Raw genomic sequence first — 57,671 nt, 5'->3', positions numbered from 1 at the left:
GTCCTGCTGGCGTTTGTGGCGCTGCAAGTATGGAGACTGCCGGTCTGGCTGCTGGTGCCTCTTTTTGCACTGGGCGGCCTGACGATTTGAAGCCCTTAAGGAGCCCCTTCACGAGCCTTTTGCACCATCGGCGCCATTGCAGCGAGCGCAATACCCGCCCTCGCCGATGGTAATGAGTGAAATCGATGCTGCCGTCGTTTAATCGTCGAATTTTTCGTCTTTCAGAATCAAGACTGGCAATCATGACTCAGGCCCTCCCTTATGATGCTGCTGACAGCTTAGGATGGCTTTTGTATTATGAATAACGATTAATTCGGATCATTTTGATCGCCATTTACGATGGGAAAGCACATGCGGCAACCCAACCTGAGCACAGACCTGCTGCGCACCTTCATCACCGTTGTAGATGAAGATGGTTTTATTCGTGCTGCCGAACGCCTGCACAAGACTCAATCAACCATCAGTCAGCAGATTAGGCGTCTGGAGCTGGAGTTGGGTGTTGAGCTCTTCCGCAGCCAAGGGCGCAAGCGTGTCCTGACACCGAACGGGGAAACCATGCTGGGCTATGCGCGACAGATGCTGTCCCTGCAGGAGGATGCCCTGGCTGCGATTACCGAGCAGGACGCTGAAGGAGAGCTGAGGATTGGAGTCTCGCTCTCTTTGACCGAAAGTATGCTGCCCTCTATCCTGGCACGCTTCAAGCGCCACAACCCGGGCATCCGGCTGAATGTCCAAACGGATTACAGCAACAGCGTGAGCCAGGACTATGACAATGAGCAGTATGATCTGGCGCTGATCCTGCGCCGGGACCGCAGTCAGGTCAAGGGGGAGCTGCTCGGTTATGAGCCGCTGATCTGGATTGGACCCGCCAGCTACCAATGGTCAAAAAATCATCCGCTTCCCCTGGTCCTGCTCAACGTCCCCTGCCTGTTCAGGGAAGCCACTCTGAACGCACTGGACAGCACCAGCATCAGTTGGCGTACCGTTTACTCAACCACAAGCTTCACCAGCCTGATGGCGGCGGTGCGTGCCGGACTGGGCGTTACCGTCAGAACCCAGGGAGCACTGGCCGAAGGCACCGAAAACATCGGCTCACGATTGGGGCTGCCGGAACTGTCCCCGGTGTACATCGAGCTGCGCTACCACCCCAAAACGCCGGGCTGCGAACAGCTTGCCCAGCTGATTCGTCATGAGCCGCTGCAGGCCTGTTAGGCTCAGCGGACGTCAGTTGGCACACCGCGCTCAAGCACTCGCCTGAGCACAAAGCTGGAATGGACGCCGGTCACCCCTTCAATCCGGGTGATCCTGTGCAGCAGCAGATCATGGTAGTCATCCATGTCCTTGACCAGCACGCGTAACTGATAGTCCGCATCCTGACCCGTGATGATCAGGCATTCCAGTACCTGTGGCAGTTTTTCGATTTCACGCTCGAAGTTCTCGAACCGCTCGGGGGTATGCCTGTCCATTGAGATGTGCAGCAGCGCCATCAGGTTCAACCCCATCCGCTTGGCATCCACCAAAGCACGATAGCCGGTAATCAGCCCATTCTCTTCCAGCGCCTTAACCCGGCGCAAACAGGGAGATGGCGATAAGCCGATACGGTCGGCCAGCTCCTGGTTGCTGATTCTTCCATCCTGTTGCAGCTGTTGCAGAATCGCTCGATCATAGCGATCCAGTGCCGGCGCCTTTTGATCTGAAGGCATAATATTGCTCTATTTGTCTTTTTTATGAATTTAATTGCCAAAACTACCCCATTTGATAGCAACTTAGCAATCTTCAGCCGGGGTACTTGGCCTAACATATCTCCATCGTAAAGGTTAAGGCCCGCTGGAAACGCCAGATCGCCTTACCCAGGCAATCGAAGGCGGTGGCAACCCTTACCCAGGGCTCGACTCAGCGGTCCACCCCACAACACTGGAGAGCAAGACCATGGCAAGTGCCAACTTCAACCATCGCAAGTATCAGCCGGTCGAACCCGTGACCGGTTTTACCCGTACCTGGCCCGATCGTCAGGTCACCGAGGCTCCCATCTGGGCCAGCGTCGACCTGCGTGATGGTAACCAGGCCCTGCTGGAGCCAATGAACGTGGCCCAGAAACAGCGCCTGTGGCACCTGCTGGTCAAACTCGGCATCAAGGAGATCGAAGTCGGTTTCCCCGCCGCCAGCCAACCGGATTATGACTTCACCCGCTGGTTGATCGAGGAAAACCAGATTCCGGATGATGTTCGTATCCAGGTGCTGGTACAGGCCCGTGAAGAGTTGATCGCCAAGACTTTCGAAGCCTTGAAAGGCGCCAAGCAGGCGGTGGTCCATGTCTATAACTCCACCTCACGTATTCAGCGTGAGCGGGTCTTTGGCATGAGCCGTGACGAGATCAAGCATATTGCCATTCAAGGCGCCACCTGGCTCAAGGAGTATGCAGCCAAATACCCGGAAACCGACTGGACCTTCGAATATTCACCGGAAAGCTTCACCAGCACAGAAGTCGAATATGCCGTCGAGGTGTGTGAAGCCGTAATGGATGTTTGGCAGCCGACACCGAACAAGCGCTGTATCCTCAACCTGCCGACCACGGTTGAAGTCGGTCCGGCCAGTCATTTTGCCGATCAGGTCGAGTACTTCTGCCAGCATTTGAGCCGCCGTGACAGCGCGATCATTTCGGTGCATACCCATAACGACCGTGGCGGTGCGGTAGCGTCAGCTGAACTGGCCTTGATGGCGGGTGCCGACCGCGTTGAAGGCACTTTGCTCGGTAACGGCGAACGAACCGGAAATATGGATATCGTCACTCTGGCGATCAACCTGTACAGTCAGGGCGTGGATCCGAAACTGGACCTCTCCAACCCGGACGAAATCATCCAGACCTGTACCGAGTGTACAGGCCTGCCGATCCACCCGCGCCACCCCTGGATCGGTGAACTGGTCTATACCGCATTTTCCGGCAGCCACCAGGATGCGATTCGCAAGTCATTGAAACAACAGCAGGAAGATGAGCCTTGGCAGGTCGCCTATCTGCCGATCGACCCGGCCGATCTGGGCCGTGATTATCAGGCGGTGATCCGTGTCAACAGCCAGTCAGGTAAGGGCGGTATGACCTTCCTGCTGGAGCGCGACTTCGGCATCAGTATTCCGCGCTGGATGCAGCTGGAGCTGGCACCCATCGTGCAGAAGAAAACCGAGGAACAGGGAGGCGAAGTGGACAGTCAGGTGATTCATGACCTGCTGGTCAGTACCTTCGTTCAGGACCGCGCCCCAGTCAGCCTCGAAGGCTATCGTATCGAGCGCAGCGGTGATGCCGAAACGCTTGCGGCTAACATCACCATCGAAGGCGAGCCGATGAGTATTGAAGGTGACGGCAAGGGTGCCATGGCCGCCTTCATTAACGCCTGGCAGGCACGCACCGGCCTCAGCATTCATGTGGTTGACTATGCTGAACATGCCATGGGCGAAGGGTCTGATGTCGCTGCGGCTGCCTATGTGCAGCTCAATGTAGATGGCCAGCGCGTCAGCGGCATGGCGGTAGATGCCGATACTGTCAGCGCCTCACTCAAGGCGGTGGTATCGGGTCTTAACCGCTCCGGCAAAGCGACCCTCCGGGCTCAACCTAAGGCGGCGGCCCAGGTCTGAGCCCCCAGCGGGCACTGAAGCCTTCAGTGCCCGCTATAGAGTGTTTTTCCGTCCTAAATCCCGTCTCGTTCGCGTCAGTTCAACCCATTTCTGATGAGGCGCACTTCCCACTGTCCGTTATTTGACCACACGACTTCACCAAAGCGACTGATCTGGGTTAGTCTTAAGCTTCGATGGAACACGAGTTCTGGTCTGTTGCGAATGGTCTGCATGTGGATTACTGACCACTCTCTCATTCACCGCACATGGACGTACACGTGACTTTAATTACTCGCGCCCTCAGCGTTACCCTTTTCCTGCTGTTGAGTCTGGTCCAAACAGCATGGGCCAGCCTTGCCCTCAGCCCAGAGGAGCAGTCTCTTGTTGACGCCAAACAGCCTATTCACGTGGCGGTCATGTATGACTTTGTACCCTTTTCCTACGTCGAGGATGGCACCCACAAAGGGTTTGTTGCAGACCTGCTGCAGTTAATTGAAGCCAAAACCGGGGCCAAGTTGAAAGCTCGGGTTGGTGAGTGGAGCAACAATCTGGAAAACCTGCGGCACAAGCAGGTCGATGCCATTGCTGACGTATCGTTCAAGCCCGAGCGCACCTCCTTCATTCTGTACACCACCCCCTACTTCGAAATACCTACCGTTGTTTTTACGGACAAGCAATTTGGCGATTACCAGGGGCTGGCGGACCTGTCGGGAAAGCATGTGGGGGTGCTGCGCAATATTTTCTACATCCGTGAATTGCGCAAACGCCGTGATATTCGTATCAGCGAGTATGACGATTATGAAAGCCTGACCCGTGCACTCGCGTTCGGTGAAATCGATGCCGCCATTCAAAACCTGACTTCCGGTTACCACTACGCCACCCAGAATGCCTACACCAATATCAAGATGGCAGCTGAATTTCGCCTGGATAACGTTGGCCGTGAAGACCTGCGCTTCGGTGTCAGAACCGACAAGCCGGTCATTCAGTCCCTGTTACAAAAGGGACTGGACAGCATTACCGAAGCCGAGTGGAGTCAATTGACCAATCGCTGGGTAGGCACACGTTCTAGCGAGCTCGTTGATCGGCGTCAGACCGTCGCCCTGAGCATTAAAGAGCGGGAATTTGTGCGCCAAAACCCTGTTATACGGGTTCATAACGAAGCTAATTTCGAGCCATTCAGCTTCTACGAGGATGACCAGCCGGTCGGGCACTCCGTCGACTTCATACGTATGCTGGCTCAACGTGTTGGCCTCAAAGTGGAGTTCGTCAGCGGCCATAGCTGGAACGATTATCTGGAGATGATGCGCAACGGACAGCTCGATGTCATGACCAACATCGTGCATAGCCCCGAACGAGCACAGTACATGCATTTCACCACCCCGTACCTGCGTCTCGCCCAGGGCATCTTCCGCCGCCAGGACAGTGCCCCCATAACATCGGCGCAACAGCTTCAATCACGACGGCTGGTTCTGCCCGAAGGCTTCTACACCTACGAACAGCTCTCCCGAAAAGAGGGCTTCCGTGTTGAACCTGCAAAAGACTCTCTGGAAGCGCTGATGCGCGTCAGTACAGGCACAGAAGAAGTCACCATCGAAATTATGCGTGTCGCCGAACACCTGCTGCAGAAATATGGCATTCCTGGCGTTGCCGGTTCTGCACCTCACCAGGTGATTGCCGCCGACCCTCTCTCGCTCCGTCTCGCCATTACACGCAACAAGCCCTTGTTGAAGCAAATCCTGCAAAAGGCAATGGACAGCCTGACCGAGCAGGAGAAACGACAAGTGTTGCATAAGTGGACCGGCAAGGGCGCTCAGGCCAGCAACTTCATCCATTTGACCGGTCAGGAGCTGGGCTGGATGGAGTCCCGTGCCGCCATCCGCGTCTGTTCCACACGCCAGCGGCTGCCCTATGAAGATATGATCAGCAGCAATGGCAACCACATCGGAGTATTTGCCGAACTGCTGGATATCATGCGTCATAATGCCGGGCTGAGCGTACGACTGGTCAGTGTTGCCAACTTTCGTGAGGCACTTGGCCGACTCAAGCGCGGCGAATGCGACCTGATATCCCGCACGCCTCCGGGTTTTGCGGACCCGGGCATCAGCCTGAGCCAGCCTCTTCTTGAAGGTACTCTGGTCATCGCCACAGGCCTCGATGAGGTTTATGTGCGAAATTTTTCACAGCTAGAGCCTTACATGCTTGCCGTTGTGGAAGGCAGCCATGTCCAGCTATATCTGGAGCGCCATCACGCCGAGCTGAAGCTTAAACCCTATCCAGACCTGGCAGACGCCATGAAAGCAGTCGCCGCGGGTAAGGTGTTTGGTCTGGTGGACACACTGCCAGTGATCAGCCGTGCCATCGTGACCGACCACCACAGTGATATCAAGATATCTGGCGAACTGGAAGCTGACTACCCGGCCTTACTCGCAACCCGCAGTGATGACGCACTACTCTTGCAGATCGTGAACAAAGCAATTCAGTCGATCGGAACAGAACAGTTTGAAACCGTGACCAATCGCTGGATGCAAGCCCCCATACTGGCGGAGCCGCCCGATTATCGCCTCATCACGCAAGTGGCATTGGCTACTCTGTTTGTGGTGGCCCTCATACTGATCTGGAACCGCAAGCTGGCACATCTCAATGCCCGCATTCACGAGAGTCGCAACGAACTGATGACGGCCCATGAAGAGCTCAAGATCAAGAATCGCATGCTGGAGCAGCTCTCGACCACTGACCGACTGACACGCCTTAAAAATCGCCTGTACCTTGAACGTGCCTTTGAACAACAGCTGTTGCAGGCTGAGCAGGACTCAACATACACCTTCAGCCTGCTGCTGGTGGATATCGACCATTTCAAGCGTATCAATGACGGCTTCGGCCATGATCAGGGTGATGCCGTGTTGACCGACTTTGCCGCCGTTCTCAAAGGGACCAGTCGAGAACAGGATGTGATTGCACGCTGGGGGGGCGAGGAGTTCATGTTGATTTGCCCGAACACGGACCTGCGAGCAGCGACCGAACTTGCTGAGCGGCTGCTGAAAGCGCTTCGGGGACATCATTTTGCCGAGGTCGGCCACTGCACCGCCAGTATCGGCGTTGCCACCTGGACCTCCGGTGATTCCTACAAGAGCCTGTGCCGCCGTGCCGATCAAGCTCTGTACCATGCCAAACACAGTGGCCGTGATCAGGTGAGCCAACAGGGAGCTTCAACTGTGAGCGAGGCGCAGAGATCGTCCAGCACAGCGCTGGTTTGAGTAATATTTCCGGGCAGCCTCCATCGCACCCTGTATTTACTCTGGCACGGCCTTATCTGTTACCGGGAGACGCTCGGTAACAACCTGGTTACGGCCGTTGTGCTTGGCGCGATACAGGGCATCATCCGCACGTTTCAGCAACTCACGTTCCTGATCGCCCGGCCGTATCGCAGCGACACCAAAACTGCAGGTGCGCTGCCCGATCACAGGAAACTTCACCTGCTCGATCCGATGTCGCAGATTCTCGGCCAGTCGGTGTGCACCCTCAAGATCGGTATCAGGGCAGATAATCATGAACTCTTCCCCACCCCAACGCCCCGGGCAATCGGTCAGGCGGGTATTCTCTCGCATCAGTTCTGCAAGCTGACGCAACACCTGATCTCCTACGGCATGCCCACAGGTATCGTTAACCTGTTTAAAATGATCAATATCGAGCATGATGACCGCAAAACCGGCCCCGTGGCGTTCGTATCGATGTACGCCCTGTGCCAGCAGATCCTCGATGCGTGCTCGATTTGCCAGCTGGGTCAAGTTGTCCGTTGTAGACAGAAGCTCCAGCTCCGCATTCTTGCGCTCCAGAGCATCACGGTGCTTCACCTGCTCGGTGATATCGAGCACCATGCCGATATATCGCAACTCACCTTCACTCGCGCCTTCATATCGGCGAACTGCGCACCTGAACCACCGCGGTTCATCTTCATGTGCGAGCATCCTGGCTTCACACTGCCAACTGGAGATTTGCTGCTTGATCAGTTTTCGCCAGCCATTCATCACATACTCGAGGTCATCGGGGTGTAAAAAGCCTGCCCAGCCCTCTTCCTGAAGCTGGTTAAGAGTACGACCAACCATTTCTCCGAGATATCGGTTAGCGTAAATATTCCTGCCGCCGGAATCCGCTTCAAAAATACCAATAGGTGAAAATTCAGATAGCGCACGAAAGCGCTCTTCGCTGCTTTGCAGCGCCTCTTCAGACAGTTTGCGCTCGGTCATGTCAGCAAGATTAAATACCAGACTTTCAACGCACTCGCTTTCACCCTTGATCGGGTTGGCTGTGATTCGGCAGAAACGTCGGCCCAGACCGGCAAATTCCAACCAAGCCTCCAATACAAATGAAGACCCTTGCAACGCTTCATCCAATCTCGGCAAGATCAGTTCTGAAAACAGTTTTTCATCGTAGAATGCCGACAGCGGTTGACCTTCAATTTCACTGCGTGAACGGCCATGGTAACGCTGATAGCAACTATTGACCTGAATGTGGTTCAGGTCAGGGTCGAGTAACGCCATCAGCTCTTCTGATGCATTGACGATTTCTCGATATCGAAATAATCGCCTCTCATATTCACGTTTCTCGGTCACATCTGTATTAATGGCAAAGTAGCTGGCAACACGGCCATCCGTATCACGGACAGGCGTAATGAGAGCCTCTTCAACTCGCTCCCGGCCGTCCCCCATGCGGTTAATAAACTCCCCTTCCCATGCAACCCCCCGATTCAGGCTGGACCAGAGTTTACGATATGTGGCTGAGGGAGTTTGTCCGGATGAAATGATACTGGGCTTTTGCCCCACAACCTGAGTTGCCATTAAACCGGAACGAGCCAGATAGGCCGGATTCGCATAGATGATACGACTGGACAGATCAGTGATCACAATTGGCGATGGAATTTGCTCGATTGCCTGGTGCAGGTGTGCCAGGTCATTGGCCGTTTTGCGTTCACGTCGCAGACTATCCTGCCAGCGCATGAGCAGGAGTAACGCGACAAGAATCAGCGCTCCAAAGCTCGAACAGGCAACAAACGTCCTGAACTTCCAGCCTTCCAACACATTTTCCCAGCTGATTGCGGCAATCGCCCTGATCGGCTGCTGTCCCAATTGGCGTATCGCAAAAAGGTAATTCTGACCGGGGACAAGACGTGTACCGAAAGCAGTGAAGTCATCCAATTCACGCGACAGCTGCAAGTCCTGCCAAAGTGCCAGTTCAGCCTCAACCTCGTCCGTATTGGCCACGACCATGACGCGATTTTGATTGTCCAGCAACATCAGATGCTGGTTGCCGTAATCGTCACCGCGCTCAAGTTCAGATTTGATCTCGTCACTTTCAAGTGTTGCCAGCAGAGCCCCGGCAACCTCTCCATCTGCGCCATACACGAGCTTTAGAGAACCCAATTCTCCATTGTAGATCCCCATCGCCGAGTGAACCCCACGTGCAATGGCGTCATTGACCCAAGGCGGCACTTGCTGATCCTGATCCGACAACCGGCCAACACTGGCGACCAATTGTCCCTTTGGGCTGTACAACACAAGACTGCCCAGCGTCGGGGACTTCATCATGGATCGCAACAGGAGCGGACGAAAATGGTCCTGTTCTGAGAAGAATTCGGGTTGCGACTCCAATGCCAAACTGGTTCCATGCAGTACGTTCTCGGCCGATATGAAAGCAATGTCAACCGCACTGCCGTATGCTCGCAGCTGAGTCTGAAGCCGTTCTCCCGCACTTTGCAGGGTATACTGATAATCCCGATAAAGCCCCCAGCCAAGCATCACGGTGATGATAACCAGCAACACCAGCGCTCCAATTATGACAGGGTGACCGTACCAGCGAAGGTCCAGTGAGCTTTTGTCCGATACATGCAAAGGGGAAGATGTCATCAGCGCCCCATGGCCTCCTCAGCCATTTTGACCAGTGCCGGATCAACCCCCATCTGTCTGATGGTGGATGCTTCCTGCTGACGTGCAATTTGACGCCATTTTTGCAGTTCCGAAGGCTTTGGAGCAATGACGCTTACTCCCCCTGCCTGAAGTTCAGCGCGAGCTTCTCGCTGCGCAATGTCTGCCGCAATGCGCTGATCATCAACCACTGCCTCCCAGGTATCGATCACCAGCTGCTGCAAATCAGTGGGTAATTTATGCCAGAAACGGGAATTAATAATGGGAACGTACTGCGCGAAGTATTCCATGTCTTCAAAGCAAAACCTGATCCCGTTGTTCCAGAGCGCTGCACTTCTCACAGTTTCGTGGGTGGTCAACATGCCCTTTAGATGGTCACGCTGCAGCGCATTTGGCACGTCTGGCCAAGGAACGACATCAGGAGAGGCGCCAAACGCTTCAAGCCGCGCCTGATTGGCTACGCCGCCCGGAATTCGGATCTTCAGCCCATTCAGATCCTCATGTCGACTGACCTGCCTGTCGGTAAAATACAGGTGGGCATGCCCCAAATCCAGCCAGCGGCCGGGCACTTTAACGCCCAGATAGGTTTCGACTCGCTGACTCACGATTGCACCTACCTTGCCATCACGCAGTCGATAGTTCTCCTCGGCTGTACGACCATAGAAAAGCGGCAGCATGTACAACCCCACATCTGGGACGTAACGATCAAGCTGCCACATCCCGGGCACAGCCATTTCAACCTTACCGCTACTCAGTGCAGCGATAACATCACGATCACGAAACATCTGGGCACTGTGATGAAAGCGTACTTCGATACGTCCGAGGCTGCTCTCTTCCAGCTGACGAGCAAAACGCTCGATAGCCTGTGTTTGAACATGCCCGACCGTGTTCTCCGTCGAGATTCTGAACAGGTATCTCGGGCCTTCCTGGGATGCTGCAATGGCACTGGTGGCAAGAAAAAAGAAGAGAGCAAAGGTAACCGCCATATGAAGTCTGGCACTACTGAGACCTTGCATAGCTTATGTCCATCTTTCGGAATTAAGGAGTCAGGCGATGGCAATCAGGCGCTGTTACACGCCTTCGCCATATTTCCAGTGTCATGAATTGCATGCCTGAATGCATTGATACAGTTTCACTCCGTAGCTCTAATGGCCGAGCGAGTAGCCGAATAAATCAGAACAGCATTCTAGGCTTTTATCAGCATCAGACCAACAGCACCTTTGTGGTATGCATCTATGAACATTTGACCCTGACACGCAAAGCGGATAGGTTATGCTTTGTATATACAAAATACATACTGCGTCATGCATTTGTAATTGGTTGCTTTTGCTTTACTCTATAGCCACCTTGTCCTGTCGGAGGACCGATATGAGCGGCAGAAAGAAAAGCAAAACAAAGAACAGCCAACTCGTGATTCGCATCAATGACGAAGAACGGGACCAGTTTATTGCTTTGTGCGACGAGCTGGATACAAGTGCCGCACGCGAAATCCGACACTTTATTCGCCGTTTTATGGCCGAACACCAGGCCGAGACGGCAGACAAAACATGACAAGGAGCGCCAACATGGCCAAGCTGAAAGCGAAAGAAGTCAAAAAACTGATCAAAGCTCGCAAAGCCAAAATTGCCAAGCACGAAGGCAAGCTTAAGAAACTGAATAAGCTGCTTAAAAAAGCCAAGTAAGCGATTCGTGCCATAAAAAAAGACGCCTCAAGGCGTCTTTTTTTATGGCCGGCTGCTTCTGACGCAGTCAGCGCAGGGTTACACACGGATATCGATATTGTGCCCAAGGGGGCTGGATGGATCAGGGGCAACAACAGGTGCCGCACTCGCAATCAACTGCAATGCCTGCTGACCAACAGCCTCCGTCTGGTCTTTCACCATCTGATTTATTTTCACCGCATGCTGTGTCTGAGTTTGCTGATTGCTCACGGTGGTGCTCATGGCCGCAATATCCATCACCGCCTCCTGTCAATATGTCTGCATATGGATACAGCATACACTCCCAGGTGGACAGACTCCAGCGTCACTGCGGCCATGCAGATGAACTTATTCTCGCACCAGAATAACCCTGATGGCGTCCAGTTTCAGCTCCATGGACTGCAGCGCCGCTACCATGTGCTCGGTATCATCCTTCATGGCGTCCAGTTCTTCCTGGCGGATCATCGGGTTGACCTTCGCCAAAGCCACCAAACGTTCGTACTCTGAAGCACGCTGCTGCTCAAGCTTATCCAATGCCTGCTGTCGCAGCTTGCCAAGACGCGCAGCAATAGTGTGATCAGCGACCTTCAGCTGCTGCACAATCTGCTCACGCGCAAGGCGGACCATTTTCTGGCCCGTCGCGCGACTGACAGTTTGCAGCAGCTGATTCAACGGTTCATGTCCAAGCGCAGCAGCCAAGTCACGACCCTCTGGATCGACCAGCATTCGTACGCTGCCCGCCGGCAGATAGCGTTCGAGCTGCAGGTAGCGAGGTGCAGTACAACGCAACTCGTACACCAATTCCAGCAGCAGAGTACCCGCCTGCAGCGGTGGAAGCTTCAGGGTACAAACAGTACAGTTTCCGAGTTCACCGTTACTGATCAGCTCCATGGTACCGGTCAGCAGAGGATGCTCCCAGCTCATGAACTGGATATCCTCGCGGGATAGCGCACGCTCACGGTTGAAGGTCAGTGTCACCCCCTCTTCCGGCAACCCCGGAAGATGACACAGCATATGATCCCCCGGGTGCAACACCAGACCATCCGGTCCGTGAGGCTGGATATCGACACCAAAACGGTCGAACAGTTTTTCGGCAAACACCTGAAGGTCCGCGCTGCTTTCAGCACTAGCAACCTCGTCCAACAACTCTCCCGCACGCTGCGGATGACAACTGCTGATCTCCAGCAGACGATCACGGCCACGGGACAGATCAAGCTCCAGGTTTTCTCTGGCCTGGCGTGTCTCGGTGATCAATGCCTCAAGCTGCTCGTCATTCTCCGGTTCACGCAGGCACTCAAGCAGTTTGGGGGCGAAACGGCGGTAAAGCGCATCGCCGACGGCGCAGACGCGGCCGAACGCATCCAGTCCTTCGTCATACCAGCGCAACAGCACTTCGGCAGTGCCGCCTTCGTAGACCGGTACATGGATCTGGATATCGTTGCGCTGACCGATACGATCCAGACGACCGATCCGCTGTTCCAGCAGATCCGGGGTCAGAGGCAGATCGAACAGCACCAGATGGTGGGCAAACTGGAAATTACGCCCTTCACTGCCGATTTCGGAACACACCAGCACCTGAGCACCCAGTTCTTCCTCGGCAAAATAGGCCGCAGCCCGGTCACGGTTCACCAGGCTCATGCCCTCGTGGAACACAGCCGAGCGGATACCTTCACGCAGATTGAGCTGGTCTTCCAGTGCCACTGCAGTCTCGGCGTGAGCACAGATCACCAGAACCTTCTCGTTACGGTTTTGCTTCAGCCAGTTCACCAGCCACTCGACACGGGTATCCACCTCGATCCAGTCGGCACCGATGATCTTTTCAGGGTGCAGCCAGGCTTCAGGTGCCACTTCCTCGTCAAACAGCGCCAGTTCCGGCGGCATGTCCAGCGTCTGCTTTTGCAGCTGACGCCGCGGGAAGCCGGTTACGGTTTCGCGGGTGTTGCGGAACAAAACGCGTCCGGTACCCTGGCGGTCGATCAACTGACGAATCAGTTCATCAAGTGCTGCCGGTTGCGCTGCTGCGTCCAGTTTCAGCCAGCGAGCCAGAACATCATCACCCAGACGCTCAGCCAGCGCCGACTGCAGGCTGGTATCACTTCGCAGCACACCAGCCCCCTGCTCACCCAGCAAGGGTTCAATCAGACTATTGAGCTGGAAATAGGCGTGCTCCTCATCCAGGAACTGCTGCAGATCCGGATAGCGGGCAGGATCCAATAGGCGCAAACGGGCAAAATGCCCCTCAGGGCCCAGCTGCTCAGGTGTCGCAGTCAACAGCAGTACCCCGGGCGTCTTCTGCGCCAGCGCCTCGATGCACAGGTAGGCATGGCTTGGTGCCTCCTGACTCCAGCCCAGATGGTGAGCCTCATCCACCACCAAAATGTCCCAGCCGGCAGCTTCTGCCTGAACCTGACGAGCTTCGGAACGGGTCAGCAGCGACAGTGGACAGATTACCAACTGGCTGCTTTCAAAAGGATTGTCCTGACCGCTGGCCTCGATTTCGGCGCAACGAGCCTCATCCAGCAGGGTAAACATCAGGTTGAAACGGCGCAGCATCTCGACCAGCCACTGGTGCACCAGCGTATCCGGCACCACAATCAGCACGCGACGAGCACGACCGCTAATCAAACGCTGGTGCAGCACCAAACCGGCCTCAATGGTCTTACCCAGCCCCACTTCATCAGCCAACAGGGCACGAGGTGCCATGCGGCTACTGAGTTCACCGGCAATATAGAACTGGTGTGGCAGCAATTGCACACGCGCACCCAGCAGACCATAAGCCGCGGAAGCACGCAAACGATGTTGATGCTCGAGGGCAGCCACTCGCAACTTGAACAGGCCGTTGCGATCCAGCTGTCCGGCAAAGAGCCGCTCCTGGGGACGACTGAAGTGCACTGCACTGTCCAACTCGATTTCAGGCAGAATAACCTCAGCGCCCTCGGTATCCAGACAGCTGTAGATAAAGCACTGGTTGTGTTCGAAGCGTTCTACCACTTCCATTTCGTCACCGAGCAGGTTACAGATCCTGTCCCCCGGCTCGTAGGCCACCCGGCTCAGCGGTGCGTTATCGGCGGCATAGGTGCGTGTTTCTTCCGCCGCTGGAAAGCGGATCTCAACACGACGGTTTGCATATTCAACGACGATACCGAGCCCGAGCTCGGCTTCGCTGTTACTGATCCAACGTTGTCCGGGTACGAATGGCGCTTGTGACAAAATGTGACTCCCCTCAATTCAGGGCGGCAATTTTAGGCGCTCCGCCCTCAAGACTCAAAGCCTTAGCGACCTCTTATGCAGATTCAGCTCGAATTCCTGCGATTCGCCGCTTAAGTTCCGGCAAGAGTTCCTCTTCAAACCAGGGATTGCGACGTAGCCAGAGGTTGTTGCGTGGACTGGGATGCGGCAGCGGAATGCAGCCTGGCAGGTAAGCTCGCCAGTGCCGCACTCTTTCCGTCAGTGTGATGCCTTTACCCAGATGCCAATCCTGAGCATAACGCCCTATCAGAAGGGTCAGTTCGATGTCGGGCAACTGACTCAGCAGCTGCTGCCGCCAGGCGGTTGCACACTCAGGGCGTGGCGGGTTATCGCCGGACTGCCCCCGCCCCGGATAACAGAATCCCATGGGCAAAATTGCCACGTTGGTCGGATCATAGAACTCGTCCCGACTCATGCCCAGCCAGTCACGCAGACGATCGCCGCTGGGATCGTTGAACGGAATGCCGGTTTGATGCACCTTCAAGCCCGGCGCCTGACCGACAATCAGCAGCCGAGCAGACACCGCTGCCTGAACCACGGGTCTCGGCCCAAGCGGCAGTTCTTTCGCGCAGAGGCGACAGGCTCGAACTTCTGCCAATAGCTGCTGCAGAACGCTCAAAGCGCACCCTCCTGCTGCAACACCTCATGGATTCCTTCTGCCAGTGCACGGTAACCGGCAGGATTCAGGTGCACCGCATCAGACTTCATCCCCGGTTGGTGCAGCAGATCCGATAACAGGCTTTCAATAAAGACCAGATCATGTTGCTCTGCCAGCCGTGCATATACCGGTGAAGCGTCCGAAAACAGTTTTCTCTCAGGCACACCTACCAGCACCACCTGCACACCCGCGGCCTTGGCCAGCTCAATCATGGCATTCAGGTTTTGCTCCAGCACTGCAGCCGGGTGACTGCGCAAGATATCGTTACCGCCATGCAGCAGAATCATCAGATCCGGTTGAGCTTGTCTCAGCGTCTCCGGCAGTCGCTCCAGTCCGCGCGCCGAAACCTCACCGGATACGCCGGCGGAGATGACCTGACGGTTACTGAGCCGGGCCAGCACGGCCGGGTAGCTGTCCGGCTCTGCCGCGCCAACCCCTGCTGTCAGACTGTCACCGAACGCGAGAATGATGGCTCCCTCCGTGAGCGGTTCCAACCGATGATCACTGCAGCCATGCACAAGCACGGACAGCATCAGCAGAACTGTCTGGATAAGTCGCTTCACCATCACACCCTCTACTTACCAGAAATCAGCCAGAAACGCGGCGATTGTCAGGCCGAAGATCAATATGCCGGTCGACTTGAACAACACCGGCAGCCACAGCACCCAAGTCGGCGTTATACTGCGCTGCAAGCGATAGGTCGCCGGATCAGGCCGGTGCTCAATACCGGTCAATGCCTGCAAGTGGGCAAGGAGCAATTCGGCTTCCTGCTGACCCTGAATACCATCCCCAAGACGTATCCGCTGACCATCCTTCATATACGCATCGATGGCATACTCAAGCTCGGATTCAACTCCCTGTCCCATGCGGCCCACAATGCGCTCTGCCATTCCCTCGACATCAGCGACAGCAATAGAGCGCTGATGATTGAACCCCAGAAACCGTCGAGTGGTCACCAGCACCTGCGGGCCGGCATCGAGCTGTAGCTGATTACAGCGCATATAAAGGCCGCCCAGCAAAAGTGCGGGGCTGAACAGGCCAAAGCCCAGCAGGATCATGCCTTGTACCATCAATGCAAAGTAGCTGATGCGCGGTGAATGCAACTCGTCCCAGACGTTATACGCCATAAAGGCAGCAACGCCACTGAACACCAGACCGGTCAGCATCAGTACCCATGCGGCCTTGCCGCTGCGACCTGCCGGGAAGGTAATGCTCTGGCCATCATTGCCCACGTTATCCTGTTGCCATGAACGCACAGGACTCTGTGCAGCCTCCGTGGCCTGTTGTCGCTCCCGCTCAGTGAAGCGGTAATCAGACGTTTTCTTGCTCGCCTGACGACTGACCGGAACCGGGAAGGTCGCGTCAAACCCGCTTCCGGCACTTCCACGCGAATGGCCCACCAATGCTTACGTTTACCCTGTTCAAAACTGCTGGCAGGCTGCTGTTCGGACAACGGTGCGCAGAATTCAATACGCGTGCCCTTGATCGAGCGCATCTGCCTGATGACGGCAGGTGTCTGCCACAACAACTCATCGCGCACACTGGCATTCTTGCCTTTGGTCACGACCCTGCGCATGCAGTTGAGGGTAACGTTAATATCGGCATCTGGCGGCAAACTCAATGGAACGATCAGGCGCCCTCCCAGTTCACCGTCCGGTGCAGCCGGCAGCGGATCCAGCGTCATCACCAGAGCACGCTGCCGTTGCCAACGCACGAACTCTCTCCATGTACCCGGCAGTCCCAATAGCCCAACCAGCAACATGAAAGGCAGCACCAGCAAAGGATCAAAACGGGTGAAATCAGACGCCATGAAACGATAGAGTGCCGACTCGACCGCCCCCCATTGGCTCAAATTGATTGCCGCCATCACCAGCAGAAAAATCGATGTTGCCAGGACAGCGGTATAAAAGCGTGCATTGATATTTTCAGGGCGACTCTGCCCCTTTTGCCAATCCTTGTTGACCGGCCAGCCGGGCTCCATCATCAAGATTTTTTCCTTTTGTATTCAACGCTCAAAGCTGGATACCTGACACAAAAAACCGCTGACTGGCAGCGGTTCAAGTGTTGTTCGATCAGCCGCCCGAGGCCAGCAGCCCATCCTTGCGGAACATGGACTTGATCCCCCGCACCGCCTGACGAATGCGGTCCTTGTTCTCAATCAGGGCAAAACGCACATAGTCATCGCCATAATCACCAAAGCCAATGCCCGGCGACACACAGACCTTGGCGTCAGCCAGTAACTTCTTGGAAAACTCCAAGGACCCCATGTCGCGATACTCATCGGGAATTTTCGCCCAGACGTACATGGATGCCTTGGGCATATCCACCATCCAGCCTGCCTCGTGCAGCCCTTTCACCAGCACGTTGCGGCGCTGGCGGTATTGCTCGGCAATATCGCGCACACACTGCTGATCACCTTCCAGTGCAGCGATTGCCGCCACCTGCAACGGCGTAAAGGTGCCATAGTCGTGATAGCTTTTGATCCGCGCCAGCGCATGAACCAGTTCAGGATTGCCGACCATGAAACCGATTCGCCAACCCGCCATGTTGTAGCTCTTGGACAGGGTGAAAAACTCCACCGCCACATCCTTGGCACCCGGCACCTGCATGATCGACGGAGCCTTCCAGCCGTCATACACGATATCGGCATAGGCGAGGTCGTGTACCACGATAATGTCATACTGCTTGGCCAGAGAGACCACACGCTCGAAGAAATCCAGTTCAACGCACTGAGCGGTCGGGTTGGACGGAAAACCGATGATGATCATCTTCGGCTTGGGAATGGACTCACGGATCGCGCGCTCCAGCTCAACGAAGAAATCCACACCGGGGATCAGCGGCACTGAACGCACCTGAGCGCCGGCAATCACGGCCCCGTATATATGGATCGGATAGCTGGGATTAGGGACAAGTACCGTATCGCCATGGTCCAGGGTCGCCAGCATCAGATGCGCCAGGCCTTCCTTGGAACCGATGGTCACAATCGCCTCGGTTTCGGGGTCAATCTCAACGTCATATCGGTCTTCGTACCAGCGTGAAATGGCACGACGCAACCGAGGAATACCACGGGAGGTCGAGTAGCCATGCGTATCTTCACGCTGTGCAACCGCACAGAGCTTATCGACGATATGCGGCGGGGTGGCGCCATCCGGATTTCCCATGCTGAAGTCGATGATATCTTCACCGCGACGGCGCGCGGCCATCTTCAGCTCGGCGGTAATATTGAAAACGTAGGGTGGCAGGCGATCAATACGGGAAAAATGGCGTACGGGACGCACACCGGTCTTGTCTGTCATGTAAACCTCGAAAAACGTCAGCGCCCGGAACCGTCCGAGCGACGCCGACCATGTCATCATGGCCGTGTATCGAGACTAAACCCAATTCTGAACTTTCGCCAGCCTTGGCCTGTACCTTTTTTGCACGTGCCTATACTGAGGGACTGAGCATCAACAAAATACTTGCCCCGGAGCGTTGACCGCATCGGTATATTACATGAATATCATCTAATATTAATCTCATGGACCTGTCCCAAGGAGCGGCACCATGCCCCTGCTGCATACCCTGCCTCTTTTACTCGCCATCTTGACCATTTCCCTGCCTGCCGCCACAGCAGCGGACATTCAGAGTTTCACTGTGCAGCGACAGGCACTGGAAGAATATCTGCAGCTGGATGGGATCATAGAGGCGGTACAGCAGAGCACCGTCTCCGCTCAAACCAGTGGACGGGTGACAGCACTGCCTTTCGATGTGGATGACTCCGTACCGGCCGGTGCATTGATCGTCCAACTTGAAGACAGCGAACAGCAGGCCCGTTTGAAGCAGGCTCGGGCGGGCCTCGCCGAGGCGCAAGCAGGGCTGACGGATTCACGCCAGCAGCTCAGTCGTATCCAGTCTCTGCATGACCGTAAACTGGTTGCCAGGCAGGCACTGGATCAGGCGCGCAACCAGTTCAATGCAGCACAGGCACGGCTGGCCCAGGCCGAGGCATCCGTCGACGAGGCGCAGAAGCAACTTGACTACACCCGCATCACCGCGCCCTATGGCGGTATCCTGGTTGAACGTCACGTTGAGTTGGGTGAGAGCGTCAACCCAGGCCAACCATTGCTGACCGGCCTATCGCTTCAGCACCTTCGCGTGGTACTGGACCTGCCGCAGCAGTATGCAGGACTGGCGCGTGAGCAGCGCCGTGCACGGGTCACCCTCCCCAACGGGGAGGAGCTGGAAACCGGCGAAATCACCTTTTACCCCTATGCCGATCCGGCCACTCATACCTTCCGTCTGCGCATGCCGCTAACTGAGCCAGATGGCCAGCTCTATCCCGGCATGCTGGTCAAAGTCAGCGTACCGGTGGAAACCCGCGAGGCACTTTGGATACCCGATGAAGCCCTGTTCCACCGCAGTGAGCTACGCGCCGTTTTCGTACTGGATGAAAACAGCCACCCTCGCCTGCGCCAGATTCGTACCGGGGTCCGCAATGGAAAACTCATAGAAGTACTGGCCGGACTCAAGGCCGGTGAACGCATTGTGACACGACCACAGAGCGTTAACGGCGTCACCGAATCCGATCAGGAGAGCATCCAGTGAGCCAGCCGCTTCCTCCTGTAGGCCCATCCGGCGCCATTGCTCGCGTCTTTCAGGACTCAAAACTCACCCCCTTGCTGACCCTCATATCCATCCTGCTCGGCATTCTGGTGCTGGTGTTTACACCCAAGGAAGAGGAGCCGCAGATCGATGTTACACTGGCCGACATTATTGTTGCGCTGCCCGGCGCCAGTGTTTCCGAAGTGGAAAGCCTGATCGCGACCCCGGCGGAGCAGGTGATGAGTGAAATCGAGGGGGTCAGGCACGTCTACTCCGTCTCCCGCCAGGGGATGGCGGTGATCAGCGTACAGTTCAGGGTCGGTGTCACCCGTCAGGAAGCACTGGTGCGTTTGTATAATCAGGTGTATTCGAACCAGGACTGGCTGCCAGCCGATCTTGGAGCAACACAGCCATTGATCAAGCCACGCAGCATTGACGACGTGCCGATCATGTCGCTGACGCTGTATGACCCGCAGCAACGCTATGCCGGCACCGAGTTGACACGCATGGCGCACATGCTCGAAGTAGCCCTCAAGCGTATCCCCGGCACACGCGATATCTACACCGTGGGCGGCGTGCCGGATCGAGTCGATATCCGCTTCGCCCCTGCCCTGCTGGCCGGCTACGGTCTTACGCTGGACGATATCGCCCTTGCCCTGCAAGCCGCCAACGCCAGTTCACAGGGACTGAGAACCACTCGTGACAGCTTGTCGGTACCGGTACAGGCAGGGCAGCTGCTGGAACAGATTGATGATGTGCGCAACCTGGTCGTAGGTATGCATAAGGGAGCTGCCGTCTTCATGCGCGATATTGCCGAGATCAACCGTGGCGACACCCAGCCCGATCAAAGCGTGATGATCGGCTTCGGTCCCGGAAAGGCCAAAGACCGACCTGGAAAGGTGGGCGAAGTCTACCCGGCTGTCACGCTGGCGATCGCCAAACAACCTGGCGAAAATGCGATCAACATCACTACGGCCATCGAAGAACGGCTTCAATTGTTACGCCAGCGATCTCTGCCGGAAGGCATTGAGCTGGTTATCACCCGAAACTACGGCGAAACCGCCTCTGCCAAGGCAAAGAAGCTGATTTCCGACCTGATTTCGGCCACCGTCTGCGTGGTACTGCTGGTGCTGGCAGCCATGGGCTGGCGTCAGGCGACCATCGTTGGCATCGCGGTACTGGTGACATTACTGCTGACCCTGGTGTTCTCGTGGGCCTGGGGCTTTACCCTGAACCGTGTATCGCTGTTTGCACTGATATTTTCCATCGGCATTCTGGTCGATGACGGCATCGTGATCACCGAAAACATCAACCGCCGTATCCAGAACTCCACCCACAGCATTCGCGATATCATCCCGGTAGCCGTGGATGAGGTAGGCACCCCCACCATTATGGCCAGTTTGACCATCATGGCCGCTCTGCTGCCGATGGCATTCGTTACAGGCCTGATGGGGCCCTACATGAGTCCGATTCCGATCAATGCCTCTGCCGGAATGGTGTTGTCACAGATTGTCGCCTTCGTCGTGGCCCCCTGGCTGGCGATGCGACTGCTGCACCATCGCCAGAGTGAAATCCAGGAGACCGGCAGCTCTGCAGATGGCGTCAGTCCGGTTTCACTGAACGTCTTCCGCTGGGTTTTGGGTCCCTTCCTCTCTGATCACAGCTGGCGCCGCCGCTTGCTCAGTCTCGGTGTGCTCGGCCTGATGCTGGCCTCGATGGCACTGCCGTTCTACCAGTTCGTCATTCTCAAGATGCTGCCGTTCGACAACAAATCCGAGTTGCAGGTGGTGGTCGACATGCCTGAGTCGGCGCCGATGGAAGAAACCCAACGCTTACTGCTGGCATTAAGCACTCATCTGGAAACCTTACCGGAAGTCGCCAACTGGCAGAGTTACACCGGAACTGCCTCGCCGATCAACTTTAATGGTCTGGTTCGCCAGTACTACCTGCGGTCCGATCCCTGGCAGGGTGACCTGCAAATCAATCTGGTGGCTGAAACCGCCCGCGAACAGCAATCCCACGACATTGCTTCCTCGCTACGCGCACCGTTGCAAGCCATTGCAGCGCCCTTCGACGCAGCCGTGAAGATCGTCGAAATTCCACCCGGCCCGCCGGTACTCTCGCCTCTTGTCGCCGAAATCTATGCCGTAGATGAAACGCGCCGCAACGCGCTCGCGCTGCAGGTCGCGCAGCAGATGCAACAGGTAACTGGGCTGGTGGATATCGACACCACACTGGAAGCCCCTGTAGAACAGTGGCAGGTTGTGGTGGATCGTGCCCGGGCTGCTCGTCTGGGAGTGGCTCAGGGGCAAGTGGTGCAGGCGCTGCAAACCGCTGTGGGCGGTATCGCGCTTAGCTATCTGCATGATGAACACGCCAAGTACCCGATACCGATTCGCGTCATTCTCAATGAGGGCGACAAGGCACAAGTCTCGGCACTTCTGTCGCTACAGGTGCGCAACCGTGAAGGACAGTTGATTCCTCTGGCCAGTGTTGCCCGCATCGAACGCTCTGACTGGCCCGGCGCCCGTTACCACAAGGACCTGCTGCCCGTTACCTATGTGACTGCGGATATGGCCGGCGCGATTGACTCACCGTTATACGGGATGTTTGCCATGGCTGACCGGTTGGAGCAGCTCCCGAACGCGCCAGAACAGTTTTTTATCCGCCAGCCTCCCCTGCCGGAAGCAGGCGCACTGAAATGGGACGGCGAGTGGCAAATCACCTATGAAACCTTCAGTGATATGGGCATGGCCTACAGTGTTGGCGTGTTCATGATTTTCCTGCTGCTGGTGGCCCAGTTCCGCTCCTACATGCTTCCGCTGGTAATCATGGCACCGATTCCGCTGACCCTGATCGGCATCTTGCCTGGACATGCTCTCCTCGGCCGCGAATTCACCGCCACCAGTATGATCGGCATGATTGCGCTGGCCGGAATCATCGTGCGCAACTCCATCCTGCTGGTCGTATTCATCCGACAACTGCTGGACGAAGGCACTTCGCTTGAGGAGGCCGTCATACTGTCGGGAGCCGTCAGGATCAAGCCCATTGCACTCACAGCGATCTCAGCAATGGTCGGTGCTTACTTCATTCTGAACGACCCCATTTTCAACGGGCTGGCAATTTCGCTCGTGTTTGGGTTGGCCATGTCCACTCTGCTCACGATTGTAGTGGTGCCACTGCTGTACTTCAGCCTCGCACGGTGTCGCTGGCTATGACGCAACACGCCACTGGACAGGTTTAACCTGCCTACAGGGGGCGTTAATATGGCAGTTTCGCATCAGCAACAAGGAACCGCAGGATGAAGCAGGCATTGGCAATACGACATCTGGCATTTGAAGATCTGGGGTTGCTGGAACCGCTTCTCGTTAAGCAGGGTTACTCCATCCAATATCTGGATGCAGGTGTGGACAGCCTCGACAAACGCCTGCTGGAAGCGGATTTGCTGGTCATTTTGGGAGGCCCGATCAGTGCCAACGACAGCGTCTTCTATCCCTTCTTACAGGATGAGTTAAATCTGCTGAAACAGCGACTGCAGAAACGCCATCCCACGCTGGGCGTCTGTCTCGGTGCTCAACTGATGGCTTTGGCACTGGGCGCCCAAGTGAGCCCGATGCGCTCGAAAGAGATCGGTTACGGCCCCCTGTCCCTGAGTGAAGCGGGTCGAAACAGTCCCTTGGGAGCCCTGCCTGAACCGATCAGCGTTCTGCACTGGCATGGCGAGCAATTCAGCTTGCCCGAAGGAGCCGTCAGTCTCGCGCACACGGAGCTGTGCAACTGCCAGGCATTTTCCCTGGGCCCGTCTGTATTGGGACTTCAGTTCCATCTTGAAGCCGATCCGACACGACTGGAACAGTGGCTCATCGGCCACTGTGGTGAACTTGAACAGAACGGTATTCCCCCCGATAAGATTCGTCAGCAATGTCAGGCCCTGGGCAACCAGGTTGCCCTAGCTGGCACAAGGGTTTTTCAGCAATGGCTGAACACTCTTGAATCCACGCATGAACGATAGGAACCTGAACATGACCAACACAGCACACCTCTATCTTGATGACCTCAAGCCGGGCATGCGATTTACCACGCAGAGTCTCAAAGTCTCGACCGAGCAGATCAAGGAGTTCGCCGACCAGTTCGATCCCCAGCCATTTCATCTGGATGAATCAGCTGCCGAGAAGAGTCTGTTCAGGGGCCTGGCAGCCAGTGGCTGGCATACAGCTTCCTTGACCATGAGGCTGATGGTTACCAGTGGCATCCCTCTCGCCCAGGGCATGATTGGTGCAGGTGTTGAAGTCAACTGGCCGAATCCAACCCGCCCTGGAGATGAACTGCAGGTGGTGATGGAAATACAGGAGGTCATTCCTTCTCGTTCAAAACCGGACCGAGGCATCGTTGTGGTTCGCAACGAAACACTGAACCAGCATGGAGAGGCCGTGCAGGTGATGACCGCCAAGCTGCTCGTTTTTCGACGCCCCGCCTGAATCTGAATCGAATCCGTGGATCTGATATGAAAGCCGTCTTTCTGGATACTCAAAGCCTTGATGACCTTGATCTCTCACCCATCGCCGCCTGTCTGGAGGAGATGGCCTGTTACCCGACCACGGATACTGATCAGGTGCCCGACCGCATTGACGGGTTCGATGTCGTCATCACCAACAAGGTCGTTCTGGATGCAACGACGATTCGCGCAGCCAAGCACCTGAAACTGATCTGTGTCGTTGCCACAGGCGTCAACAATATCGATCTTCAGGCCGCTTCCGACAGAGGCATTGTGGTGTGCAATTCTCAAGGCTATGGCGTGCACTCCGTCGCCCAGCACGTGCTTGGCCTGATACTGGCGCTGCATACCCGACTGCTGGACTATGATCGAGCCGTCAAGAATGGCAGCTGGAACCGCTCCACTCAGTTTTGCCTGCTGGATTTCCCCATTCTGGAGCTTAACGGACGTACCCTGGGCATCATCGGTTATGGTGCTTTGGGTCAGGAGGTCGCCCGCCTGGCGGGTTGTTTCGGCATGAACATCTTGATAGCCGCCAGACCCGGTAGCGTTGACATACCGGCCGACCGTACAGCAATCAACGACTTGCTGGCAAACGCCGATGTTATCAGCCTGCATTGCCCACTGACCGAGCAGACCCGAAACCTGATAGACGAAGATGCTTTTGCCAGAATGAAACCCGGCAGTTTCCTGATCAACGCCGCCCGTGGCGGCATCGTCAACGAAGCCGCGTTAAAGAATGCTCTCTGTTCCGGTCACCTGGCGGGTGCTGCCACCGACGTACTCAGCGAAGAGCCTCCGCGCAACGGCAACCTGTTGCTGGACGCGGCTATTCCGAATCTGATCATCACCCCCCATTCCGCATGGGGCAGCGTTCAGGCACGCACCACCATCATCGAACAGACGGTGGAGAACATTCGTGCTTTTCAGCAGAACCGGCCCGTTAGGCAGGTTAACTAAGCGGCCCCTTATGCCTTTGGTGCCAGCTTTCCAGCCAATCAGGCAGATCGGAGGCCGGCATCGGGCGCGCAATGGCAAAGCCCTGCCCCAACTCACAACCCAGCGCGAGCAGTTCTCGGCAATGCTGCTCGGTTTCAACACCTTCAGCGATCACCTCACGGCGAAATGCCGAAGCCAACTGGATAACACCGTTGAGTATCGCCAGGTCATCCGGGTCTTCCAGCATGTCTCGAACAAAACTGCGATCAATCTTGAGCAACTGTGCCGGCAGGCGCTTCAGATAGGTCAGAGACGAGTAGCCGGTGCCAAAATCATCCAGCGCAAAGCCCACACCCAGTTCCTCGCAGCGGTTAATAATCATGGAAACCTGGTCCACGTCTTCCAGTGCAGTGGTTTCGAGGATTTCCAGCTCCAAATCCCCGGGCTGTATCTTGGGGCGACGTTCCAGCATGTGGGCAAGATCCTGCACAAAGCTGGGCTGCTGCAGATGGATCGCATCTATGTTGACGCTAACCGGTACAGCCATTCCCTGTGACTTCCAGGCAAGCACTTGGTCCAGGGCGGTTTCCACGACCCAATTACCCACATCAACGGCCAGAAGCTGGTTCTCGATTACCGGCAAGAACGCAGCGGGCATCAGTAGCCCCCGTTCTGGATGCTGCCAGCGTATCAATGCTTCACACCCCACCAGCTCACCGGTGCGCATGTTGACCTTGGGCTGATAGTGCAACACTAACTCATTTTGCTGCAGGGCTGCCTGAACCCGTGCCAGGCTGTCGTGCTGAGTTCTCAATGCCCGGTCACGTTCCACATCGAAGAGGTGGTAACGATTCTTGCCGGCCTGCTTCGATTGATACATCGCCTGATCAGCCTGACGCAGCAGTTGGTCCGCATCCAGGCTATCGTGCTGCGGATAGAAAGATACTCCGATACTGGCAGAGACTTTCAATTCAAGCCCGTCGATACGCACAGGTTCAGCCACGGTTTCCAACAAGCGGCGAATGACGGGAAGACTGGACTCGTTCTGCTCCAGATCGACCAATACCGCCACAAACTCGTCCCCACCAAGGCGGGCCAGGGTATCCTCCTGACGGATCAATTGCTTCATGCGCTGCGCCACTTTAACCAGCAATTTGTCACCTACCGCGTGACTGAAAGAATCATTGATCGCTTTGAAACCATCAAGATCGATAAACAGTATCGCGATATTGCTGTGATGCCGCTGAGACATCACCATTGCCTGCTGCAATCGGTCTGCCAGCAGCGTTCGGTTTGGCAATCCTGTCAGGCCATCAAAATGCGCGATGCGCTCCAGCTGTCGCTGATGCTGTTTCAGGGTCGTGATGTCCGACATCAGGGACACGTAGCCCTGCAGCCGGTCCTTGTTGTCAAAGAAGGCGTTGATCTTTTGCAGCACAGCATATCGCTCACCCTCACGATCCCGGTTCCAGACCTCGCCTTTCCAGTGGCCAAAATGTCTCAGGTGCTCCCAAAGCCTCTCGCGATACCCCGGTTCAGCCTGTTGCTCATTCATGAAGATGGGGTCCAGCCCGAACACTTCCTCAAGTGTATAGCCCGTTGTATATGTGAAAGCCTTGTTTACCGAGATGATGCGGCCATCCGCATCCGTAATGATGATGCTTTCGTCCGTGTTATCGAATACGCTGGCCGAAAGACGAAGCTGACCTTCAACCTGTTGTCGTTGACGAATATTGGTCAGCAGGCCGGCAAACAGGGACAGCAGATCCACGGTTTGTGAGGTGAACAGGTTGGTCTGTCGCTGAGAAGCCACCCCCACAAACCCAAGGCACTCCCCGTGACTCATCAACGGCAGGTCTACCAGGCACTGAATTTTGCGGCGTCTCAAAATATCGGCGACAAACTTCTCCTGCAGGTTTTCAGTATCCTCGACGATAATCGGCAGGCCCTGCCGGTGCTTCTCGATCCATCCCGGGAACTGATCCAGGGGTAACTCTTGCAGCACTCCCTGTTCAGGCAACATCCCTTCGACACACCATTCATGCGACATGGATGCGGTTCCTGCCGCCAAGTCATAGCTGAACAGATAACAACTGTCCGCACCGATGAACTCACCTATCTCATGCAATGCATCCTGAATGGCGCTATCGACCTTTGGCAGGCTGAGGTTGATGAAGCGGTTGGAAAATTTGAGCATGATTTCGCGGTAGGCATCGATCATTTCGATACGTTTTTCCGCGGCACTCCGCTGCATCTCGGCACTGACGCTCTCAACGAAAACGTTCAGCAAACCACGCGCCAGCTCTTGCTGTTGCAGCGCGTTACACCCCATACCCACCAGAATGCCCATCGGTTGTTGCTGTTTATCCAGCAAAGAGCTGCCGATATACGACTCAATGCCCATATCGGCCAGCAGTTTGTCATCGGGATACGCACAGGCAACACCCTCTGGATGGACAGAATGAAACGCTTCCAACACATTGCTGCATGGAGTGCCCTGCAGTGCGTACCGGAAGGGCTGTAGCCTCCCGCTGGCGGAACAACCCGTAATAACGTTGACAGCCTCATTACCGTTACAGAGCTGACCAACAAACACGTAATCCAGTGCCAGAGCATCCAGCAGGTGCTGACATACGGCCCGGTAAAAGTCTTCTCCGGATAAGAGCGCATACTCGTTCGCCAAAGCCGTCAATGCAGCCTGAACCACATGCTGTTCGGTAACGTCCTGTACGATGCCGACCGTTATCGAATCATCACCCTTTTCGGGAGAGCGGCTCTCGACTCTCACTCTCACATGCTTGATACGACCATCCGGCATCAGCAGCCTGTGTTCAAGTTCATAGGGAACCTGCCTGGCAATCGCCTCGCGATAGCGTTCACGCACGACGTCCAGATCGTCAGGATGGATTGTCTTCATAATGCTTTCGTATGAAAACTTCTCGCGGCCGTCTTGCATCTCCAGCATTTGACACATTTCCGGCGAGCACGAAATCAAACCGGTTGATTGATCCAGTTGCCAACTGCCAAGCCTTGCAATCCGCTGGGCCTCTTCGAGCTGAAAGCGGCTCTCTTGCAAGGCCTTATTGGTTGCTTTTCTCTGTTTTTCCAGTTCACGACGCTGATTAATGTTAATGACCAGAAACGTAATCACCAGTGCCTGGGCGAGGGTCGCCCCTATCAGTGTCCAGAGCTGCCAACGACGCCCGCTTTCAATCTGGCTGACCTGTGCATCCACCATTTCTTCCAGGGTTTGCTGGTAGTGCCAAAGGTCCGCGGCCTGGTGTCGCCCCGGGGTAATGTCACTGATGATCGAATAGAGCAGAGACTTACCTTCAAAACGATACGGTCGTGAATACACTTCTACAGTGCGGATTTCACCATCTGCCAAGCGATGCCTGAAAATGAAGAAGTTGCGTCCTTCCGACTCGGCCATGGCACGCTCGGCAGCAACCTGCTCAGCAGTGAAGGTGTTGATCTGCTGGATGCGCATCCCCGTGAGCTGCTCAACCGGGTAGCCATAAAAGTTCGCGGCCGCGTCATTGACCTTAACGATCTCGCCGCTGGCGGGCTCAATCAGTAACATTGGAAGGTCTGAATCGCTGAAGACCTGAGCAAAACTCGGCCCTCTGGCAGTCTCGATGTCGGCCTCTGCAGTGATGGGTTGGACCAGTACGAACAACTGCAGAACCAGCACCCAAAGCCGGGAAAACTGAAGGGGGGAAGAACGTTCGGAGTACATCAATCCGCAAAGCTCCGACAGCAAATTTAGTATGTGCTACACGCTACCGAATAACCGCTGGCTGAACAAGGAACATTGAGCGTCGCAACTTATATACAGGTCCGGAGTTGATCGATGTCACAGCCTTATGGCTGACCGAATACGCTCAACAAGTTCCATTATTGGCAGAAAGAAGGTTATCCCGTCGGCTAACAGCGGACGGGATAATATGCTGAGGCAGGATCAGGCGTAATCAGGATGCCATATGCTTCTCGACCTGATCAACAATATGCGCCCCAATTGGAATAGCCGAGGTGGCCGCAGGTGACGGTGCGTTGCATACCACCAGTGCACGCCGAGTATTGACGAACAGAAAATCATCGACCAGTGAGCCATCTTTCGCCACAGCCTGGGCCCTTACCCCGGCCGGATAAGGTTTGAGGTCTGCCAGCGTCAACTGAGGGCAGTACTTGCGCACCTGCTCCAGATAGCCGCGACGGAACAGGCTGTTTTTCATTTCCATCAAGCCCGGCTTCAGATTGCGCGCCAGCATTTTCAAGAGCCCCGGATATGTCAGCATCTCCGCCATATCCCTGAGGCTGAAGTCGGTCTTGCGATATCCCTCACGCTTGAACGCCAGTACGGCATTGGGCCCGACGGTTACCGTACCATCAATCATTCGGGTCAGGTGAACACCCAGAAATGGCAGATCCGGATCCGGTATCGGATAGATCAGATGGTTTACGATCCGGTTATGCTCCGGCGGCAACAGGAAGTACTCCCCCCGAAAGGGAATAATCTTGAAATCGGGAACCTGCCCCAGCATTCGCACGACACGGTCTGACATCAGGCCGGCACAGGACACCAGATAGTTACCCGAGAAAAGTTCGAGTTCAGTTTCTACCTCAATGCCATCCGCGTGTTCACGGATACCGCGTACCTCCGTGTTGTAGCGCACCACACCACCATCGGCCTCCACCAGCTCAGCCATTTTCTCGCAGATTCGGGTATAGCTGACGATACCGGTAGAGGGCACGAAAATGGCGCCCACACCACTTATATTGGGTTCGCGTGCCTTGAGTTGCTCGGCATCCAGCACTTCGATCGGGAGTTCATTCTCGGCGCAGCGACCAATCAGCCCCTGCATCCGCTCCAGTTCCAATTCGTTGGTCGCAACCAGCAGCTTGCCGCATTCATCAAAGGGAATGTCATATTCACGACAAAACGCTTTGGTGGCTGCATTACCTTCCTTGCAGAACTTTGCCTTGAGACTGCCCGGTTTGTAGTACACCCCGGCGTGAATCACACCGGAGTTATGGCCGGTCTGATGTTGCGCCGGGCTACTTTCTTTCTCCAGCACCAGAACCCGTTTACCGGGAAAACGCTGCTGCAACTGACGGGCGGTGGAGAGCCCCAAAATGCCGCCACCAATCACGATAAAATCAAATTCACTCTGCATCGGGTTATCCATTCAAACAGCTTCAGCAGGCGCCAAACGACGGCTGTAAACAAACAGGGCAATAAAGGCCACAGCGGCAATCAAGTCATAGGTTAAATGCCCATGCGGGTACAGCAGTCCCAGGGCACACAGACCGCTAAACAATCGAAGTACGATATTCAGCGGCCCTTCCAGATGCCCTTCCATGAAGCCAACGAAGGCATAGAGACCCAGAATGCCGAAGAAGAAAACGGTCAACACCTCTTCAATACTGCCCCCGATAAAGCCGGTATAAGCGAACAACAAGGGTACGATGTAGAGGCCCTTGGCGATCTTCCAGGCGGTGAAACCGGTCATCATGGGCGGCGTGCGTGCGATGGCAGCGGCCGCGAAAGCCGTCAGGCAAACCGGAGGTGTCACGTTGGAGTCCTGTGACAACCAGAAAATGATCATATGGGCAGCCAACAGGATCATGGCCAGCTTTTCGGCATCGATGGCCATATCCAGCAACTGTCCCTTGAAGTCTGCCGGCACCTGTTCAAGCAGACCCGTTGCCTGAGCTTCGCTCATCGGCGCCGCCAGCGCGGTCAGGCTATTCGGGTCGACCAGCATGAAGATGGCACGTGCCGTTTCGGGCAGGTTACCGTTTACCATCAACTCGATCAGCTCACGCTCTGCCATCAGACTGTACAGAGCCGGTGCCGACAGAGTCGCCAGTACGATATAGGCGGCGGTGACCGGCAGTCCCATGCCCAACACCAGCGATGCAAGCGCAACCAGCACCAGAGTGATGAACAGACTGCCACCGGCCCAGTCGGTCACCATCAATGAGAAGGTGTTACCGATACCGGTCATGGCCACCACGTTGACAACCAGTCCCACTGCCACCAGCAGCATGGCGGTCGTCGCCATGTTTTTGGAACCCTGCGCCAGAGCATCCAGAATATCGCGCAACCCCATCTTGTTGGGTGACAGCCAGGAAGCCAGCACGACAGAAATAATCGAGATCCCCGCTGCGTAGGTCGGCGTGAAACCATAGATCAGCAATCCGACAAGCACAGCCAGAGGCAGCAGACAGTGCCAGCCCTCTTTCAGCACCTCCTTGACCGGACGAGTGTGCATCTCTACCGCATGCGCGTGGCTGCGACGGGCCTCAACCCGCACGTAAAAGCCTACAGACAGGAAGTACAGCAATGCGGGCAATGCCGCAATGGCAATAATTTCGACATAAGGAATCTGAGTATAGGACGCCATGATAAATGCACCGGCCCCCATGACCGGCGGCATTAGCTGACCACCGGTAGACGCAGCTGCCTCAACACCCGCCGCAAAACGCGCCGGGAAACCTGCCTTCTGCATCAGCGGAATGGTGATCACACCAGTAGAAACGGTATTGGCGACAGAAGAGCCGGATACTGAGCCCATCAGGCCTGAACCCAAAACGGCCACGAAGCCGGGACCGCCAATCATGCGCCCTGCGGCGCAACGGGAAAGCTCGATAATGAAATCACCGGCACCCGATTTGACCAGAAAGGCACCGAACAGGATAAACATGAACACATAGGTCCAGGAGATACGGGCAATGGAGCCGAACATTCCCTCGGACGAGAAATAACTGCGATAAAGCACGGTCTCCAGGCTCAAGCCCGGAAAGTTGAACATGCCTTCAATGTATTGTCCCCACCAGAACACATAGGTCAGCGAGAACACAATCAGTGACGGGATAAACCAGCCCGTCGTCCGGCGGGTCATCTCCAATGCGACCAGAATTGCAGCAACCGCCACAACCCAGTCTGTCGCGTTGAAGTGAACGCCACGCGCGTAGAGCGCATCTTCAAACAGGATCAGATAGGCGGTCGTCCCCAGGGCAACCAACCCGATAACCACATCCACCGCGATCGTCCAGCGGGCATTACCATGCTTCTTGGACAGGGGCACCATCAGTGCACAGATCAGGGCGAAGCCGGAGAAATGGATTGCAGACACCCAAAGTTCTGACAGGGTACCCAAGGTATTGAAATAGATATGTGCAAGCGCGAAGAGTACGCCGGCCCAGTAGATGAAACGGCCGGTTCCGCCCTTCTCGTCTCGCTGGGTCAACTCCATCGCCTTCAATTTCTCGGCGGTCTGTTGATCGGTTTCATTGGAAGCAGACATCACTTCATTCCTGATTACGTGAGTGAAAACGGATGCGATCGGCCAAAAATGGCCGATCGCGGCTGGAACACTTATTCAGCGACCAGATGATCCGGAATGGTGATACCCATTTCACGGTAGTAGCGAGCAGCACCCGGGTGCAGCGGCACCGGCAGGCCTTCAATCGCTTTTTCCAGCGCCATGGCCTTGGTGGCCTTATGGATGCTGTTCAGGAATGGCAGGTTTTCGTAGATGGTTTTGGTCAGCAGGTAAACGTCTTCTTCGCTGATATCGTCACGCACGGCAAGGAAGTTCGGCTGCGCCATGGTGTTGATTTCACGGGTCTGACCCGGGTAGGTGTTAGCCGGGATCACGTAACGGGTCCACAGCTTGTAGCTGCCATTGGCCTGAGCCATCTGCTCGTCGGTAAAGTCCAGAACGCGGATATCGTCACCCATGGCAGCATAGGCACGCGTGATGGCCGATGCAGGAACGCCTGCCGGGATGTTCATGCCATCAATGGTGCCGTTCTGCAGCGCATCGGCGGAAGGACCGTAACCCATGTGAGCCAGATCAAACTTGTCGGCCTCAATGCCCAGGTTACCCAGGATGGTGCGGCCAGAGCCTTCGGTGCCGGAGTTCTTCTTGCCGATGGAGAATTTTTCCCCTTCCAGCGCCTTGAGGTCACTGATGGTACCGGTCTGGGCATACTTGCCGCGCACCACGAAATGCTCAACGTTTTGCCACAGCATGCTGACTGAGCGCAGGTTCTGCTGCTTGCCGGAGGCGGCCATGGCACCTTCACCGGCCCATGCCCAGGCGCCATAGAGCCCCTGCAGAATGGCAAACTGGGCTTCGTTTTCACGCAGCAACTTGATGTTCTCACCGGAGCCAGCAGAGTTGATGGCCGACATGGAGATGCCCTGAGTCGGCTCCAGCTTCACCTTGGTCAGGGTCGCCAGCGCCACACCCACCGGATAGTAGGTGCCACCTGTAGAAGCGGTGGCAAGAATGTAGGAACGGGTGTCGGCAGCCTGCACCAGTGCGCTGGTAGTCGCCAGGGTACCCAGGGTGAGGGTCAGCCCCATGGCCTTGATCAGCGTACGCTTGCTTTTATTCATGGTGTTTTCCTTATACCTGTTGTCATTTCTGGTTGTTGTAGTGACCTAACAGGTATAGCAGAAAACGGGCCAACTCCCCGAAAACACATAACCACTTGTTTTTATTGAATATTACTCAAATAAACAAGCTCCGATAAGCAATTTTTGGCCTATCCAGCTCATTTACGATAAGCAAAAATCCGCCTATTGAGGGGTGAAGTCACATCGATTGAGACCATAACGCTGCATTTTTTGATTCAACGTCCGCCTTGGCAGATCGAGCGCCTCCATGACAGCCTTTATATTGCCCTGATGCTGCTCGAGCGCATCACGAATCAAGCGCGCTTCATATTCAGCCACCTGAACCGCAAGCGGCAGCGACTGACGATTCATCACCGGTTGACTCTGCAATGCCTGTGGCCGCGACAGCAGTTCTACAAGGCTGGCACGATGATCAATGGCATAACGGATGGCGACGTTCTTCAGCTCACGCACATTGCCGGGCCAGGCATAGGACTGAAGCGCATCCAGATCGTGATCGGAAAGTGAACGCTCCTCACGATCATGATCCAGGGCGCCACGGCGAACATAGTGAGCAAACAGCAGTGGCACATCCTCGATGCGCTCGCGCAACGGCGGAATGTGCAGTTCGGACACGCTGAGTCGGTAAAACAGGTCCTCGCGAAAGTTGGGATCTTCACGCAAATCCACCTTGGCCGCAGCCAGCACACGCAGATCAACCGGAATCGGGGTATTGGCGCCCAGGCGCTCGATCACATGCTCCTGCAGTGCACGCAGCATTTTGATCTGCAAGTGCAATGGCATACTCTCGATCTCATCCAGAAACAATGTGCCGCCGCTGGCATATTCGAACTTGCCGACTCGTCGCTTGGCCGCATGGGTGAAAGCGCCTGCTTCATGACCGAACAGCTCACTCTCGATCAGATTTTCTGGAATGGCACCACAGTTGATCGGCACGAAGGCTTTTTTAGCCCGCTTGCTGTAGTCGTGCAGACACTGGGCCACCAGCTCCTTGCCGGTTCCGGTCTCGCCATAAATGATGACGTTGGTATCCAGCTCGGCCAGTGACAAAATTTCCCTGCGCAGACGCTGTATGGCCGGCGAAATCCCGATCAAACGTCCATCAAGACCGCTCTGGGTAGCGAGATTCTGCTGCAGCCGCAGGTTCTCCAACGTCAATCGGCGTTTTTCACAGGCACGGCGGATCCGCTCGACCAGACGATCGGGCACATAGGGTTTTTCGATGAAGTCATAGGCACCATCACGCATGGCAGCCGTTGCCATGTCCACATCTCCGTGCGCCGTGAGCAGGATCACCGGCATGTCAGGGGCCTTTTTCAATGTTTCCTGCATCAACTGGATGCCATCCATGCCGGGCATGCGTACATCGGTCAACAGAATGCCTTCACAATAGGGGTCAATCTGCTCAAGCGCCGCCTCCGCACGGCTGTACGTGCGTACCTCGAAGCCTGACAGGTCCAGCCACTGCGCAGTGGCTTCACGCACCATGGCTTCATCATCGACCAGCAGCACCAGTCCTTCTGTACTCATGACACCTTCACCTCGTTACTCTCTTTTTCGACCGCTCTATAGAGTGGCATGCTGACCCGGAAACAGGCGCCCACCTTCCGGTCTTCCACATGAATGTCGCCGCCCAGATCACGCAGAATACTGCTGACAATTGCCAGCCCCAATCCCAGCCCCTGCCCTACGCCCTTGGTGGTAAAAAAGGGCTCGAACAGCTGGCTGCGAATTTCGGCATCGATACCCGGGCCATTGTCGCGCACCTCAAACAGCAGTGACTGCTCCCCAACTTCGACCAGTTGCAACCAGAGTTCGTGAGCACCTGTCTGCTCTGCCATCGCATCACAGGCATTCTTGATCAGGTTGATCAAAACCTGCTCGTAACGGGCATTGTCACCGGCGATCAAAAGATCGCCCGGAGGAGGATCGTAATGCAACGCCAGCGAGAGCTCTTCAAAACGTCCCCTGAACATCTGCAGCACCTGCGCAGTGACCTGTTGCAACGACACCGGCTCAATCCGTTCGGGCTTGCGATAGGCAAAGGTCTTCAACTGACCGGTGATCAATGCCATACGATCAAGCAACTGCTCCTGCAATTTCAGATTTTTGCCCAGCGCTTCGGGCTGCTCCAGCAAACGACCCGCAATGGCCAGGTAGGTGCGCATGGCCGTCATCGGCTGATTCAACTCATGTACAACGGAAGCTGACATGCGCCCCAACGCGGCCAGCTTGCCCGCCTGCACCAGCTCAGCCTGAGCCGCCTCCAGAGCCTGGGTACGTGCAATGACCTTCTGCTCAAGTGATTCATTGGCTTCGCGCAGCGCCTGTTCCAGCCGTTTGCGCCGACTGATATCGATGACCGTCACCAGATACCCAAGCTCAGGATGATGCGCCATCTGCCGGATGGAGATCATCATCGGAAAGGCACTGCCATCACCGCGCTGCCCCACCACCTCAAGACCGGTTAACGGACGAAAACGATCCGTCCCCATGGCCTCAAGTGTCTGCTTTAATGGCATGGCACTGAAGCCATCGCCCAGCAGCTTGAGTACAGGCTGATTTCTTACGCGCTCCACCGACACACCGAAAATCTGCATCGCCATCGGGTTGATGAGCTGAACCCGGCCACGCTGATCGATATGGATCAGGCCTACCTGTGCCGTATTGATGATATCGCGCTGTTGCTCTTCACTGCGGGCACGCTCACGCATCCGTTCCAGTTGCAAACGGCGTTTCTGTCTCGACTCTCTCAGGTACAGCAACAACAGCCCGAGGGCAACGCCACCGCCCAGCAAACTACCTACGACCACCCGGGAACGGTACTGGGCAGGCCGGATGTCGGTTAGCACCGAGACCGTCCAGCCCAGATCATCCAGTTTCACGGATTGCAGCAGGGACAGCTCACCATCGTGTTTGACCAGCTGCAGCACCGTGCCGTTACCCAGCGTCAGCGGCACGGCCTGAGACAGCGGCCAGGGCGCATCGGCCTCGAACACCAGCTGATCATTGGCCGACCTTACGATCAGCGGATACTCAATCGCCAACTGCTCACGCAGTTGGGACATATCCAGTCGCATGACCGCCACCCCCGCCAGTCGGTCGGTATAAACCGGCGCCGACATGTAAAGCCGCGCCTGCTCAGGCCCATCATGAAACTGCAGTTCCAGCCCCTGCTCTCCCGCAATCGCCTGTTTGAAATATTGCTGTGTACGCTGCGACTGGAGCGGAAACGCCTGCTCCTCACGCCAGTTGCTGAACGCCAGCGGTCGGCCATCCGCATCCAGCACAAACAGCGCCGTCGAACCGGCTACCAGGTTGATCTGCTCCAGCACTCGGTTTACGGTCGCCTGATGGGTGTCCTCCGACTGGAGCAAGCGATGGACATCGGTATTCTGCGCAATCAGGAAGGGCAGATAGTTGTACTGATCCAGCGCCAGACGCATTTGACTGACACTGGCCAGCAGCCGGTCGGCCCCCTGCACCTGCAATCGCGCCAACGCCCAGTCGCGCGAAAGACTGCCGGCAAACCAGGCCAAGGCACACACCAGCATGATATAGAGCAGTGCGATCACACTGATCGGATAACGCTTTCTGGACGACATTTCAGGGGACATGGACAAGCCTCCTTGGGCTCAACCTCAGTCAGCGGACAGGACGGGGGCTCTACCAGAGGTAACCTGCTCATTCCACGCCTGAGGCGCCACCATTTCACCCACTTCATCAAATTCAGGATAGGCAAGACGGCGACGACGACAGAACTCGGCCACCTTGGGGTGACGCGATTCGAACATCTTGCGTGCAATCCACTCTGCCGGCATACGGGGTTTGTCATACAAGCCGGCTTTCAGGCGCTGATCGATTGCCTCGGCCAGTATAATACCGGCAGCCGTGGATACATTGAGCGAGCTGACCACCCCCTGCATCGGGATGATAATGTGCCTGTCGGCCAGCTCTGCCGCCCGGGGACTGATTCCCTCTTTTTCAGCCCCCATGATGATCGCGCAAGGGCGTGTGTAGTCGACTTCACGATAAGGAATAGCCTCATCGGAAAAATGAGCGGCGTAGATCATCATGCCTTTATCTCGGGCCGCCGTGATGGCGGCTTCAAGGGTATCGTGCAGGGCCGTGTCGACCCACCGGTCCGAACCCAACGCCGTGCCACGGTAGTTGTGATATCCCTCACGGGGTCGAACAACCTGCACCTCTGCTATACCGGCTGCATCGCAGTTACGGATCAGGGCAGAGATGTTGCGAGGCTTGTGTACCTGTTCGGCGATCAGGGTCAGATCGGGCTGACGGCGCTGCAGAATCGACAGTAACTTCTGTTCACGTTCAGGGGTCATCGTCTCTCTCCATTCAGGCGGGCAGACCTTACCACAAAAGCGCATATTTTTTTCAGCAGCCACGCAGGCTATGCCATAATGGCGACCCTTGTCTCACCAGTGAATGTATGGAAACCATGACCGCCAATACCATCATCGCCTATCAGGGCCATCAGGGCGCCTATTCACACCTTGCCTGCCGCCGGGTTTACCCCGAGTTTACGCCCAAGGCGTGTGAGTCTTTTGTGGAAGCGATGTTTATGGTCGAGCGTGGCGAGGCCAACCTGGCGATGATTCCGCTGGAGAACTCTACCGCCGGCCGCGTGGAAGAGATCTACCGATTGATGCCCAAAACCCGCCTGCATGTTATCGGTGAGCACTTCGAACCGGTAAACCACTGCCTGCTGGCATTGCCGGGCACACGACTGGAAGACATCAAGACCGCCTCGTCACATCCGCAGGCCTTGGCACAGTGTGCCGAAAATCTGCGCATGCTGGGTATTGAGCCCATTGCCGCACTGGATACCGCCGGCTCTGCGGCCGAACTGGCCGAACAGCAACAGCCCGGACATGCCGCCATTGCCTCCAGCCTGGCAGCCGAGCTGTATGGCCTGGAGATTCTGAAGGAAAACTTTCAGGACAAGACCGGCAACACCACCCGCTTCATGATCCTGTCCCGCGATCAGATGATTCCGGCACTGGACCCTGAGGTACGCTACATCACTTCGCTGATGTTCCGTGTGCGCAACATGCCGGCCGCGCTTTACAAGGCCCTGGGCGGCTTCGCCACCAACGGCGTCAACATGGTCAAACTGGAGAGCTACATGGCGTCTGAAACCATGACGGTATCCAGTTTCCATCTGGATGTAGAGGGTCACCCGCATGAGCAGGCGATGAAGTTCGCCATGCAGGAACTGAACTTCTTTGCCGAAGAGGTGCGCGTGATCGGAACCTACGAAGCACACCCCTTCCGCTTCAGCCGCCTTAATCTGGAACTCTGAGCGCCCGCTTTACTGAGGCGTAGACTCGCCGCGCAAGGATTCGGCCAGCGCCCGTCTCAGCTGGTCGGCCTGCATCCCCTGCGCTACAAGATGGTGCAGTTTGGTAAAAGCCGCTTCCGGTGTCAGGTCGAGTCCTGGCACCACCCCCACCTGGTTCAATAAAGCGCCCGTTGCATAGGCCCCCTGACTGACAGCTCCCTGATGGCACTGGGTCAGATTGACGATCACCTGTCCGCGCTCACCGGCACGCACCAGCTCATCCAGCAGCCCCGATTCAGCCTCTGGCGGATTACCGACACCATAGGTCATCAGCACCAGCCCCTTGACGGCATCAGGTGCCAATGCATCACGCACCAAACGCGCCGGCATGCCGGGGAAAACCCCCAGCATCACGACCGCTTCGGGATCATAGCGATGAATCTCGAAACGCACCGGCTCAGGAGGCAACAACAGCTCCTCACGCAGGTTGATTTCGATACCTGCCTGCCCCAGACGCGGAAAATTCGGGGAGTCAAAGGCGTCCAGGCCACTGCTCTTGACCTTGCGCGCTCGATTGCCACGCAACAGTCGACGGTTGAAGCAGATACAGACTTCCGCCAATCCCGGCTGAGACGCCAGCAACAAGGTGGTGACCAGATTGTCGAGTGCATCATTGCGCAACTGGCTCAGCGGGATTTGTGATCCGGTCAGAATCACGGGTTTGTCCTGCTGCGGCAACATGAAAGACAGCGCCGAGGCGGTGTAGGCCATGGTATCGGTGCCGTGCAGCACCACAAAACCGGCATACCGATCCCAGTGCGCCTGCAAGGTCAGCGCGATCTTTTCCCAGTCACCTGGCACCAGACTGGCGCTGTCGATCAGCCGGTCATATTCCAGAAGATCGAACGGCGGCAGCTCGCGCTCGCCAAGCAGCCCCCTGAGCCGAGCTTCAAAGCCCGGCTCAGGCACATAACCCTGCTCCGAGGGCACCATCCCGATGGTACCCCCGGTGTAAATCACCAGAACACGACGGCTCATGAGGCTGCCGCTACCGGTGCCAACATGGCGAGCGGGCTGAGAATCGCATCCAGCTTTTCTTCCGGCAACAACCCCTCAGAAAGTACCAGTTCACGAACCGTGGCCCCGGTGTTCAGTGCCAGTGAAGCGATGCGGGTAGAGTTGCTGTAGCCGATGTGCGGAACCAGGGCAGTCACGATACCGATACTGTTATCCAGATGACGTGCACACTGTTCCTCGTTGGCACGAATGCCCGTGATACAGCGCGTTTCCAGCATGGTGCAGGCCGACGTCAGCATCTTGATCGAGTTGAGCAGGTTGTACACGATCATCGGCTCCATGGCGTTCAGCTGCAGCTGACCGGCTTCGGCTGCCAGCGTCACCGCCAGGTCTGCCGCGATCACCTGATAGGCGGTCTGGTTGACGGCCTCAGGGATCACCGGATTCACCTTGCCCGGCATGATGGATGAGCCCGGCTGCATCGGTGGCAGCATGATCTCGCCCAGGCCGGTACGCGGGCCGCTGGAAAGCAGGCGCAAGTCGTTACACATCTTGCCCAGCTTGATGGCAAAGCGCTTGAGAATGCCGGAGAACATGACGAAGGCGCCCATGTCCGAGCTGGCTTCCATCAGGTTAGTGGCAGACACGACCGGCTTGCCGGAGATTTCGGCCAGACGACGCACGGCCAGCGCCTGATAGCCCACCGGCGCATTGATACCGGTCCCGATAGCGGTCCCGCCAAGATTGACTTCGCACAGCAAACGACTGGCGTCATGCAGGCGGTCAATATCCTCGGAGAGGTTCACGGCGAACGCCTCGAACTCCTGCCCCAGCGTCATGGGCACCGCATCCTGCAGCTGGGTCCGCCCCATTTTGACGATATGGCCGAATTCTCGCCCCTTCTCCTCCAGCGAAGCAATCAGACTGCGAATCGCATGTTCAAGCGGTTCAGCCGCGAACTGGATTGCCAGACAAACGGCTGTCGGATAGGCGTCATTGGTCGATTGCGAACGGTTAACGTCGTCATTGGGATGCAGGAACTGATACTCGCCCTTGCCATGACCCAGCTTCTCCAGCGCCAGGTTGGCAATGACTTCATTGGCGTTCATGTTGGTCGAGGTCCCTGCGCCCCCCTGGATCAGGTCGACGACGAACTGGTCATGCAAGTGACCGGCGTCGATATCCGCACAAGCCTCCATGATCGCATCAGCCTTGTGTGCCGGCAGCACACCCAGCTCACGGTTCGCCCAGGCCGCCGCTGACTTGACCTGCACCAACGCCCGCACCAGCGCCGGAAAATGGCTGATCGGCACGCCAGTGATGGCAAAATTATCGAGAGCACGCTGGGTTTGAATGCCATACCAGGCATCGGCAGGAACGGCCAGGTCACCCAGAAGATCATGTTCAATGCGCGTTTTCATCTATTGCATCGGACCTTTGCAAAGGAATAAAAAAAGCTCCCGGGGTCGGCAGAAATCCGGGAGCAAATGGAGAAGTGGTCATTACTTGCCTTGTGCTGCGCTTTCGCGCGCCTGAATCCGGGCCAGGTCTTCCGGCTCGATCTCCCATGCCGCCGGATCCACGTTCATGTCACGGAATCGGTTGGCATCGAACACCGGCTGATCCTGCCCATCGGCGATCTGGCTGTCGAAGTCACGCATGATGCGCAGACCCGGCTTGATCAGGAACAGCAGTGCGATCAGGTTGACCAGCGCCAGCAGGCCCATGGTCACATCCGCGAAGCCAAAGACAGTGCTCAGATCAGTGGTCGAGCCCCAGCACACGAGACCGATGATCAGCACACGGAAACCGTTGAACAGATTCTGGTTTTCGGTGCTAAAGAAGTTCAGGCTGTTTTCGCCAAGGTAGTAGTTGTACAGAATGGTGCTGAAACCGAACAGCAGCAGCGCAATGCTGACAAAGGAGCGACCCCAGTCACCCACGTGGTCGGCCAGTGCGGATTGGGTCAGCGCCACACCCTCAACGCTGGCACCACTGCCCGGCTCATAGACACCGCTCAGCAGGATGATAAAGGCGGTTGCAGAACAGATGATCAGCGTATCGATGAAGACGGAGAAAGACTGCACAATGCCCTGGTTTGCCGGGTGCGGCACATAGGCAACAGCCGCCACGTTGGGCGCACTGCCCAGACCCGCTTCATTGGAGAACAGACCGCGCTTGACCCCCATCAGGATGGCCGCACCAATCCCCCCGCCGATGGCCGGCTCAAGGCCAAAGGCGCTCTTGACGATCAGCATGATCACATCGGGAATACGGTCAAAATTCATGCCCAGCACCACAAGCGCGATCAGCAGGTAGCCACCCGCCATCACCGGCACCAGCACTTCTGCCACCTTGGCGATTCGCTTCACGCCGCCAAAGATGATCATGCCCACGATCATGGCCAGCGCAATGCCGGTGTAGAACACGGGCACACCGAAGGCATCACCAACAGAGGTTGCGACGGCATAGGACTGCAGCGCAGTGAAACAGAAACCGAAGGTCACCAGCAGCAGAACCGAGTACAGCGCTGCCAGCCATTTCCACTTGGCACCCAGGCCTCGTGAGATGTAATGCGCAGGGCCACCACGGTAGGTCCCATCCGGTTCTGCCTGCTTGTAGGCCTGGGCCAGAGTACATTCGAGGAAGCTGGTGGCCATGCCCATCATGCCAACGACCCACATCCAGAACACGGCACCCGGGCCGCCCAGCGTAATGGCTACCGCAACACCGGCTATGTTACCGCCGCCGACACGTCCCGCCACAGACAACAGCAGCGCCTGGAAAGAACTCAGATGTCCGTGCTTGTCGTGCTTGAAGGCCTGGCTGGCGCTCAGAATACGGAACATGCGTCCGAAGTAACGAAACTGTACGAATCGGGATGCGACCGTGAAGCCGATACCGATTGCGATCAACAAGGCGATCAGTATCTTGCCCCAGAGGATGTCGTTGAGAAAATCCAACATAAATGAACTCCGCTATTCTTTTTATAACGGCTGTTGAAAACCCGTCTGCAGGACCAGGAACATCACTGCCAACCGGGTAAAGAGTCGTTCAATCGCACTCTTGTACTCGCTAGTGCCCTGCTCCGGCCTACCTGAAAACGGCTTTCAGCAACCCGGTATGAAAGCAGGGGATTTAACCAGTCATGGAGCGCTGTTAAAATTTGTCACTCTTGCTACAGGTTAGCGCAGTTTGGCGCACTTAGAGCACCATTTGGCATTAGCGCGTTTTGACGCACTTTTAAAGACAACATCCCGGTCAGGAGGTATAGGATTGAACGAGGACTTTGCTCAGAACCTGCGCCTGCTGTGCAGCTATCACAAATCGATCGCTGAAGTCTGTCGCCGCCTGGAAATCAACCGCCCCCAGTTCAACCGATACCTGAGCGGTCGCTACAAGCCCTCTGCCAACACCCTGCGCCGCCTGTGTGATTTTTTTGGCGTTGAAGTGCATGAAATCCTGCTGCCGCATGACCAGTTTCAGCGCCTGGTTCAGGTTCGACCCAGCAGCGCCCCCGTGGCCGCATCGCCCAACGACATCATCAGCGAGCATGTCGATCACCTGTGCCGCAGCGGCAGCAGCGGTCTCGACCGTTATCTGGGCTATTACTTCGAGTACTACCTGTCGATGTCGACGCCGGGCAAGCTGATCCGCACCCTCATCAGCATCGAGAAACGGGATGGTCATTATGTATTCCAGCGCACCGAACGCATGCAGCCGGAACAGGGTCAACCGGCCTGTCACAACCGCTACCAGGGCGCAGCCGTGATGCTTAGCGACCGACTGTTTCTGGTTGATTACGAAACCCTCAACCGCCACGAGCTGACGCAAACCATTCTGTTCCCCAGCTTCAGAAACCGTTTGACGCGCCTGACAGGATTGAGGATCGGGGTGTCTGACAACAGCGAACGCATGCCGTGCTGCACCCGGGTACTCTACGAGTTTCTGGGCACCAGCGTCAGAGTGCGAAAGGCACTGGCCATGTGCGGCCTGATTGAGCCCGACAGTCAGGACCTAGACCCTGCCATTGTTGCTGCGGTGCAAAATGATATGAGCGAGGACGAAATTCACTTCCGCGCTCGCCACCATAGAGGACGCTGAAGGTTTCAGCACGATAGCTGACAGGCGCTTTATTGCTGCATCGCACAAAAATATTGTCGATTAGAACATATCTGTCTAAAAGGCCTATTGTGCAGCGCACAAAAATAGTCGATATTTGAATTGTCCTGGCAACAGGACGCGAGAGTAGTTGCTCTTCCTCTATTTCTCTCGCATTCCCGTTTCCAACTCTGGCCGTTTTGAGTTGTATGCACTTTGTTGCCCCTCTTCCCTGAAGAGGGGCTTTTTATCGCCTAATCTGCCTGTTGACGCTGCTTCTGCGCCTCTCGCTGCTCGGCCTTGAGCTGACGACGCTTCTCAATTACTTCATTGGCCTCGGCACCGATATGCGCTTCCCCTCGCGCACGCGCCAGCTGCGCCTGTCTTTCGCGCTGCAAAAAACGTTCACGCTGACGCTCGGTCAGACGATCATGACAATGCGGGCAGCTGACACCCTTCTCATACTGAGGACTGGCCTTGTCCTCTTCGGTAATCGGCATGCGACAGGCATGGCACTGGTCGTATTCGCCCTTTTCCAGCTGATGGTTAACCGATACACGGTTATCGAAGACGAAGCATTCCCCTTCCCACAGCGTCTGTTCTTCCGGTACCTCTTCCAGATATTTCAGGATACCGCCTTCCAGGTGATAGACCTCATCGAACCCCTGCTCCTTAAGGTAGGCCGTGGATTTCTCACAACGGATACCGCCGGTGCAGAACATCGCCACTTTCTTGTGCTTCTGCGGGTCCAGGTGCTCTTTCACATACTGCGGAAACTCTCGGAAGGTTTCAGTCTGCGGGTTGACCGCATTCTTGAAGGTCCCGATCTGCACTTCATAGTCGTTACGCGTATCGATCAGAATCACTTCCGGATCCGAGATCAGGGCATTCCAGTCCTTCGGCTTCACGTAGGTGCCTACCACCCGCTTGGGATCAATCCCTTCAACGCCCATGGTGACGATCTCTTTTTTCAGCTTCACCTTGGTGCGATAGAAGGGATTACTCTCGTCATAGGATTCCTTGTAATCCAGCTCAGCCAGTCGCGAATCAGACTTGAGCCAGGCCAGAACGGCGTCAATGCCTTCGCGACTGCCGGCAATGGTGCCATTGATGCCTTCTTTCGCCAGCAGCAGGGTGCCACGCACCCCCTGCTCGACCATCAGGTCATGCAGCGGCTGACGCAGCTGCTCAAAGTTTTCCAGAGTGACGAACTTGTACAGTGCACAGACTACAGTGCTGGACATGGTGTTTTCCTGTTCTTGCGGTCCGGAGCGTAAATCCGGAGCATGAATGATGGGGCAGGTTGACCGCCCCCGGTGAATCAGAGCGCCTGCTCGCGAGCCGCGCGCTCCTGGAGTTTTTTTAGTACGCGCGACACGGCTACAAAGCCGAAAGTCGCGGTAACACAGGTGGTGGCGCCAAAACCACCGGCACAATCGAGACGCGTCCCGTTTTCCATCACGCTTTTCTGCTGACAGACGCTGCCATCCGGCTGCGGATAGCGCAACTGCTCTTCGGAATAAACGCACTCAACGGCAAAACGACGACCACTGCTGCTGAAACGGTAGTGACGACGCAGGAAGGATCGTACCTTGGCGGCCAGCGGGTCGTTTTGAGTCCGGGTCAGGTCTGCATAACGAACCATGGTTGGATCGGTCTGCCCTCCTGCACCGCCGATGGTGATCACCGGAACCTTGTGACGCTTGCACCAGGCAATAATGGCAGCCTTGTCCTTGACGCTGTCGATGGCATCCACGACATAGCTCACGTCGTCATGCAGCAATTCATCCAGGTTCTCACGGCTGGCAAAGGCCTCGACCTCATGTACCAGACAGTCCGGGTTGATGTCACGGATACGCTCGGCCATCACCGCCACCTTGGACTGACCGATGGTCGAACTGCGCGCATGAATCTGGCGATTGGTATTGGTCACGCAGATATCATCGAGGTCGATCAGCGTAATTTCGCCGATGCCGGTGCGCGCCAGCGCCTCAGCCACCCAGGAGCCGACTCCGCCGATACCGACCACAGCCACATGTGAGCGCTGGAACAGCGCCAGGCCGTCCAGACCATAAAGACGGGCAGTCCCGCCAAATCGCTGATCTGCAGTTTCACTCATCGTCGAACTCATCCTCGGTCAGTTCGGTCAGCACGGCTTCACCGCACTGGCAGCATTTGCCTTCAATAAAGATCATGCCAAACAGCTCATACTCTTCAGGGTCGCGCATCCCCAGGCCCAACTGCTGACAGTGGTCGCACCAGGTATCGGTCAGGAAAAGCTGCTGTTCTTCCGGATCGCGGGCATAAAAATCCCGCGGCACACGATTTTCGTTCATTTTTTGATCAATCATTATAGGGCGCGCATGATAATTCAGTTGGAAGCACCATGCCAGCGCAGGGAAAAGGGGTCTGACCAGTCCGTGCTGAGCAGGTCAGCCAACTCGGGCAGGTTGAACAATGAACCCAAGGTTGGATCAGCCCTGAAGGCAAAGGTTTCACCCTGCAGGGCAAACCTCAGTTGCCAGGCATGCAGATAGCCGCGATCCGGCTGGATACGATCCGACAGTTGCTCGACCTTCTCGTGATAAACAGGATCACCGATGATGGGTGCCCCCACGCTTTTGAGCGCCACCCGAATCTGATGGGTCTTGCCGGTATAGGGACGACAGAGAAAGGCGCGCAGCCCCGGCTTGATGGAAGCACTGTAAAACTCGGTACGGGCAAAATTCTCGGTATCGCGGGTCAACCGCCAACTGCTGCGGCGACTGCGAGCCATGCCGCCTTCGATGCGCCCCTGCTTCTTGACGGGTTTGCGATCACTCAGCGCCAGATAGAGTTTGCTGACCTGCTGTTCGGCAAAGGCGGCAGACAGTTCTGCGGCCATCTCGGCTGACAGTGCAAACACGACCAGTCCGGATGTCATCCGATCCAGCCGATGCACCGGCCAGACCTTTTGCCCCAGCGCCTGCTCCAGCCGCATCGCCAGACCGGCTGCCTGGTCGTCCTTGTGCATACTGATGCCCGGCGACTTGTCGATCACGACAAAGCGCGGGTCCTGTGAAACGATCTGGAATGCAGTGCCGGCGCCGGTATGGCTCACCAGTTCATTACCTGCTTGACGAACGGCACGGTAATCTTGCGCTGGGCGCTGAGGGAAGCCACGTCCAGCTTATCCAGCGTTACCAGCAGATGGGCCATGTTGCGACTGCCGTGGTGCATCAGATAGCGGATGACGTCATCGCCCAGCTGCAATCCTCGGGCGCGGGCACGGGCCTTGAGTGCCACTACCTTGGTATCGTCATCCAGCGGCTGCAGCTGAAACACCATCCCCCAGTTGAGGCGTGATTCCAGGTCCGCCAGCTTGATACCCAACTTGGCCGGAGGCAGGTTAGCCGCCATGATCAACACATGCCCGTTGGCACGCATGCGGTTATACAGATGGAAGAGCGCTTCTTCCCACTCTGCATCACCTGCGATCTGCTCCAAATTGTCGATGCACACCAGATCGAGCTGGTCGAAATCTTCAAGAATACGAGGACCGTAGTCCTTCAGCTCGGCAAGGGGAAGATAAACAGCACTGCGACGGACCGGATCCGAGGCATGACAGCAGGACTGCAGCAAGTGGGAGCAGCCGGTACCGGCATGTCCCCAGATATAGAGATACTGCTCACCAAAACCGGCAGCAGCCTTCTCCAGCGCAGCACAGACCAACCCGTTGCGACCACGCACGAAGTTTTCGAAGCGGGCATCATCTCTCAGGCTGATCCCCAGGGGCAACTGCATTGGAGCTGCGGTACGGCTTTTCTCTTTCTGTGTCACTGCAAGCGTCTTAACGGGTTCAGAAAACCTTGATTTACATCCGGCCAATAAATGACGCGCGTAACTCTAACACAGAGCGCCCTCAACCTGATAAACTAGCGCGATAATTTTTTACCGATTATTTCCCGCTTTAAAGGTTGACTCACCCATGTCTACAGGTTCTGAAAAAACTTCCCTGAGCTACAAGGATGCCGGCGTTGATATTGATGCAGGTAACGCCCTGGTCGAGCGTATCAAAGGTGTCGCCAAACGTACTGCCCGTCCTGAAGTCATGGGTGGACTGGGTGGTTTCGGCGCTTTGTGCGAACTGCCGGCCGGTTACAAGCAGCCGGTTCTGGTATCCGGCACTGACGGCGTAGGCACCAAGCTGCGTCTGGCAATGGAACTGAACAAGCATGACACCATCGGTATCGACCTGGTCGCCATGTGCGTTAACGACCTCGTGGTCGCCGGTGCTGAGCCGCTGCTGTTTCTCGACTACTATGCCACCGGCCACCTGAACGTCGACATGGCCGCTGACGTGGTCACCGGCATTGGTGCTGGCTGTGAGTTGGCGGGTGCTGCTCTGGTCGGTGGTGAAACCGCCGAAATGCCGGGCATGTACGAAGGCGACGACTACGACCTGGCGGGCTTCTGTGTCGGCGTTGTAGAAAAAGAAGAGATTATCGACGGCAGCAAGGTTCAGGTGGGTGACGCCCTGATCGGCCTGGCTTCTTCCGGCCCGCACTCCAACGGTTACTCCCTGATCCGCAAGATCCTGGAAGTCACCAACGCTGACCTGCAGCAGCCGATGGGTGACAAGACTCTGGCCGAAGCCCTGCTGGAACCAACACGCATTTACGTCAAACAGCTGCTGAAACTGATCCGTGAGTCTCAGGTGAACGCACTGTCCCACATCACCGGTGGCGGCCTGCTGGAAAACATCCCGCGTGTACTGCCGGCCTCTGCCAAGGCCGTTATCGATGTCAAATCCTGGGAAATGCCGCCAGTATTCCAGTGGCTGCAGGAAGGTGGCAACGTAGACGCTCGTGAAATGTACCGCACCTTCAACTGTGGTGTCGGCATGGTCATCGCCGTTCCGGCTGACAAGGCTGAAGCGGCCATCGCTCTGCTGCAGGCTGAAGGCGAAAACGCCTGGCTGATCGGCCAGATCGAAACGGCTGCCGAAGGCGAAGAACAGGTTGAGCTGCGCGGCCTGGAGGCCTGAGATGTCGCCGAAACGGATTGTAGTACTCATATCCGGCAGCGGCTCCAACCTGCAAGCGATTCTGGACCAGACGCTTGATGGTCAGATCAATGGCAAGATCGCGGCGGTTATCAGTAACCGCCCCGATGCCTTTGGCCTGACCCGGGCCGAGCAGGCCGGCGTGGTCGCCCGTCTGCTCGACCACAAGGCGTTTGCCGACCGGGAAAGCTTCGATGCAGCCCTTATCGAGCTGATCGACAGTTACCAGCCTGACCTGGTGGTGCTGGCCGGCTTCATGCGCATCCTGACGCCGGAGCTGGTCCGTCACTACCACGGACGTCTGTTCAACATCCACCCGTCCCTGCTGCCCAAATACAAGGGCCTGCACACGCACCAGCGTGCACTGGAAGCGGGTGATGCCGAGCATGGCTGCACCGTCCACTTCGTGACCGAAGAACTGGATGGCGGCCCACTGATTGTGCAGGCCAAAACCGATATCCTGACCGGTGATGACGAACAGAGCCTGCAGCAACGCGTCCACCAGCTGGAACACCAGATCTACCCGCTGGCCGTGCAATGGTTCTGCGAAGAGCGACTGAGCCTGAGCGGCGACGGCGTCATGCTGGACGGTGAACTTCTGGCGACGACCGGTTACCAATACACCACCCGCTAAAAACGGAGGTTGTATGCGCCTGACACTTGCCACCGCTTTGACCGGCTGCCTGATCCTCGGCAGCCTTCCGTCACACGCCGACACGGCCCAACTACCTGCATTCAAGGCGACTTATACGACCGCCTTTGATATGGGGATTTCCCTGAGCGGTGAAGCGGTACGCCAGTTGCGGCAAACCGAAGGTGGTGAGTGGCGCTTCAGCTCTGAGGCCGCCGCACTGATGGCTGGCATCAGTGAAGTAACGCGCTTCCAATACCAGCCGTCCGAGCCCATCAAGCCGCTGAGCTACCGCTATCATCGCAAGGTGCTGGGCAAAAGTCGCAAAGCCAGTGTCGAGTTCGACTGGAACACGCTGTCCGTGACCACCGTGGTCAAGGACAAGCCCTGGAAAATGCAGGTCCCCACTGGCACCCAGGACAAACTCAGCTATCAGTTGCAGATGCGACTGGATCTTCTGGCCGGCAAAACCGAGATGATCTATGACGTTGCCGATGGCGGCAAACTCAAGGAATACCGCTTCAAGGTAACCGGCGAAGAAGAGATCGATACCCCCTATGGCCGCTTCAATGCCGTTCGCGTCATGCGTGACCGTGGTGAAGGCGCCGACAGGGAAACGCTTATCTGGCTCGCCCCCGAACTGGATTATCTGATCATACGTCTGGAACAAACCGAATCCGACGGCAAGACCTATGCCCTTCTGCTCAAGAATCTGGAGACACCATGAGCGCAAGCCTGATCGACCTGACCGAATCCCGCCTGCTGGCCCGCGAACAGGCTGCTATGGATAACCCTGACGAGCTGTTCTACTGCAGCTACCTGATCAGCCACCTGAATCTGGTAGCGGCTGATCTGCCAGAGTCCGACGAAGCCTTTCTGCACAACGTACAGGAAAGCCTCGATAATGCCTTTGCCGTTGACCAGCTCAGCGATCAGGACAAATCCGGCATCAAATCTCTTTGGCAGGATGTCTGCGGCGAGACGGTATCACCGATCGCCAGCTGATCCGGCACAACGGCCAGTATGTATCAGTGTGGTTCGTTATTGATGCCATAAGGACCAAGGCAGCATCACATGGCTGCGACTTATGAATGGCCAAAAAGCACTTTGGTCCCTTATCACACTGATACTTTGGCTGCGTTTTATCACCCACCTGTTGAACCATCTCCCCTTTAGGCGCTAAATCAGCGCAAACAAACATAAAGGGATTTAACATGTTGGGTCACTTTTCCGATCAGAGCCACTGGTTCCTGCTGGTGCTCATGAGCACCACCACTCTCTTCTTTGCCTTACCCATTTTCATAGCGCCGCACAAATGGGCCAAATTGATGCTATGGAAGATACCTGCCGAAACCGACCTTAGCGTCTATTTTGGCCGCTGCCTGGGGGCTTTCATTCTGGTGGTCGAGCTACTGATGCTCAGAGGCATTCTCGACACAGATGCCCGCACTTTTGTGTTCGATACACTTTATGCCGTCTTTTTCCTTATGCTGGTCGTACACATCTATGGCGCTTTCAAGCGTATACAGCCGATTACAGAGACACTTGAAATCGGCCTGTGGTCACTTTTGCTGGTATTGAACACCCTGTTCTACCCTGCTCAGCAATTCAGTTTTACGTAACTCCATATAACGTAATCACCAAAGCATCAGGACAGGTCAGGCATCAGGTCACTGTGGAAGGACGTTTGCGGCGACACGGTATCACCGGTCGCCAGCTGATCCTGAACATCGACCAGCAACACCCGGTGCTGATCCAGTGCCAGCGTCAGCGTGAAACAGCGCTGACGCCCCCCGATGTCCATATAGGGCGCTGACCGCAAAATACGGCGATCGTAATCCGAGGACGCCACCAGCTGATAAAACCAGGGACGCCAGCTCCAGTTATGACCCAGCACACTCGGGTCGGCATGCCAGGCCCCCTCGCGATACTCGTAGTTAGGTGAGATCTGCACGCCTTGGCGATCACAGATAAAGCAGCGCAACACGGCCGGATCTGGCACATATTCCTGCAACACTTCGTAACCATCTGCTGAAAGCAAAAGCTCACGCATTGCCAGCAATTGGCCTTGCAAGCCTTCGAGATGCCATTGTCGCCGTGCCGATTGCTCTACCATGAGTTCCAGATACTGCTGCAGCAGCGTCTGTACCTGCTCGGCGTAGCGGTCCACCTCGACAAAGCCGTCAACGGCCTGCTCAAAAATAAAGCCCTGCACATAGCTGGCGTTGCATTGCAGGGCGATAAAGAACTCGTCAGCCGTTTCCACACCCTCGAAAATCAGCTTGCAGCCCAACCGCGCCGCCATATCACCGATGGTATGCAGCAATGCACTCTCTTGGTGCGCGTCTGCACTATTTCGGAACACCCGCATATCCACCTTAAGCAAATCCGGCGTAAATGCCAGTAAACGATCAAGGTGCTGGAAACCGGAGCCGAAATCGTCCAGTGCAATGCGCACATTTTCGTTGCGATAGCGTTGTGCGAGCCGATTGATGCAGTCCACATCGCCGACATGCTCGGTGATTTCGATCACGACACGGGTATGATCGATCACCAGACGATCCATCATGGCCAGCGTAGGCAAAGGGTCATCGGCAGCCAGCCCCTCGATCCACTCGGGAGACAGATTCAGCGTAAGAAAGGTATTTTCCGGCGCCTGAGTGAAGGCCTCAAGCGCCTGATTGCGTACAGCGCGATCAAGTTCAAGGCGCTGATCGACCGAAATGGATGGATTTTGAAACAGCATCCCTGCCGACACAACCTGCCCGGCTGCGTTCCGTTGTCTGGCCAACGCCTCATACCCCGCTACTCGCCCAGTGGCAATTTCGACGATGGGCTGAAACCAGGGGAAGACAGATTGCTGCATTGGAACCTCGATAACAGATGGAACTGAATTGGTGCAAGGTTATAGCAAGACCCGGGCCAAAATGGATCACAGCGTCTTGCCAAACCCAATCCTTATCGAAATATCTACATGCAACATCAAGCAGTTAGCCAATGCCGGATTGCCCGACAGCACCCGCATTGAGGTTAGAGCGACTTTTCCATGTGAATATGCGGAATACCCGCATCCATGAATTCCTCACCGTAGGGGGTAAAGCCCAGCTTGCGATAGAACTCCACCGCATGAGTCTGTGAGCCCAGATACACGCGCGTGCACCCCGCCTTTTGCGCTGCATCCACCAGCGCCACCACAACTTGAGCGCCAATCCCCAGCCCGCGAAACGCTTCAAGGATGGCAATACGCCCGATGTGACCATCTTCCAACACACGCCCTGTGCCGACCGGTTGGCCATTTACCAAGGCCAGCACATGCAGGGCGGCCCCATCCAGGCCATCGAACTCCAGCTCCGGCGGAACCTTTTGCTCATGGACGAATACGGTTTCGCGGATTGCACAGATGGCATCCCTTTCCTTGCCCTCGTAAGGGACGATTACGACTTCAGACATCAGTTTCTCTTTACCTTGGGCCGACACAGGTTCAGCTCTAACCTGTATCCGCGTGACAACAGGATCAGCAGGAGCAGGCGGAAAGACACACACCTCACCCTTTGTACTGGTAGTGTATGGGAATTCCTCAGGGCAAACATCAGGGCACTATCAAAGGGTCGATAATCTTTCTCATCCAACCGCCAGCGCTTTGGCAAAACCTATTCTGATTAAATTAGCCTTGGCTTGAATGTTTGGCAGTGTCACTCGTTCAAAAAACAACCAGACTTCATCGCGCAAGGGCATCGGTATGTACCGGGCAGCTAAACTGTACTTTTACAAATACTGATCATAATTGGCTATTTTCGCTTGCAGTCTTTTTGACAGGAAAGGACTCGCCTCACCGAGCTGCTCCAATATAAGCCTTGCCTCACTCTGGTATGCCGCTATTTTGACCTGATCCCAGTGGGCGGGAGGTGGCTGCAGGTTCGTGATGCGATCACATAGTTTCACCATCCAGACCTCTTTGGGTTGGTATTTTATTCTGCCGATACTGTCCATCATCTGCTCATGTTTTGACGACAGATTCTCATTTTTTGTCAGCGCTAAAACCCCATCGGCAATTTCGGTTCCGAAGTGATGCTTTATCTCTTCATAAGTTGCTGACGTATCTTCGATGGCATCATGCAGCAACGCACATAAAACAAGAATATCCGGATTTTCGATACGCTCATGCGCTACAGCGGCTGCAGCCTCCATGGCGACCAGTCCAAGATGATTGATGTAGGGAATATCACTTCCTGGCAACTTCTGGCCATGGTGTATATTCGAGGCAAAATTCCATGCTCTTTGATATGTATCCTGGTCCCAAACACTCATAGATTACCTTTTGAATTAAATTCAAATCTCAGACGCTCAACTTCAAAACAGGCCAAAACAGTCTTGTTAGAGACATTATAAAACCGAACACAATACCGCCGATCAAAGAGGCACCCAAGATATCGCACCGCGGATCAGCCGCCTCTGTCACGCCAGCGCAGTCGTATCTGTTTTTCCGTTTCGATGATCAGCAGCAGAGCGATTCCCACGCCAAGTATGTTGAGGCCATCGATTGGCGGAAGCGCAACGGTTGCAAAGAGTGCCTGCAGGGGCGGCAGGTAAGTAATCGCAAACTGGGCACAGGTCACGATAATCACCGTTGCCCAGACCACTCGGGTGCCTCTGACCGCTTGCCAGGTCAGGGATGTACCATAGAAATTCCGGATGAAGAACAGATGAAAGATCTCCATCACCGCAAGGGTGTTGAGCGCGATGGTGCGAGCAAGTTCGACGGAGTACCCCTTGTCGATGGCGTTGGCATACATGCCAAAGACACCGGCGACGAACAGCGCCGATACGAACACCGTATGCCAGGCCAGGTCGCCTGAAAGCAGTGGCTCGCTTCGGGGTCGCGGTGGGCGGCGCATGGTGCCCGGTTCGGTCGGTTCGAACGCCAGGGCAACCCCAAGAGAGACCGCAGTGATCAGGTTGATCCAGAGAATCTGGATCGGTGTAACCGGCAGAGTCATGCCGAACAACAGCGCCACGATGATGGTCATGGCTTCGCCGGTACTGGTCGGCAACGTCCAGCTGATCACCTTCTTGATGTTGTCGTAGACCGTTCGCCCCTTCCTGACGGCGGCCGTCAACGAGGCGAAGTTATCATCCGCAAGCACCAGTTCAGACGCTTCCTTGGCGGCTTCGCTGCCCCTCCGGCCCATCGCGATCCCTACATCCGCGCGTTTCAGCGCCGGGGCATCGTTAACGCCATCGCCGGTCATGGCCACGGTCATCCCCTGTGATTGCAAGGCCATGACCAGCCGCAGTTTGTGTTCGGGACTGGTGCGGGCAAATATATCCGTGCTCATCGCGGCCGCTGCCAGTGTCAGGTCATCCATGCCGTCCAGCTCGATTCCGGTCAGTACACGATCCGAATTCTGCAGCCCGATCTGTCGGCCGATGGCAGCGGCGGTCCCCTTGTGATCCCCGGTGATCATCTTTACGCGGATCCCGGCCCGCAGACATTCCCCGATGGCGGCAATCGCTTCAACGCGGGGAGGATCGATAAGCCCCACAAGGCCGATCATGATCAGCCCCTGCTCCACATCTGAAAATTCCAGGATGAAATGCTCTGGTGCCACCGGTTTGATCGCCAGCGCCAGCACCCGCATCCCCTTCGCGGCAATCTTTTCCGCCTGCACCTGCCAATAGGCCTGATCAAGCGGGGCGCTGTTGCCATCAGCCGTACGCTGGCTGCCGCACATCGACAGCAGCCGCTCCGGCGCGCCCTTCACCGCCACCAGTGCATGGTTGCGATGGTCATGGTTCAGGGTCGCCATAAACCGATGCTCCGCATCGAAGGGGATGATGTCAGTACGCGTCCAAGCCGCACGAAGCGTCCTTGGCTCCAGCCCGATCTTGCCTGAGAAGGCCATCAGTGCTCCTTCCATTGGGTCGCCCTCGACCGACCAGACACCTTCACACTCATGCAATGAGGCATCGTTGCACAGCACCGCCACCCGCCCCAGTTCCTCTAGCGCCGCAGGCATTGAATCATCTATGACATGACCATCGCACAACAGGTCGCCGTCGGGGGCGTATCCGACACCCTGCAGCGAATACTCGGCTGAGCCTGTGACCACTGTGGCCACCATCATCTCGTTCCGCGTCAAGGTACCGGTCTTGTCGGTGCAGATGACTGACACTGCCCCCAGGGTTTCAATTGCAGGCAGGCGCCTGACGATGGCATTGCGCCGGGCCATTGCCTGTACACCAACCGCCAGCGTGATCGTTAAAACCGCCGGCAGCCCCTCGGGGATGGCCGCAACCGACAAGCCCACTACTGCCATGAACAGGTCGGCAAACGCCAGACGTTCGGCCAGGGTGCCAAACACCAGCAGCAGACCTGCAACCAGCAGGATCAGCAGACTCAGCCAACGTGCAAACAGGTTCATCTGCCGAGTCAGCGGTGTCGTCAGCACTTCCACCCCTGATAACAGGCCACTCATGCGACCGATCTCGGAGTTTGCACCCGTAGCCACCACGACCCCACGCCCCTGCCCCCGGGTGACCAGGGTCCCGCTGTAAACCATGCTCGTTCTGTCACCCAGCGCTTCATCCTGTCCCACAGGATGCGTCTGCTTCTCCACGGGCATCGATTCCCCCGTCAGGATTGCTTCCTGCACCTGCAGGCCACGTACGTCCAGAAGCCGCAGATCAGCGGGCACTTTGTCGCCGGCTTCGAGCAGGACAATGTCGCCCGGCACCAGCGCTTCAGCTGAGACCCTGTGCCGTCCCTTGTCCCTCATCACTGATGCTTTCAGTGCCAGCATGCGGCGGATGGCGTCCATCGCCTTTTCAGCCTTGCCCTCCTGAAAAAACCCGATCGTCGCGTTAATCAATACCACCGCAATGATCACCAGCGTATCTGCCACATGGCCCAGAGTTGCAGTAATCGCGGCAGACCCCAGCAGTACGTAGATCAGGATATTGTGAAACTGGAGCAGAAAACGAGTCAGCACACTGCGCCTGGCAGGTTCAGGCAGGCTGTTGGAACCATAGTGAGCAAGACGCATCGCCGCTTCTTGCGAGGACAGACCGTCAACCGAGGTCTGCAGCGCCTGGAGCGATTGCTCGGTTGTCATCTGGTGCCAGACGCTTTTGGTGAGCTTGTTCATCACATGTGACCGAACTGATTCCCGACGTAAAAATCACAGGGTTCACAAGGCACTGTAGACAGCACGGGGATGGACACCAAGCATTGCGGCCCATTTAGCGACCTGTGCCGGCATCTGCAATGCTCGCTTCCGTCACTGAGACACTGGCGCAAGTGGCAAAAAATCAGGGGTAGGTGCGCAGACGCTTAAGGTGGGATGCCAACGAAAACCCCAGCTGCTGGCTGAGCTGTCGGGCGCGCTTGTCGAGCTGGCTTTGGCTGATCTCGTGACCATCTTCCGAAGCGAAGACCACCCAGTTGCCGCTCTGGGTGTGACAACCATAAATGGTTCCGAACTGCTGCAGTAAAAGTTCCAGGGTGTTTGGCCCCTGATGTTCACGCCAAAGGTTCATCACCAGCCAGCCGCCCTGCTTCAGGCGACGGGCACAGAGTTCCAGATACTCCTCTCCCAGCTGTTGGTCGCTCAGTCCTTCAGCACCGTATATGTCGCTGAAGATGATATCGGCCTTGCGGGTTTCCATGTTGCGCAGAAAGTCGAGCGCATCGGTGGTATGAACCTGAATCCGTTTGCCTCGGGGCAGTTGGAAGAAGCGATAGGCCACCTCCACCACTTCCGGACGCAACTCGGCAATCTGCTGCTTACAGGCGGCAAAACGGCCATGCAGGCAGGTGTTCAGGGCACCGGCACCCAGTCCAAGGCTGATCACTTGACGAGGCTCCACAAACAGCAGCGCCAGCAGCATGGCACGCACATATTCGTGTTCAGGAAGCAGCGGTTCATGCTTGAGACAGCAACTTTGCTCATCCTGATCGCCAAAGGCCAGATAACGCTTGTCGCCATCGTCGAGC

At 56.3% G+C, this 57,671-nt stretch carries 47 protein-coding genes (2 of these 47 only partly in view); 17 read left to right on the top strand and 30 right to left on the bottom strand.

The annotated features are described in order from the left end of the window. Both chrA and LN244_RS06335 read left to right on the top strand, forming a co-directional pair. On the top strand, positions 1 to 90 hold the 3' portion of the coding sequence (chrA, locus tag LN244_RS06340; protein ID WP_239042005.1) for a chromate efflux transporter. 1,095 nt of this gene lie to the left of the window's left edge; only the last 90 of its 1,185 coding nucleotides appear in the window; the start codon falls outside the window, past its left edge; its stop codon occupies positions 88 to 90. 261 nt (positions 91 to 351) lie between these two features. Next, the gene (locus LN244_RS06335) at positions 352 to 1,212 is read left to right on the top strand and encodes a LysR substrate-binding domain-containing protein (protein ID WP_239042004.1); all 861 of its coding nucleotides are present in this window, start codon (positions 352 to 354) and stop codon (positions 1,210 to 1,212) included. A 2-nt stretch (positions 1,213 to 1,214) separates the two neighbouring features. On the opposite strand, the gene LN244_RS06330 is transcribed toward LN244_RS06335, so the two are convergent. Continuing rightward, positions 1,215 to 1,703, bottom strand: coding sequence for an Lrp/AsnC family transcriptional regulator (locus LN244_RS06330; protein WP_239042003.1), 489 nt, complete (start codon positions 1,701 to 1,703; stop codon positions 1,215 to 1,217). Positions 1,704 to 1,929: 226 nt separating this feature from the next. Between LN244_RS06330 and leuA the strand changes: the two genes are divergently transcribed. Further along, positions 1,930 to 3,627, top strand: a complete 1,698-nt coding sequence (leuA, locus tag LN244_RS06325; RefSeq protein WP_239042002.1) for a 2-isopropylmalate synthase — start codon at positions 1,930 to 1,932, stop codon at positions 3,625 to 3,627. Between the two features lie 257 nt (positions 3,628 to 3,884). After that, positions 3,885 to 6,860 carry a transporter substrate-binding domain-containing diguanylate cyclase gene (locus LN244_RS06320; protein ID WP_239042001.1) on the top strand — a complete coding sequence of 992 codons (2,976 nt, stop codon included), beginning with the start codon at positions 3,885 to 3,887 and terminating at the stop codon, positions 6,858 to 6,860. 36 nt (positions 6,861 to 6,896) lie between these two features. On the opposite strand, the gene LN244_RS06315 is transcribed toward LN244_RS06320, so the two are convergent. Both LN244_RS06315 and dctP read right to left on the bottom strand, forming a co-directional pair. Then, on the bottom strand, positions 6,897 to 9,506 hold the full coding sequence (locus tag LN244_RS06315) for a sensor domain-containing diguanylate cyclase (RefSeq protein WP_239042000.1): 2,610 nt from the start codon (positions 9,504 to 9,506) through the stop codon (positions 6,897 to 6,899). Further along, entirely contained in the window at positions 9,506 to 10,540 is a 1,035-nt protein-coding gene (dctP, locus tag LN244_RS06310; RefSeq protein ID WP_239041999.1) for a TRAP transporter substrate-binding protein DctP, read from the bottom strand. The genes LN244_RS06315 and dctP overlap by 1 nt, the downstream gene beginning before the upstream one ends. Positions 10,541 to 10,892: 352 nt before the next feature. Between dctP and LN244_RS06305 the strand changes: the two genes are divergently transcribed. Further along, complete coding sequence (locus LN244_RS06305; RefSeq protein WP_239041998.1) at positions 10,893 to 11,075, top strand: hypothetical protein; 183 nt, start codon at positions 10,893 to 10,895, stop codon at positions 11,073 to 11,075. Positions 11,076 to 11,284: 209 nt separating this feature from the next. Here the strand turns inward: LN244_RS06305 and LN244_RS06300 are convergent, their stop codons facing one another. The 7 genes from LN244_RS06300 to alaC form a co-directional block, all read right to left on the bottom strand. Beyond that, a complete protein-coding gene (locus LN244_RS06300) occupies positions 11,285 to 11,482 on the bottom strand; it encodes a putative motility protein (RefSeq protein ID WP_239041997.1) in 198 nt (65 codons plus the stop codon). 90 nt (positions 11,483 to 11,572) lie between these two features. Continuing rightward, positions 11,573 to 14,434 carry an RNA polymerase-associated protein RapA gene (gene rapA, locus LN244_RS06295; protein WP_239041996.1) on the bottom strand — a complete coding sequence of 954 codons (2,862 nt, stop codon included), beginning with the start codon at positions 14,432 to 14,434 and terminating at the stop codon, positions 11,573 to 11,575. 73 nt (positions 14,435 to 14,507) lie between these two features. Next, positions 14,508 to 15,092 (bottom strand): uracil-DNA glycosylase family protein, encoded by a 585-nt coding sequence (locus LN244_RS06290; protein ID WP_239041995.1) that lies wholly within the window; start codon positions 15,090 to 15,092, stop codon positions 14,508 to 14,510. Next, a complete protein-coding gene (locus LN244_RS06285; protein WP_239041994.1) occupies positions 15,089 to 15,697 on the bottom strand; it encodes an arylesterase in 609 nt (202 codons plus the stop codon). Before LN244_RS06285 ends, LN244_RS06290 begins: the two co-directional genes overlap by 4 nt. Positions 15,698 to 15,709: 12 nt before the next feature. Continuing rightward, entirely contained in the window at positions 15,710 to 16,363 is a 654-nt protein-coding gene (locus LN244_RS06280; protein ID WP_239041993.1) for a hypothetical protein, read from the bottom strand. After that, complete coding sequence (locus LN244_RS06275) at positions 16,297 to 17,118, bottom strand: hypothetical protein (RefSeq protein WP_239041992.1); 822 nt, start codon at positions 17,116 to 17,118, stop codon at positions 16,297 to 16,299. The genes LN244_RS06280 and LN244_RS06275 overlap by 67 nt, the downstream gene beginning before the upstream one ends. Positions 17,119 to 17,203: 85 nt before the next feature. Further along, entirely contained in the window at positions 17,204 to 18,427 is a 1,224-nt protein-coding gene (gene alaC, locus LN244_RS06270; RefSeq protein ID WP_239041991.1) for an alanine transaminase, read from the bottom strand. 247 nt (positions 18,428 to 18,674) lie between these two features. On the opposite strand from alaC, the gene LN244_RS06265 reads away from it, so the two are divergent. The 5 genes from LN244_RS06265 (at position 18,675) to LN244_RS06245 (ending at position 25,167) form a co-directional block, all read left to right on the top strand. Next, positions 18,675 to 19,715, top strand: coding sequence for an efflux RND transporter periplasmic adaptor subunit (locus LN244_RS06265; protein ID WP_239041990.1), 1,041 nt, complete (start codon positions 18,675 to 18,677; stop codon positions 19,713 to 19,715). Further along, complete coding sequence (locus LN244_RS06260) at positions 19,712 to 22,930, top strand: efflux RND transporter permease subunit (RefSeq protein WP_239041989.1); 3,219 nt, start codon at positions 19,712 to 19,714, stop codon at positions 22,928 to 22,930. Before LN244_RS06265 ends, LN244_RS06260 begins: the two co-directional genes overlap by 4 nt. Before the next feature lie 83 nt (positions 22,931 to 23,013). After that, positions 23,014 to 23,724 carry a glutamine amidotransferase gene (locus LN244_RS06255; protein WP_239041988.1) on the top strand — a complete coding sequence of 237 codons (711 nt, stop codon included), beginning with the start codon at positions 23,014 to 23,016 and terminating at the stop codon, positions 23,722 to 23,724. 10 nt (positions 23,725 to 23,734) lie between these two features. Further along, the gene (locus LN244_RS06250; protein WP_239041987.1) at positions 23,735 to 24,190 is read left to right on the top strand and encodes a MaoC family dehydratase; all 456 of its coding nucleotides are present in this window, start codon (positions 23,735 to 23,737) and stop codon (positions 24,188 to 24,190) included. 26 nt (positions 24,191 to 24,216) lie between these two features. Next, positions 24,217 to 25,167, top strand: a complete 951-nt coding sequence (locus tag LN244_RS06245) for a 2-hydroxyacid dehydrogenase (protein WP_239041986.1) — start codon at positions 24,217 to 24,219, stop codon at positions 25,165 to 25,167. On the opposite strand, the gene LN244_RS06240 is transcribed toward LN244_RS06245, so the two are convergent. The 7 genes from LN244_RS06240 to trmH all read right to left on the bottom strand — a co-directional run bounded on the left by LN244_RS06240 (position 25,160) and on the right by trmH (position 37,926). Next, positions 25,160 to 28,885, bottom strand: a complete 3,726-nt coding sequence (locus LN244_RS06240; protein WP_239041985.1) for a sensor domain-containing protein — start codon at positions 28,883 to 28,885, stop codon at positions 25,160 to 25,162. The genes LN244_RS06245 and LN244_RS06240 overlap by 8 nt on opposite strands. Before the next feature lie 232 nt (positions 28,886 to 29,117). Beyond that, complete coding sequence (lhgO, locus tag LN244_RS06235) at positions 29,118 to 30,323, bottom strand: L-2-hydroxyglutarate oxidase (protein WP_239041984.1); 1,206 nt, start codon at positions 30,321 to 30,323, stop codon at positions 29,118 to 29,120. Positions 30,324 to 30,335: 12 nt separating this feature from the next. Beyond that, positions 30,336 to 32,459 (bottom strand): TRAP transporter permease, encoded by a 2,124-nt coding sequence (locus LN244_RS06230; RefSeq protein WP_239041983.1) that lies wholly within the window; start codon positions 32,457 to 32,459, stop codon positions 30,336 to 30,338. 71 nt (positions 32,460 to 32,530) lie between these two features. Further along, positions 32,531 to 33,559, bottom strand: a complete 1,029-nt coding sequence (locus tag LN244_RS06225) for a TAXI family TRAP transporter solute-binding subunit (protein ID WP_239041982.1) — start codon at positions 33,557 to 33,559, stop codon at positions 32,531 to 32,533. Between the two features lie 183 nt (positions 33,560 to 33,742). Further along, entirely contained in the window at positions 33,743 to 35,110 is a 1,368-nt protein-coding gene (locus tag LN244_RS06220) for a sigma-54-dependent transcriptional regulator (RefSeq protein WP_239041981.1), read from the bottom strand. Beyond that, complete coding sequence (locus LN244_RS06215; protein WP_239041980.1) at positions 35,107 to 37,197, bottom strand: sensor histidine kinase; 2,091 nt, start codon at positions 37,195 to 37,197, stop codon at positions 35,107 to 35,109. Before LN244_RS06215 ends, LN244_RS06220 begins: the two co-directional genes overlap by 4 nt. A 24-nt stretch (positions 37,198 to 37,221) precedes the next feature. Next, positions 37,222 to 37,926: a tRNA (guanosine(18)-2'-O)-methyltransferase TrmH gene (gene trmH, locus LN244_RS06210; RefSeq protein WP_239041979.1), complete on the bottom strand. Its 705-nt coding sequence runs from the start codon at positions 37,924 to 37,926 to the stop codon at positions 37,222 to 37,224. Positions 37,927 to 38,042: 116 nt separating this feature from the next. On the opposite strand from trmH, the gene LN244_RS06205 reads away from it, so the two are divergent. Continuing rightward, positions 38,043 to 38,906: a prephenate dehydratase gene (locus LN244_RS06205; protein ID WP_239042373.1), complete on the top strand. Its 864-nt coding sequence runs from the start codon at positions 38,043 to 38,045 to the stop codon at positions 38,904 to 38,906. A 9-nt stretch (positions 38,907 to 38,915) separates the two neighbouring features. Here the strand turns inward: LN244_RS06205 and LN244_RS06200 are convergent, their stop codons facing one another. The 3 genes from LN244_RS06200 to LN244_RS06190 form a co-directional block, all read right to left on the bottom strand. Then, the gene (locus tag LN244_RS06200) at positions 38,916 to 39,923 is read right to left on the bottom strand and encodes a type I asparaginase (protein WP_239041978.1); all 1,008 of its coding nucleotides are present in this window, start codon (positions 39,921 to 39,923) and stop codon (positions 38,916 to 38,918) included. Next, positions 39,920 to 41,323, bottom strand: coding sequence for an aspartate ammonia-lyase (locus LN244_RS06195; protein WP_239041977.1), 1,404 nt, complete (start codon positions 41,321 to 41,323; stop codon positions 39,920 to 39,922). Before LN244_RS06195 ends, LN244_RS06200 begins: the two co-directional genes overlap by 4 nt. Before the next feature lie 81 nt (positions 41,324 to 41,404). After that, the gene (locus LN244_RS06190; protein WP_239041976.1) at positions 41,405 to 42,868 is read right to left on the bottom strand and encodes an alanine/glycine:cation symporter family protein; all 1,464 of its coding nucleotides are present in this window, start codon (positions 42,866 to 42,868) and stop codon (positions 41,405 to 41,407) included. A 310-nt stretch (positions 42,869 to 43,178) separates the two neighbouring features. Here LN244_RS06190 and LN244_RS06185 point away from each other — a divergent pair, with 310 nt between their 5' ends. Then, positions 43,179 to 44,006: a helix-turn-helix transcriptional regulator gene (locus LN244_RS06185; protein WP_239041975.1), complete on the top strand. Its 828-nt coding sequence runs from the start codon at positions 43,179 to 43,181 to the stop codon at positions 44,004 to 44,006. A gap of 251 nt (positions 44,007 to 44,257) precedes the next feature. Here the strand turns inward: LN244_RS06185 and trhO are convergent, their stop codons facing one another. From trhO to hda, 5 genes are all read right to left on the bottom strand, one after another. Continuing rightward, positions 44,258 to 45,247 (bottom strand): oxygen-dependent tRNA uridine(34) hydroxylase TrhO, encoded by a 990-nt coding sequence (trhO, locus tag LN244_RS06180; RefSeq protein WP_239041974.1) that lies wholly within the window; start codon positions 45,245 to 45,247, stop codon positions 44,258 to 44,260. 77 nt (positions 45,248 to 45,324) lie between these two features. Then, positions 45,325 to 46,122 carry a tRNA cyclic N6-threonylcarbamoyladenosine(37) synthase TcdA gene (gene tcdA / locus LN244_RS06175; RefSeq protein ID WP_239041973.1) on the bottom strand — a complete coding sequence of 266 codons (798 nt, stop codon included), beginning with the start codon at positions 46,120 to 46,122 and terminating at the stop codon, positions 45,325 to 45,327. Then, positions 46,115 to 46,339, bottom strand: a complete 225-nt coding sequence (locus LN244_RS06170; protein WP_239041972.1) for a hypothetical protein — start codon at positions 46,337 to 46,339, stop codon at positions 46,115 to 46,117. Before LN244_RS06170 ends, tcdA begins: the two co-directional genes overlap by 8 nt. Positions 46,340 to 46,374: 35 nt before the next feature. Continuing rightward, positions 46,375 to 47,103, bottom strand: coding sequence for a TIGR01621 family pseudouridine synthase (locus LN244_RS06165; protein ID WP_239041971.1), 729 nt, complete (start codon positions 47,101 to 47,103; stop codon positions 46,375 to 46,377). Then, positions 47,100 to 47,786, bottom strand: coding sequence for a DnaA regulatory inactivator Hda (hda, locus tag LN244_RS06160; protein ID WP_239042372.1), 687 nt, complete (start codon positions 47,784 to 47,786; stop codon positions 47,100 to 47,102). The genes LN244_RS06165 and hda overlap by 4 nt, the downstream gene beginning before the upstream one ends. Before the next feature lie 184 nt (positions 47,787 to 47,970). On the opposite strand from hda, the gene purM reads away from it, so the two are divergent. The 5 genes from purM (at position 47,971) to LN244_RS06135 (ending at position 51,300) form a co-directional block, all read left to right on the top strand. After that, on the top strand, positions 47,971 to 49,029 hold the full coding sequence (gene purM / locus LN244_RS06155; protein ID WP_239041970.1) for a phosphoribosylformylglycinamidine cyclo-ligase: 1,059 nt from the start codon (positions 47,971 to 47,973) through the stop codon (positions 49,027 to 49,029). Between the two features lies 1 nt (position 49,030). Beyond that, a complete protein-coding gene (gene purN / locus LN244_RS06150) occupies positions 49,031 to 49,681 on the top strand; it encodes a phosphoribosylglycinamide formyltransferase (protein ID WP_239041969.1) in 651 nt (216 codons plus the stop codon). Between the two features lie 13 nt (positions 49,682 to 49,694). Next, positions 49,695 to 50,405, top strand: a complete 711-nt coding sequence (locus tag LN244_RS06145; protein ID WP_239041968.1) for a DUF3108 domain-containing protein — start codon at positions 49,695 to 49,697, stop codon at positions 50,403 to 50,405. Then, positions 50,402 to 50,683, top strand: coding sequence for a YfcL family protein (locus LN244_RS06140; protein ID WP_239041967.1), 282 nt, complete (start codon positions 50,402 to 50,404; stop codon positions 50,681 to 50,683). The genes LN244_RS06145 and LN244_RS06140 overlap by 4 nt, the downstream gene beginning before the upstream one ends. Positions 50,684 to 50,892: 209 nt before the next feature. Continuing rightward, positions 50,893 to 51,300, top strand: a complete 408-nt coding sequence (locus LN244_RS06135; RefSeq protein WP_239041966.1) for a hypothetical protein — start codon at positions 50,893 to 50,895, stop codon at positions 51,298 to 51,300. Between the two features lie 26 nt (positions 51,301 to 51,326). On the opposite strand, the gene LN244_RS06130 is transcribed toward LN244_RS06135, so the two are convergent. The 5 genes from LN244_RS06130 to LN244_RS06110 all read right to left on the bottom strand — a co-directional run. After that, positions 51,327 to 52,544, bottom strand: coding sequence for an EAL domain-containing protein (locus tag LN244_RS06130; protein ID WP_239041965.1), 1,218 nt, complete (start codon positions 52,542 to 52,544; stop codon positions 51,327 to 51,329). 164 nt (positions 52,545 to 52,708) lie between these two features. Further along, entirely contained in the window at positions 52,709 to 53,128 is a 420-nt protein-coding gene (locus tag LN244_RS06125; protein WP_239041964.1) for a GNAT family N-acetyltransferase, read from the bottom strand. 315 nt (positions 53,129 to 53,443) lie between these two features. Further along, positions 53,444 to 53,986, bottom strand: coding sequence for an HD domain-containing protein (locus LN244_RS06120; protein WP_239041963.1), 543 nt, complete (start codon positions 53,984 to 53,986; stop codon positions 53,444 to 53,446). 134 nt (positions 53,987 to 54,120) lie between these two features. Next, positions 54,121 to 56,823 (bottom strand): cation-transporting P-type ATPase, encoded by a 2,703-nt coding sequence (locus LN244_RS06115; protein WP_239041962.1) that lies wholly within the window; start codon positions 56,821 to 56,823, stop codon positions 54,121 to 54,123. A gap of 163 nt (positions 56,824 to 56,986) precedes the next feature. Then, on the bottom strand, positions 56,987 to 57,671 hold the 3' portion of the coding sequence (locus LN244_RS06110) for a spermidine synthase (RefSeq protein ID WP_239041961.1). Its footprint extends 59 nt past the window's final position; the window shows 685 of its 744 coding nt (coding positions 60-744); the start codon falls outside the window, past its right edge — the gene reads right to left on this strand; the stop codon is at positions 56,987 to 56,989.

The sequence above is a fragment of the Marinobacterium sediminicola genome (genome assembly GCF_022343685.1).
GTDB lineage: Bacteria > Pseudomonadota > Gammaproteobacteria > Pseudomonadales > Balneatricaceae > Marinobacterium > Marinobacterium sediminicola.
The sequence above is the reverse complement of the archived record's forward strand: the minus strand, read 5'-3'. Positions and strand labels throughout refer to the sequence as shown.

Coding starts and splice junctions, on each gene's coding strand:
- LN244_RS06335 (WP_239042004.1), top strand. CDS start 352: ATGCGGCAACCCAACCTGAGCACAGACCTGCTGCGCACCTTCATCACC.
- LN244_RS06330 (WP_239042003.1), bottom strand. CDS start 1,703: ATGCCTTCAGATCAAAAGGCGCCGGCACTGGATCGCTATGATCGAGCG.
- leuA (WP_239042002.1), top strand. CDS start 1,930: ATGGCAAGTGCCAACTTCAACCATCGCAAGTATCAGCCGGTCGAACCC.
- LN244_RS06315 (WP_239042000.1), bottom strand. CDS start 9,506: ATGACATCTTCCCCTTTGCATGTATCGGACAAAAGCTCACTGGACCTT.
- dctP (WP_239041999.1), bottom strand. CDS start 10,540: ATGCAAGGTCTCAGTAGTGCCAGACTTCATATGGCGGTTACCTTTGCT.
- LN244_RS06305 (WP_239041998.1), top strand. CDS start 10,893: ATGAGCGGCAGAAAGAAAAGCAAAACAAAGAACAGCCAACTCGTGATT.
- LN244_RS06300 (WP_239041997.1), bottom strand. CDS start 11,482: ATGGATATTGCGGCCATGAGCACCACCGTGAGCAATCAGCAAACTCAG.
- LN244_RS06285 (WP_239041994.1), bottom strand. CDS start 15,697: ATGGTGAAGCGACTTATCCAGACAGTTCTGCTGATGCTGTCCGTGCTT.
- alaC (WP_239041991.1), bottom strand. CDS start 18,427: ATGACAGACAAGACCGGTGTGCGTCCCGTACGCCATTTTTCCCGTATT.
- LN244_RS06265 (WP_239041990.1), top strand. CDS start 18,675: ATGCCCCTGCTGCATACCCTGCCTCTTTTACTCGCCATCTTGACCATT.
- LN244_RS06255 (WP_239041988.1), top strand. CDS start 23,014: ATGAAGCAGGCATTGGCAATACGACATCTGGCATTTGAAGATCTGGGG.
- LN244_RS06250 (WP_239041987.1), top strand. CDS start 23,735: ATGACCAACACAGCACACCTCTATCTTGATGACCTCAAGCCGGGCATG.
- LN244_RS06245 (WP_239041986.1), top strand. CDS start 24,217: ATGAAAGCCGTCTTTCTGGATACTCAAAGCCTTGATGACCTTGATCTC.
- LN244_RS06240 (WP_239041985.1), bottom strand. CDS start 28,885: ATGTACTCCGAACGTTCTTCCCCCCTTCAGTTTTCCCGGCTTTGGGTG.
- lhgO (WP_239041984.1), bottom strand. CDS start 30,323: ATGCAGAGTGAATTTGATTTTATCGTGATTGGTGGCGGCATTTTGGGG.
- LN244_RS06230 (WP_239041983.1), bottom strand. CDS start 32,459: ATGTCTGCTTCCAATGAAACCGATCAACAGACCGCCGAGAAATTGAAG.
- LN244_RS06225 (WP_239041982.1), bottom strand. CDS start 33,559: ATGAATAAAAGCAAGCGTACGCTGATCAAGGCCATGGGGCTGACCCTC.
- LN244_RS06220 (WP_239041981.1), bottom strand. CDS start 35,110: ATGAGTACAGAAGGACTGGTGCTGCTGGTCGATGATGAAGCCATGGTG.
- LN244_RS06215 (WP_239041980.1), bottom strand. CDS start 37,197: ATGTCCCCTGAAATGTCGTCCAGAAAGCGTTATCCGATCAGTGTGATC.
- trmH (WP_239041979.1), bottom strand. CDS start 37,926: ATGACCCCTGAACGTGAACAGAAGTTACTGTCGATTCTGCAGCGCCGT.
- LN244_RS06205 (WP_239042373.1), top strand. CDS start 38,043: ATGACCGCCAATACCATCATCGCCTATCAGGGCCATCAGGGCGCCTAT.
- LN244_RS06200 (WP_239041978.1), bottom strand. CDS start 39,923: ATGAGCCGTCGTGTTCTGGTGATTTACACCGGGGGTACCATCGGGATG.
- LN244_RS06195 (WP_239041977.1), bottom strand. CDS start 41,323: ATGAAAACGCGCATTGAACATGATCTTCTGGGTGACCTGGCCGTTCCT.
- LN244_RS06190 (WP_239041976.1), bottom strand. CDS start 42,868: ATGTTGGATTTTCTCAACGACATCCTCTGGGGCAAGATACTGATCGCC.
- trhO (WP_239041974.1), bottom strand. CDS start 45,247: ATGTCCAGCACTGTAGTCTGTGCACTGTACAAGTTCGTCACTCTGGAA.
- tcdA (WP_239041973.1), bottom strand. CDS start 46,122: ATGAGTGAAACTGCAGATCAGCGATTTGGCGGGACTGCCCGTCTTTAT.
- LN244_RS06170 (WP_239041972.1), bottom strand. CDS start 46,339: ATGAACGAAAATCGTGTGCCGCGGGATTTTTATGCCCGCGATCCGGAA.
- hda (WP_239042372.1), bottom strand. CDS start 47,786: ATGCAGTTGCCCCTGGGGATCAGCCTGAGAGATGATGCCCGCTTCGAA.
- purM (WP_239041970.1), top strand. CDS start 47,971: ATGTCTACAGGTTCTGAAAAAACTTCCCTGAGCTACAAGGATGCCGGC.
- purN (WP_239041969.1), top strand. CDS start 49,031: ATGTCGCCGAAACGGATTGTAGTACTCATATCCGGCAGCGGCTCCAAC.
- LN244_RS06145 (WP_239041968.1), top strand. CDS start 49,695: ATGCGCCTGACACTTGCCACCGCTTTGACCGGCTGCCTGATCCTCGGC.
- LN244_RS06140 (WP_239041967.1), top strand. CDS start 50,402: ATGAGCGCAAGCCTGATCGACCTGACCGAATCCCGCCTGCTGGCCCGC.
- LN244_RS06135 (WP_239041966.1), top strand. CDS start 50,893: ATGTTGGGTCACTTTTCCGATCAGAGCCACTGGTTCCTGCTGGTGCTC.
- LN244_RS06130 (WP_239041965.1), bottom strand. CDS start 52,544: ATGCAGCAATCTGTCTTCCCCTGGTTTCAGCCCATCGTCGAAATTGCC.
- LN244_RS06125 (WP_239041964.1), bottom strand. CDS start 53,128: ATGTCTGAAGTCGTAATCGTCCCTTACGAGGGCAAGGAAAGGGATGCC.
- LN244_RS06120 (WP_239041963.1), bottom strand. CDS start 53,986: ATGAGTGTTTGGGACCAGGATACATATCAAAGAGCATGGAATTTTGCC.
- LN244_RS06115 (WP_239041962.1), bottom strand. CDS start 56,823: ATGAACAAGCTCACCAAAAGCGTCTGGCACCAGATGACAACCGAGCAA.